The following is a 47896-nucleotide window of genomic DNA, read 5'->3' on the forward strand; positions in this document are numbered from 1 at the left end:
GGAACCGAAGTGGAAAACCCGGGCAGACCGGGTCATCACTCACGCCCACGCCAGGAAATACCTGAAATCACGATCAGGAAATGACCGCACTCGGCCACTCAAACCGGGTCGGCGGATCCGGGCTGAGATACCTTGCTCGCTGCAGTTGTCGGAGGGGTCAGCTCCTTGATGGCCCCGGCATTGAGGCGATTGCAGGTGCGCCGTACGATCTTGATCATGGGCGATAATGTCAAGCGGCGCCATCACACGGTTCCTAAGTTTCACCTGCGGAATTTTGCTTCCGAAAAGGAGCAGTTGACCCAGCTAGATGTGGTGACAGGTCGCCAGATGACGGTGAACTTTGGTGACGCCACAGTGAGAAAGCATTTCTACACGATCGTTCTTCCCGACGGTACCCAATCACAGGCCTGGGAAGATCGACTCAGTGACCTTGAGGGTGAGATCGCGCCGGTCGTCAACAAAATCGTCAATGACCAAGTCTGGCTTCTCAGCGACCATGAAAAAGACACCCTTTCTCTATGGATCGCGCTGCAATACATGCGCGGCCCCGACGCGCGTCGCCAGATGACGCAAATCGCGTCCATGGTCACGCGACTGCAAGTCGGTATGGGAGGTATCGCCTACCTGCGGTACGCCATGGAGCGTGGTCTTGGTACAGAGGTGCCGGATGAGGTAGTGGAGCGAGCCTGGATCGATCTCACTGGGCCACCTGGGCCGCAGGTGACCGTTTCGGGAAACGATCACCTGAACATGATCGCTGCTTACGTTGAGCCCGCGAGGTTAATGATTCGCGATCGAATCTGGGGACGCATCAGATTTGACCGTAAATCCCTGGCCCTGGGCGACGTTCCAGTGACTCTGATAAGAGGGGACACCCCAGAGTCTCTGGAAGTTGGCCTGGACAGCGCGCCATCCATCGCAGTGGCTCTTGGCCGTCACACCCTGCTCTGGCTGGATCTCCCCTCGGAGATGCGTGACCCCGACGCCAGCGATAAGACTTATCGGAATCGTTTCCGCGATGCGGAACTTGCTCCTAGTACCAAGTTGGCGTCCGCGAATAATCTTGCGGCGGTTTTGCAGGCTGAAAGATTTGTCTATTTCCATACCGACGACGATCTCGCCCCGCGTGACTTTGAGTGGCCTCGTCCGGAACGGGTCCTGTCCGACCCCCGGACCGAAAATGATGTTAACCGCGAGCGACCTTTACAGGACGTCCTGGATCAGATTGCGGGGCATCGAGATAACTCGGGAATGAGCCTGATAGCGGACTATATCTGGCCGATCCCCGGGTACTCGCCCCCCGTTGCCTAACGAACCTGGACAGGCTGCGCTCGGTATCTCCAGGCATGCGTGCTCCTGAACGCCACAGATGGCGCAGCCGGGCTGGTCATGGCGAAGGAGCCAGCGGTTCTTAGGCACGACTGGCGGGTGGTGCTCCGAATGGATGAATCGCGAGTCCGCCGTTCGCAGCCGATCGGGCCCTGCTGATGGGTCGTGCCGTGCGGGTTCGTTCGTCGGAGTTCATCGCGTCTCGCCGGGATGCGTCTGCGGATCCTCAGAGAGGTCGTCTTGACGCGAGTTGCGTTGTTGACGCTGCGGTTTCTGGCTGTTGTCATCGCTGCGTGCCTTCGATTCGAAGCCCGCTTCGGTCGAGGACAGATGCTCAGTCGGATCAGGTTCAGGAGATTTCGGTGTCGGAACGAGCGGGGTTGGCGGGAGCGAACGGCCAGGACATGGGAGCGCCCTCGTCTCTGTCCATGGCAGGCGGCATAGCGGCGGACACTGCGCCGGTGAGTCGATCGCTGGGGCTTCCGCTGCCAAATGTCAGTCTCGGCGGTGGGTCGGCGTCTACGTGGGCGTTCGCGGTGTCTCCGTTGGGAGCGAAAGGGCGCATCTCCGATGCGTTCTGTCTGCGTGAATTGGGTTGGGCCTCTGGAACACTGATCACTGTTTCTGCGGCGGCCGGCGAGGTGAGGGTCTCGCGCGGTGACGGTGATGGTGGCGGCGCGGGGCACGGGCAGCAGATTGAGCGCAGTGGTCACCTTCGTTTGCTGTCCCTGGCGCAGCGCCTGGCTGGATTCCGTTCGGGTGATCGCCTTTTGATGGTGGCAGATCTACGAGCGGAGGTCTTGCGGGTTCTGCCAGCTTCGGTCCTGGCCCGCCTCGTCCCGGACTCTTCGAGGGCGGTCGGTACTGCGGCGTTGTGGGGGGTAGCGTGAGCGTGACAGAGAGTGCCATGGTCGGACCGTCGGCGACGGATCTGCTGATGTTGCAGCAGCTGATGTCCCGGATGGGGATCACGGCCGATCAGCTCACAGGCCAGGAACTGGCCCCGGTGGCTGGTTCGGTGGTGGTTCCGACGTTCAGTGAGTACATCGACCGGGTCGCCGAGGTGGTCACGCCGGGGACCCGGAAAGTGTATGGCTCGTACTGGAACCGAGTCCGGGCGGAATGGGGTGATCGACGGCTGGACGAGCCGACACCGCTCGACATCTCAGCGCTGGCCGAGTCGGTCCGTTCGAATGCGTTGGTCCGGCGCAACAGTCGCGGTGGCAGGTCCGCGGCGGAGCACCTGATTGCCTCACTACGCTGCCTGTACCGGTACGCGGTCGATGACCAACTGATCCGGGAGGACCGCAATCCCTCGGTGCGGGCCCGTCAGCCCCAGCGGCTGGCCTCGACCCGGCATGCCCTGCCCGATGGCCAACTGGCGGCGCTGGTGCACCGGGCCGGGACGACGGGCAATGATCCGCAGCTGGATTCGTTGATCTTGCGTCTTCATCTGGAAACGGCGTGCCGCCGGGGTGGGGCGCTGGCGTTGCGGCCTCGGGATCTGGATGCGCGTCAGTGTTTGATCTTGTTGCGGGAGAAGCGTGAGACCGTTCGCTGGCAGCCGGTTTCGCCGGATCTGATGGCGGCGTTGCAGGAGCATCGGGATGCTCGTGGGGATGGTGATGATGAGGGGCAGCTGTTGCGGTATCGCAATCAGCGGCCTGTGACTGCTCGCCGGTATGACCACCTGTTTGAGCGGGTGGGTCGGTACGAGCCGTGGGTGCGTACCCAGCAGATCAGCATTCACTGGTTACGGCATACGACGCTCACGTGGGTCGAGCGGAACTTCGGCTACGCGATCGCTCGCGGCTACGCCGGCCACGAAGGCCGAAGCGATGCAGGCAGCACTGCGACGTACGTGCGCGCCGACCCCACCGAGATCGCGGCCGCCCTAGCCGCCATGACCGGGCAGGCCCATCCGCTGGCAGATACCCGACCGGGGGTCGATGCCCGGTCATAGAGGAGGGGGCCCCGTCCGTCGGACGGGCCCCTCCTCGGGTTTTGGCGTGAATCCTTACCTCATGAAGGTGTCGGCGCTTGGGGGTGGGCGAGGGGGTGGGGTTCTCCTGACAGGGAGGCGAGGGCCGTGGCTACTTCTTGCTGGGTGGCCCGGACGTATAAGGCGGTGACACCGTCGCCGCTGCGACCGCCGGTGTGTCCGGCGTATGCCTGTGCGACGGCGTACCCGTGGGTGCGTTCCACCCAGGTCAAGGTGGTGTGGCGCAGCCAGTGCGCGCTCACGCCCTGTGCGGCCACCCATGGCAGATGACGCCCGATCCTTTCCCAGAGTGAGTTGTAACGCCGCCGGGTGATCGGGTTCCCGTTGCGTTGACGCAGCAATGGCCCGGTCCCTGAGGCGCCTCTTTCCTGAGCGTGGGCCAGTAAGTGCCGCATAAGGGTCGGCGAGACGGGCTGCCACCTGCTCGTTTCTCCCTTCTCGCGAAGAAGGATGAGGCATTGCTGTTCGTCCAGGTCGCACACGCGAAGTGCCAGAGCACCCCCTCGCCGACATGCGGTCTCGGTGTGCAGGCGGATGAGCAGGGAATCCAGCACCGGATCATTGCCGGTGCTGGCGGCAATCTGATTGATCTCCGCCAACCGATCCCCGCCAACAGCCTGACGCATCGACGTCGGACGACGCGGCTTCTCCACCCGTAAGGCCGGGTTGTCAGTCACCAGGCCATCGGCAATCGCGTGTCGGTACAAGCAGCGCAACGCCGCAATGAAGTGTTCACCGGTCAATTGCCCACCGCGGCCATTGCGGCGAACAACCCGCTGAGTACGCAACTGACCACTGAGCTGCTGAATCTGCGAGGGCGTCGGCTCATCGATGCGCCGGTCGGCCCAGTGCTCCAGCAACCGCTTCCAATATGTGCTGTACACACGCCGGGTTCCCTCGCTCACCGCTCCCGACACCACCGGCACGTATGCCGCGAACGTCGGCGCCGGCGATCTGGACGCCGTCGTCGCTCCAGTGGCAGCGCTGGGGTCCGTCGTCAGGAGGTCCTCGACCCGGATGCCCATGCGTCCCAAGAGCAGACGGGCGGCTTCCAGCTCAGGAAGCGATGGGGCCGTACCAGCATCTGGTGCCGGATTCTGCTGAGCATCGCTCATCGGTCGTCGCCTCCGCCCCATACCCGGGCATGAGCGGCTGCCGTCATGGTGGTCAGGGATGCGGGGGGATGGATCACGAGCCACCCGCCTGAAAGGTCACCGACCAACAGGACCCGGTCCCCGGGAGTCAGTTGGCACCAGCGGCGAGCCACCGCCGGCAACAGCAAGAATCCCTGTCCGCTGACCTGGAACACCCCGCGTAGGTCAGCGGTCACCAGGATCAGCCCGGCATGCTCGGACATGTGGATACGGGTACCCGGAGTCCATCCCAGGCGCTGAACGATCTCTCGCTCACCCAGGCGACCGGTGACACTCAGCGTGGCGAAACCGTAGACCAGATCCGGAGAAGGATCAGCGCTCGGGATCAACGGGATGGGCAAGGCCTTTGCCCCGCCAAAGGCGATTCGGCTGGCGTTGCCCTGGCCAACACGGGGAGGGACAAGACCGCTGATGGCCGGAACGGTGGGTTTCAGATTAGGCACCTGAACCACCGCCCGGCCCTTGAACACTCACCCAGAAAAGGGCTGTTCCCGCTGGCCGAACCGGACATATCCGGATCGAAGACTGTACCGCTGGGCAGTACATCGATGTAACGCTTTTGTGTCCGAGGGGGGACTTGAACCCCCACGCCCGATAAAGGGCACTAGCACCTCAAGCTAGCGCGTCTGCCATTCCGCCACTCGGACTTACTTTTTGTTCTTCGGGGCTGCCCTCCGAACGAGGAAAACATTATCATGAGCTCGAGGTGCCTGTTGCACGCCCCGCGCCGACGGACGAGGTGGGGCGAATCGACGCTGCCCCAGCAGCACGGATCGAACGCTGGAGCAGCACGCCCACCAGCGCATCGTCACTCCGCCCCTCGCCGACCCACCAGGTTCGCGCACCCAGTCACAGCGGCGGTGGTGCCACCCAGCGCGGCTGGCCACCACCGTCCAGGCACCGGAGGCACCGAGGCCCCTCGATCACTGTCGCCACGTCTTCGATGGTGCCGGCCCGATAGAGCACCTGGTCCCCGGCCTCGGAGCCACCCGGACGGTAGAAGAGCAGGTCGACAGACGCAGAGCCCAGACCCTGACTGCCCGCCGACCACGGCCGGGGTCCGAGACATCGAGGCGAATCTTCTGCCAGCCCCTGTCCGGAGAGCGTCCGGTGGACCTTCTGCGACCGCACAGACCACGACGCAGCGCCGGTTCGGCCCTTCGGCCGCGCGGCGTGGACGTCTTGCACCTTGGTCAGCTTAACCAGCACCGGACCGCGCTCCGTGGTGTCACGAGGCACCGTCCGTCAGCATGCGCGGACACGTCCCGCCCGGGACGGTCAGCAGTTCGTAGTGCCAGACCTCATTGACGTAGACCTGGCACAGCCCGTACCGCGAGCCGTGCTGCGCCAGCCAGTACGCGGCATCCGTGGGGCCGATGTCGATCGCCTTGCCGACGACGTGCCGGGACTTCTCCGGCGTGCTGACCCAGCGCCTGGCCTCGGCGGGACTGCCGTATTTCTCGACCGCCTCGTCCAGCAATTTCTGCTGGTAGGCCCGACTACGCCACCCGCTGGTCACCCGGAAGGTGATGCCCTCGGCCTCAGCATCCTTCGATGCCTCCCGAACCGCCGTCAGCAGCGCGGGATCGAGCTTGGCCACGGTGGGCTGCTGATTGTCCCAGAGCCCCACCGGACCGCCACCGACCAATCCGTCGTCATGAGAGACGTCCCCCATGGGCTTCTCGACAACGGACCCCAGATGGAGGACGACGGCACTCACCACGATCAGGAACAGGATCGTCCCGACGAGGTTGCGGTTCTTGGTGGTCATGGCCCCAGATAAGCCGGGTGGGTGTTGCCGGGACGTCTGCGTTTTCGCATACACGGGCGATACACCGGGCCGCCTAGGGTGACTGCATGCGTGTGCTGATCGTCGAGGACGAGCCCTACCTGGCCGAGGCGCTGCGGGACGGATTACGGCTGGAAGCGATCGCCGCTGACATCGCTCTGGACGGCGCGGTAGCCCTGGAGTTGCTGGAGATCAACGAGTACGACGTCGTCGTGCTCGACCGCGACCTGCCGGTGGTGCACGGCGACGAGGTCGCCCGCCAGATGGCGAAACAACACAGCGGCACCCGGATCATCATGCTCACCGCGGCCGGCCTGCTCGACGACAAGGCCAGCGGTTTCGGTCTGGGCGCCGACGACTACTTGACCAAGCCGTTCGAGATCCGCGAACTCATGCTTCGGGTCCGCGCTTTGGCGCGGCGCCCGAGCCAGGGTCTGCCCCCGGTGCTCGAGGACGAGGGCGTGCGGCTCGACGTATTCCGTCGTGAGGTGTTCCGCGACGGACGGTACATCTCGCTCACCCGCAAGCAGTTCGCCGTGCTGAATGTGCTGATCGGCGCGAAAGGCGGCGTGGTGAGCGCGGAACAACTACTGGAACGCGCCTGGGACGAGAACACCGACCCGTTCACCAACGCCGTGCGCATCACCATCTCCTCGCTGCGCAAACGCCTGGGCGAACCACAGTTGATCCACACCCTGCCCGGAGTCGGCTACCGCTTCGGCCGGGGATCGGACGCATGAACGGAAAACGTCGGCCCGGCATTAGTATCCGCCTGAAACTCACCCTCAGCTACGCGGGATTCCTGACCTTCGCAGGCATCGCCCTGTTCGGCGTCATGCTGCTGGTCCTGCGCTACCTGCCTGACGAGAACCTCACGCAAGTCGGTCCGGACAGCGTCTTCGTCCCCAACCGAGGCGACCTGATCAACGTCGCACGGCCGTTGTTCGCCTGCGGGATCGGCTTTCTCGCGTTCATCGGGTTGCTGGGAGGCTGGATCCTGGCCGGCCGGATGTTGCGTCCCCTGGAGGCGATCGCCGCAGCCGCGCACCAAGCGTCTCAAGGTTCGCTCTCCCATCGCATCGCCCTCCGCGGACGCGACGACGAACTGCGCCAGCTGGCCGACACCTTCGACCAGATGCTGGTCCAGCTGGAGACCTCGTTCGAGCAGCAGAAACGCTTCACTGCCAATGTCTCGCACGAGCTCCGCACCCCGCAGACCGTCATGCGCACGATGCTTCAGGTCGCGAGCTCCGCACCCCAGAACGTCGACGTGGTAAAACTTCTGGGACGCCTGAACGAGATGAACGAACGTTCCATCGCCACGGTGGAAGCACTGCTCCTGCTGGCCCGGGTCGAGCACGGCGACATCACCCGCGAGCGCTGCCACCTCGCGGAGATCGTCGAAGAAGCACTGGAACTCGCCCATGAGTCCTGCACCGACGCTGATGTTCGGGTCAAGGTGGGACGTATGGGGCCGGCCGAGGTAGTCGGCAACCGTTCCCTTCTGGTTCAGCTGGCAGCCAATCTGATACGCAACGCGATGCTTCACAATCTGCCGTCGGGTGGCTGGATCCAGGTAGAGGTTGATCTGGAGGCGGGCCGCCCCCGGATGGTGGTGGCCAACACCGGCCCGCAGGTGACACCCGAAATCGCCGCCACCCTCACCGAGCCGTTCGTACGAGCCGGAGGACGCGTGCGATCAATGGGTAGGGCCGCGGGCAGCGGGCTCGGGCTGGCGATCGTTGCGTCCATTGCCCAGGCTCATGAGGCTCGGCTGATGATCGACCCGAGGCCGGAAGGTGGGCTGGACGTGTCGGTGATCTTCTAGCCGATCAGCATCAGACCTCTGGAAGCCCTGATGCTCCGATGTGGAGCGAGGCGGGAAACAGTCTTTCCAGACTGTGCCCTTCAGGGCGATAAGTCCTTCAGGGCGATAAGTCCATCAGCCGTTTCAAACCAGGACAATGAGCATCGGGCCTGTGGCAGCATGAGGTATGGAAGATCCAGAGCGCTTGTTGCAAGCCGCCGTCTCTACCGGCCTACGCGTCTACGCGGGCAGGGCCTTGTCCGTGCCGCCAACCGCGATGGAGGTGAAACGGACCATCACGCATCCAAAGAACGACCTACACGGCTTCGTCGACAAGGTTCTGATGGCCGGTATCGATCGGGAAGCTGTCAGGGCGTTCCAGGACCTGGAGGAATATGCCTTCTACTGGACCATCGATCTGGCCGACGGTCGTTCGGTCGTGTTCACGAACGACACGGAGGAATACGTGGTCTGGATGGAGGGCCCGTGGCCATTGGCGGCAACATTCAAGACGCCCACCAGCGCCTACACCGAGGTCGACTTCGACAGTGGTGAGCTGATCAAACGGGTCGTTGCCTGGTGCAAGAGCCCTTGAGGTGAGGAGCGGTCAGGCCGCCGGGGTGGGCTCAGGTGTGGGGGTGGTGGGTTCGATCTCGGGCTCGGATTCCTTGCCCTCGGCTGCGATCCGGGTCACGATAGTGGCTTCTGCGCTCTGCCGGGTCCGGACGTTGATGTGATCGCCGGTCTGAAGCTGGGCCAGGGTGACGCCTACGCCGTTGCGGGTGATCTTGACGCTGTCCGGCACGTTCAGGACCAGGGACGTGTTGCGCACCTTCTTGTCACGTCCACCACGGACGGCGACGGTGATCGTCCCCGCTGCCGGGTCCACCGCACTCAACTTTCCCTTGTACACCACAGTCTTCGCCTTGACCGGCTTCACCGGCTTGGTGACCTTGGAGTCGTCGCCCGGGTGAACCTTCGTTGTCGTCGCCCGGGGCAGGGCCGCTGCCGAGGCTGCGGTACCCCCGGCCACGGGCAGTACCAGGGCCACGGTCAGAGCCAGGGCGGCGGAACGGTGGTTCATGCATCAGTCCTTCGGTAACCGGGCCACCTCCCCCTCGGACGGGGAGAGGTCCCTGGGCTTTGCGTCCCCGGTTCGCACCGGGTTTGCCTGGTCCAGACCCGCGCTCTTTGCGCGTTCAACAGTTCCCATGCTGCGGCCCACAGCCCGCCGGGGCATACCCGCCACCCGGGTTAGGGCTCGCTGGGCCGCCAACCCTCACCCGAACCTCTGGCAAACCCCAGCCACCAGCTCCGGCCGAACAGCCATGGCAATATGCCCGGCCTCCGGCACCTCCACCACCTCAGCCCCGCCCACAGACCCAGCCAGACGCTGCAGGAAAGCCGAGGAAGCAATCGGGTCGTGACTCCCCCGCATCAGCACGACCGGCGCAACAACCTGCCCCAGCCGCTCCTCCAGCGGATAGTCGAGCATGTGGCGCAACGTGCCGAAGAACGACCGCGGTCCCCCACGCAAGTAGTCCCACAAAACCGTGGCATTGAGCCGCAGCGGCTCCCCCATGATGTCGAGAGCCAGACGCCAGCCTTGTTGAAAAGCAGTGTCCGCGGCCGGATCCACCACCGGCCCGATGAGAATCACCGCCCGGGCCAGGCCCGGATTGCGCACCGCTAGCTCGGTCACCACCTGCGCACCCATCGAATGACCGACCAGCACCGGCCGCAGCAGCCCCGAGCTCTCCAGCACAGCTTCCAGAGCCACTGCCTGCTCCGTGATGCTCAGCGCCGGACGCGGCCGTCCACTGTCGCCGAACCCCGGCAGATCCGGGATCACGACCCGATGCGTCGACCCCAGATGCTCAGCCAGCGAGGCGTAGTAGCGCCCGGAGACTCCGATGCCGTGCACCAGCAGCACGCTCAGCTCAGAAGCCCCAGACGCCGTACCCGAGGTGCCATACCTGGCCGTGCGATCCGATGCCATGGCTCACCGTAAGTCGAATGTGGGCTCACCACCCGCCGGAGGTGAACCCCAGCGGCCCCACCTCACTGATCCGCTGCGGCCAGACCGAAGCCTTCACCTTCGCAACGGCAGAGGGAACCTCTTGGCCGAACATCCCACACATCGCGGTCACCTGAGCCTCGCTGTACGCGAAGGCAAACGTCTCCAACCGCGGGTCGGCCGGGTCAGCGGCGTAGAGCCGGGTGGTGGTGTCGGTGGCATACGTCCGCCCACCATCGGCCGTGGTGAACGTGGTGCTGGAATTACCCAAGGTGGCGCCGTCATGACCCCAGACCCGGCCGCAGGGTGTCTCCATCCAGTACAGCCCCAGTCCGTAGCCGCCGAAACCGCCGAACTCCTCGATATCGTCCTTGGTCTTCTGCATCTGCGCCAGCTGCGCCTTCGGCAACACCTTCCCCGCCAGCAGCGACGAGTAGAAGGTGCTCAGGTCGCGGGTCGTCGAGACGATCGCCCCCGCCGAACCCGCCCAGCTGAGCGTCCATCCGGCGGTGTCGACGTACTCCGGCGGATCGACGCTGAGGTCGGCGATGTACCCGTGCGCGTAGCCGGGGCCGATGGTGCCCGGGAACGGGTCGGCGAAGTAGGTGTCGCGCAGATGCAGCGGCCGGGTGATGCGCCGGTCGACGAGCTGGGTCACGGGCTGGCCGGTGACCTTCGTCAGCAGCTCCCCCAGCACGATGTACCCGGTGTTGGAGTAGGACCAGTCGGTGCCCGGCGCGAAGTTCGGCGGGTGCGAAAAGGCCGCCTTGAGGATGTCTTCCACGGCGATCGGGGTGTACGGCTGGGTGAGTGCCTGACTGATCAGGCCTGCATCCTCGGTGTAGTTGAACAAACCGCTGGTGTGCTGGAGCAGCATGCGCACCGTGATGTCCGCGCCGTTGGGCACGACCCCGGGCAGGTACTTCTCGATCGGTGCATCCAGCGCGACCTTGCGCTCGGCCACCAGCTGCAGCACCAGCACGGCGACGAAAGTCTTGGTCTGGCTGCCCGCCTCGTACTGGTCCTTGTTCTTGAGCCGGCGCCCCGTGTCGCGATCGGCCAGGCCCGCGGTAGCGGTGCGCACGCGATCACCGTCGTTCACCCGCACCAGATACCCGACCGCACCCGCGTCCACCACCCCCTGTGCCGTGCGCTGGAGCTCGCCCGTCCGGGTCGCGGGAGCCGCACTGGCCGGCCCACCGGTGAGAGCCACCCCGGCGAGCAGCGCCGCCAGCCCCACAACGGTAGAACGACGACGATTGAGGACGCGTGAACGCACCATCGAGTTCGGCTCTCCTTCGCAACGGGACGGGGCTGACGAGGCGGCCAGGTGCGAGCATCCTCGCCGAAAAGCGCCGCTCAACGCGCATCCCACGCCGCACGGACGCTGCACCGCTCGGGCCGAGTGTTTCCGGAGGAAGCTTTCGTCGCGCCGTACCTAGACTGCCGGGACTGCCGACCCCTAATCCCCCGCTGAGGACCCACATGCCCTACCTCGAACTCCCCGACGGCCCGACCTACCACGAGGTCGCGGGCACGGGTGAACCCCTCGTGCTCCTGCACGGTGGGTTCTCCTCGCTCGAGGTGATGCGGGAGGTGCACGACGCGCTGGCGCTGGGTTTCCAGGTGCACGGCCCGGAACGTCCTGGTCACGGGCGTACCGCGGACGCGGACGGACCGTTCTCCTACACCGCCATGGTCGAGCACACGCTGGCCTACCTGAACGCGATGGGTGTGGCCCGGGCCCACGTCGTGGGCTTCAGCGACGGGGCGATCGCCGGCCTGCTCCTGGCCCGCGACCACCCCGACCGGGTGGCGTCGCTGGTGTCGATCAGCGCGAACCTCGACCGTCCGGATTCGTGTCCGACGAGGAGGCCGCCCACTCCATGAGCGAGCAGCAGCACGCCCAGCTGCGGGAGGAGTACGCGCGCCTGTCCCCCGACGGCCTCGCCCACGCGGACACGGTCGTCAACAAGCTGGTCGAGCTGTGGAAGGACGAGCCGCGGATCCCTGCTCACTCGCTGGGCAGCGTCACCGCTCCCACGCTGGTGATGGCCGGCGACCGCGACATGGTGGCCCTCGAGCACACGGCCGTGATCGCCCGCAGCATTCCCGGCGCCCAGCTGTGCATCGTGCCCGGCGCCGGTCACCTGCTGATCCGCGAGTGCCCTGACCTGATCACGGCGGTGATCAACCGTTTCCTGCAGGGGACGAGGTAACGGACGAGCGCGGGTCAGCCGGCTGTCGTGGGAGGAGCCGTCAGCAGGCCGGCCATTTCGTCCAGGTGGAAGAACTGGGCGATCTCGACGGCTGAGGGAGTGCCTAGGCCGGGATCGGCGCCGGCGTCCAGCAGGGCCCGCACGATCGGCTCCGACTGGCGGAAAACGGCTGCGCCGAGAGCGGTCTGGCCCCGGTCATTGATTCTGGTGGTGTCGGCGCCCCGGGCGAGCAAGAGGTCGACGGCCGCTGCGTGCTGGTGGTAGGCCGCGAGGATGAGCAAGGTGTCGCCCGCGGAGTTGGTGAGGTTGACGGGCACCCCAGCGTCGATCCGCCGGCCCAGCACCTCGGTCTCGCCCTCCCGGGCCAGGTCGAACGTCTGCTGCAGGAACTCCAGCTCGGCCGGGGTCAGGGTCTGCGCGCCGTGTTCGGCAGCCGGGGTCATGTTCGGCCTTTCGTCGCATGTCGTCTCGTCCGGAGACTCACGGTAGCCACTGTGCACGGATCGGCCAGCAGAAACGGCTCCTCGTTCGGCCGAGCCCTCTTTCACCGTTGTGCCCCGCCTTGCCAGGCATTGGGGCGTCACGGTCCGCTGCCGAAGAGGGCTGGATTACTCCGGACGGGTAGACGCGGTCACCGAAGCAACACTCTGCGTCAACTTCGCGGGCCGGCGGACGATGGGAACGGCGTCACAGGAAGCAAACCGGCCCCACCCGGAGCCGGCCCGATCTGGAGGTCCAGACCTTGCACGCAGCAACTCGCCGACGTATCGCGGTTCCGGCAGCCCTCACGTCGGGCCTGCTGCTCAGCGGACTGCTGGTCTGGCACACGTCCTACGCGGCCTTCACCTCCTCCACCGGCAACACCGCCAACACCTTCGCCTCCGGCAGCGTGACGATCGGTGACAACGACGGCGGTACGTCGCTGTTCACCGCCACGGCTCTGAAGCCCGGCTCCACGGACACCAACTGCATCACCGTCAACTACACCGGTAGCCTGCCCTCGACCGTGCATCTCTCCGCGGCCTACACCAGCGCCGCGGCCGGTGCGAACGATCTGGCGCCGTACCTGACCTTCAAGATCGAAGACGTCTCGACCACCGGCACCTGTGCCGCCGCCACCGCCAACAGCGAGATCGCGGCCAGTTCAACCAACCTCCAGACCAAGGTCGCGGCGCTCACCGCGCCGGGCGCCACGATCGGCTGGAACAGCGCCGCCAACGGCGACTCCAAGCGCTACCGGTTCACCTACACGCTCCAGGACGTGGACGCCGCGCAGAACAAGACCGCAGGCGTCGGCTTCACCTGGACCGCCTCCAGCAACTGATGCCCGTGCTACGGGGCAAGAATTGAGGACGCATCACCTCACCCGCGGCGGCGGGTGAAAGTCAGGTGGGTGACACCACTGGGCGAGGAGACCGATTCCACGGAGAAACGTTCCTCCAGGGATTCGAGTCCTTCCCAGAGCCGTTCGCCCCGGCCGAGAATGATCGGCACCAGCACGACGTGCAGATGGTCGATCAGATCAGCGGCGAGGAACTGCCGCACCGTTGCCGGGCCTCCACCGATGCGCACGTCGAGGCCACCGGCGGCCTCCTTCGCCCGCGCCAGCGCCTGCGCCGGATCGGCGTCGATGAAGTGGAAGGTCGTGCCGCCCTTCATCTCGATCGACGGCCGAGGATGGTGGGTGAGCACGAAGACCGGGGTATGGAACACCGGGTCGTCGCCCCACCAGCCCTTCCAGTCCTCGTTCTCCCACGGGCCGCGCTGAGGGCCGAACTTGTTGCGGCCCATGATCTCGGCTCCGATGCCCGGCCCCCAGCGACCGGCGAACGCCTCGTCGACCCCGTTGCTGCCGTCGTTCTCCCCGTGCATCGCACGGAAGGTGCGGGTGCCCATGAACCATTCCATCAGCCGGCCCTGAGCGTGGCCGAAGGGACTCTCCAGGCTCTGTCCCTCCCCGGCGGAGAAACCGTCGAGCGAGACGGTGAAGTTGTGGACGCGAACCTGCGACACGAATACCCCCTGAATGAGTCCGGCACGGTTCACTCTAGGGAGAAGTCCCGCCGATCACCGGCACCTGGAGACGACGCACGTCGCGAACACCGACGGCGGCCAGTGACGCCCCCACGATGATCACCGCGCAACCCCCCAGAACCGTTCCGGTGCCGAAAATGTGGGCCAGCGGCCCGACCAGCGCCTCCCCCACGGGAACTGCGACGAACGAGCCGACCATGTCGTAGGAGTAGACCCGCGACAGGGCATCGCGGGGGACATGGGTCTGCAGGGACTGGTCCCAGGCGATGGCGAAGATCTCCAGAGCCACGCCGCCGACCGCGAACGCCAGGATCAGGGTGGGCAGGGCCGGGGCCACGGCGAGCGCGGCAACCGGAACGGCCGTGACGGCCATGAGCGCCACCCCGATGCCCAGAGCGTGGCGCGGTCGCCACCTCAGGGCGATGACGGCGCCGAGGGCCAGGCCGACGGTCTGGGCGGCGACCACCAGGCCCCAGCCCGTGCGCCCGAACGTCGCATCGGCCACGATCGGGCCCAGCACGGTGGTGGCTCCGACGAAAGCGGCATTGAGCAAGGTGAACTGGGCCACGACGACCCATACCCAGCGGCGGCCCGAGAACTCGCGCCACCCCTCGCGCAGGTCACTCACGACCGATGCGGCAGCCGTATCGCGGGCCGGGGCCCTCGGCACGGACATCATGGCGAAAAGGACTCCTGCGAGCGCGAAACCGGCGGCGTCCAGGGTCAGGCCCCAACCGGGTCCGAGCACGCCCACCACGCCGGCGCCGACCGAGGCGCCGAGGATGCCCGAGGCGTTCAGGCCCAGACGCAGCAGCGCGTTCGCGGGACGGAGCAGGTCGGCGGGCACGGTGTCGGGCACCAGGGCCGCGGCGGCGGGCAGGCTGACGGCGGCGACCGCGCCGTTGGCGACGCTGAGCAGGACGAGTCCGGGGATGGTCGCCGATCCGGTGAGGACGAGGGCGGCCACGGCTGCCTGCGTGGCGGCCGCGGCCAGGGAGGTGCCGACCAGGACGACGTGACGGGGCAGGCGGTCGGCGATGACGCCGCCGAGCAGGAGCACGGCCACGTTCGCGATCGAGCGGGAGGCCACGACCAGCCCGAGGTCGGTCGCCGAGCCGGTCAGGTCGAGCACGGCGAAGGCCAGGGCGATGGGTGCGACCGCGTTGCCGAGGATGCTCGTGGTGCGGGCGGCCAGGAGCCACCGGAACGAGGCGTACTGCAACGGGCTCCGGCGCGGGGTGGCCAGGACGGTGCCGGTCACGGGCGCCGCACGGGGAACAGGGCCGCGGTCATCGACACCGGGGACGTTCTCGGGGTCCGGGGTGCCTGGGCCTGGGCGTGCAGCAGGGCCGAGGCCTCCCCGACGAGGGCGACGACGCGGCGCCAGGTCTGGGGGTCGACCCAGAGTTCGGCATCGGTGTACATCTGCGGTCCCTCGTTCCGCAGAGCCGCACGACGGTGGAGTTCCTCGGCCATGGCCCCCACGTACTGGGCGTGTTCCTCGGCCGTCACGTTCACCGGCTCGGCGCTCTGGGCACGCTGCGGGTCGAAGGGCCGGGCCGAGGACTCGTGCCGGTACCGCTTGGCCTCCCCGCCCCGCAGCCGCACCACCTCCACGACCCGGATCAGGCCGGCCCGCTCGAGCACCCGCAGGTGGTAGCTGGCGCTGGCCTGCGACAACTGCAGTTCACGGCCCGCCTCGGCCGCGCTCATGGCGGTTCCGGTGAGCAGGGACAGCAGGCGCAGGCGGATGGGGTGGGCAGTCGCCCGGAGCTCGTCGAGGGAAGACACCACCGCAGCGTCGCACCGGGGACCGCGACCGTCAAACGATCCTTTGGGGGTAGAGATCCCGCATCGCCTGCGCGCGGGCGGCCGCCGACGATTCGCTACGGTGTGAAATCCGGTCAACCGCAGCATCCGCACCGCAATCCGCAGCGAATCCGCACCAGATCCGCACCAGATCCGCACCAGAAAGGGTCCGTCGATGACGACGCACGAGTCTCTGACCGGCACGCAGACCTATCTCGACCCCAGCGCACCGATCGGCGCCCGGGTCGAGGACCTGCTCGAACGGATGACCCTGGCCGAGAAGGTGGGCCAGATGCTCCAGCTGGACGCCGGCTCGGACCTGGACGAGGCGGTCCGGGGCAAGCTCGCCGGGTCGCTGCTGCACGCCTCCCCGCAGCGCATGCTCGAGGCCCGGGAACTGGTCCTGGCCACGCGCCTGCAGATTCCACTGCTGATGGCCGACGACTGCATCCACGGGCACTCGTTCTGGCCGGGAGCGACGATCTTCCCGACCCAGCTCGGCATGGCCTGCAGCTGGGACGTCGATCTGGTCGAGGCCTCGGCGCGGGCCACGGCTCTGGAGATCGCCGCGACGGGCCTGCACTGGACCTTCTCGCCGGTGCTGTGCATCGCCCGCGACCTGCGGTGGGGACGGGTGGACGAGACGTTCGGCGAGGACCCGCACCTGATCGGGGAGCTCGGGGTCGCCATGGTCCGCGGCTACCAGGGCACCGGCCTGGACGACCCGACCGCCGTGCTGGCCACGGCCAAGCACTTCGCCGGGTACTCCGAGACCCAGGGCGGCCGCGACGCCAGCGAGGCCGACATGTCGCCCCGCAGGCTGCGCTCCTGGTTCCTGCCGCCGTTCGAGAAGGCCGCGCGGGCGGGTTGCCGCACCTTCATGCTCGGCTACCAGGCCATCGACGGGGTGCCGGTCACGGCGAACAAGTGGCTGCTCGACGACGTGCTCAAGGGCGAATGGGGTTTCACCGGAACCCTGGTCACCGACTGGGACAACGTCGGGCGGATGGTCTGGGAGCAGCGGGTCTGCGAGAGCGACCAGCAGGCCGCGGCGATCGCCGTCGACGCCGGCAACGACCTGGTGATGACCACCCCGCAGTTCTTCACCGCGGCCCAGGAGGCCGTGGCCGACGGAACCCTGGACGAGGCCGCGATCGACGCGGCCGTGCGCCGGATCCTCACGCTGAAGTTCGAGCTGGGACTGTTCGAGGATCCCCGGCTGCCCGACCGCACCCGCCAGGAAGAGGTCATCGGCAGCGCCGAGCACCGCGCCCTCAACCGCGAGCTCACCCGCCGCAGCCTGGTGCTGCTGCGCAACGACGGCACGCTCCCGCTGGACACCAGCGCCGCGACCGCTCGCACCGTGCTGGTGGTCGGTCCCAACGCCGACGACGTGCACGCCCAGCTCGGCGACTGGGCCGGCGCCTCCGGGCAGGTCGACTGGATGCCGGACGGCCACCCGCGCGAAGACACCAGCACCGTCCTGGACGGTTTCCGGCGCACCGTCCCGGCGAGCTGGACCGTGATGCACCGCCGGGGTGCCGACATCGGCGACCTGCGACCCGACCCCGAGGGGCCGACGTTCCCCGACGGCCAGCCGCGTCCGCCGTTGTTCGTCGCCGCCCCGGCCGATCCCGCGCTGCTGGACGACGCGCAGGAGGCCGCCGCGGAAGCCGACTACGTGATCGCGGTGGTGGGCGACACCGTCGCCCTGACCGGCGAGGGGCGATCCACCGCGACCCTCGATCTACAAGGGGGTCAGATTGCCCTCGTGGAAAGGCTTCTCACCACCGGCAAGCCGGTCGTGATCGTGCTGGTGCAGGGCAAGCCCTCCACCCTGCCGGAATCTTTCCTCGGGGCGGCCGCGATCATCGAGGCCTTCAACCCCGGGATGGAAGGTGGCACGGCGATCGCCGAACTGGTGCTCGGGATGATCGAGCCCACCGGCCGGCTCCCGATCACGTTCGCCCGCCACGCCGGGCAACTTCCCGTGTACTACAACCAGATCCGGGGCCAGCACGGCAACCGCTACGCCGATCTGACCCAGGAACCGTTGTTCGCGTTCGGAGAAGGGCTGAGCTACACCCGGATCGAGTACTCCGGCCTGCGGATCCCCCGTGACCAGGTCTCCCCCGATGACGACGTGACTGCCTTCGTCACCCTGACGAACCGGGGAGAGCGCCCGGCCCGGGAAACCGTTCAGGTGTACGTCAGCGACCTGGTCACGTCGGTGACCTGGGCCCAGCGCGAGCTCAAGGCCTTCACCCAGGTGGATGTCGACCCCGGGCAGTCGCTCGAGGTGGAGCTCACGCTCCCGGCGGCGCAGTGCTCGATCGTCGATGCCTCCGGCCGCCGGGTGGTCGAGCCGGGCGCCTTCGAGCTACTGGTCGGACCCAGCTCCCGGGATCAGGATCTCCTGCGCTGCCCGTTCGATATTCAGCGGATCGCGGCGCGCAACGCGGCAGCGGCTGCCGACACGTCGGGGGCGCCGTAGATCGCACCACCGGCGACGGCGACCTGGGCGCCCGAGTCCTGCACGGCGGCGATGGTCGTGACGCTCACGCCACCGGCGACGGAGAACGGGACGCCCGAGGTCTTGCCCGCGTCCAGCAGCGCGTCGAGGCTGTAGCCCTCCTCGGCCTGCTCGTCGAGACCGGCGTGCATCTCGACGAACTCGGCACCGAGGGCGACGACCTCCTGGGCGCGGGCGGCCTTGTCACGCACACCGATGAGGTCGACGACGATGCCCTTGCCGTGCTTGCGCGCCGCCTTCACCGCCCCCGCAATCGTGCTGTCACCGGCCACACCGAGAACGGTGACGAGGTCGGCGCCGGCGGTGAAGGCGATGTCGGCCTCGAGCTCACCGGCGTCCATCGTCTTGAGGTCGGCGAACACCACCTTGTCGGGGTGCGCCGCCTTCACCGCGGTGATGGCGCAGAGCCCGGCGCTCTTGATGAGCGGCGTGCCGAGCTCCAGGATGTCGACGTGCGGGGCGGCCGCGGCGGCCAGCTCGAGAGCGGCGTCGGTGGTGAGCGTGTCCATGGCGAACTGCAGCTTCATGATGGTCCTCGATACTGGGGTGTTGGTTGCGGGGTGATCATTCGAGATTGGCGTGCCGGGGCCACAGTTCGTCCGCCGAGGCACCGGACTCCGACCACAGGGCGTGGAAGAGCGCGTCTCCCAGCACGACCAGTGACTGCTCGAAAAGGCTTCCGGCATACTGAATACTGACGCTCGCCGAGCGATCGAGCTTGTCGGCCGCGGGCATGATGACGCTCTCGTCGGCGAGGGCAGCCAGCGGTGAGTCCGGGGCCGTGGTGACGGCCGCGATCTGCGCCCCGGCGGCGACGGCCGTCTCCGCGGCGCGGACGATGGCCGGGGTGGCGCCGGACCCGCTGGCGACCAGGAGCACGTCGCCCTTGCCGATCGCGGGGGCCGTCACCTCACCGACCACATGGACGACCAGGCCCAGGTGCATCAACCGCATCGCGGTCATCCGCAGGGCGAGACCGGAACGGCCCGCGCCGTGCACGAAGACCCGGTCGGCGTCGTGGAGCAACCGGGCGAACCGGTCGATGTCCGACACCGCCAGCAGGCTGGCGCAGGCGCGGAGCTCATCGGCGATGGCGATCAAGGATGCCTGTGCAGAAACCGTTTTCGTGGTCACACCACGAGTCTGCCGATCGGGCGAGTTCCGGGCTGCTCCCCCACCGGAGCGTTCGTCCTACCCGTTCGGGTAGGACGGCTCGTCGGGTAGGTTCAGGCGTATGGACGATGTGATGGACGATTCAGCGAGACTCCCGTCGCCGGCCTCGCGTCAGTTCGTGGTCGACCACGCCCGCGTGGTCGCGGAACTGGCCGACCGCCACGCGGTCACGCTGGAGTCGCTGCTGGCGGTCCTGCGCTCGCCCCGGCTGGACGACCGGGCCGCGCGCACGATGGCCATCGACCTGGCCGCCGCGGCCCTGGTGAGCCTGCGCACGCAGACCGATCAGCAGCGCAGCGCCATCCTCGAGCCGGTGGTCGGCGCGTTCTCGCGCCTGCGCAACGACCTGCGTCCCCTGGTGCGGTTCGGTGACCTCGACGTGCAGTTCATCGAGCCGCCCGCCAAGGGGCGGGCGCTGCCCGGTGAGGTCGCGCACGCGGCCCGCGCCATGGTGCGCACAGCCGTCCTGGCGATGGTGGACGCCGGGGAGACCCGGCGGGTGCGGATCCAGTGGGACTGCGACGGGTTGAACCTCCTGGTCCGCATCCGTGACGACGGGCGGGGGGAACTGAGCGCCCACGACGACGCACTGCGGCCGATCGCCGAGAACGTCGCGGCCCTGGACGGTCGGCTGGACGTGTCCTCGACGCCCGGCTGGGGTTCGGACCTGAGCATCACCCTGCCCCTGGACCCACCGGCGCCGGTACTGCCCCTGGAGGAGAGCATCGAGCTCAGCCCGCGCGAGCGCGAGGTGTTGCAGCTGCTGGTGGGCGGAGGGCGCAACCAGGAGATCGCCCGGGATCTGGGGATCAGCCAGAACACGGTGAAGTTCCACGTGTCGAACCTGCTGCGCAAGGCCGGCGCCCGCACGCGGGCCGAACTGGTGGCTCTGGCCCGCTGAGACGCCTCAGTCGGGCCGGTCTCCGGCCTTTCGCCGCCTCCATGACCTTCGGTGGCGCGCCGGAGGACAAGACCCGCTACCAGGGCCTGGTCGGGCTGAAGAAGGTCTACGGGCTCGACTTCAAGGAATTCACGTCACTCGACACGGCGGGGCCCCTGACCGTCAACGCCCTCACGAAGGGCACCGTCGACGCCGCGATCCTCTACTCGACCACCCCCGAGATCGAAGACCGCGGCTTCGTCGCCCTCACCGACCCCGAGAACGTGTTCGGCGTGCAGAACGTCATCCCCCTGGTGAACACCTCATCGGTGCCGGCAGAGGCCCAGGAGGTGCTGAACTCGATCTCGAAGGCCCTCGACACCGACACCCTGACCGCCCTGAACGCCAAGGTCCAGATCGATCAGGACCCCGCGGACGAGGTCGCGAAGGAGTGGCTGCAGGAGAAGGGCCTCGTCTGAGGCCCGTCACCAGCCGGCGCCTCAGTGCTCGTGGCGCTCGGTCACGGCCAGGCCGACCTCGAACCGGTAGGCCTGCTCCGCCTCGAAGGATCCTTCGTTCTCGTAGCGGCGGGCGCGCGTGAGGGTGTCGGGTTCGGCCGGGGTCCAGGGCATCTGGCCCGTCTTCACGAATCCCACCCAGTCCGCGTGCAGGGTGTCGGCCAGCCCCTGGGAAGGCTTCTCGCCCAGCACGCGTTCCACCCCCTCGGCATCCAGCAGGTCGAAGGCGAAGGGGATGTCGGTGCAGTGCTGACTGGTGCCGTCGAGGGCGCTAGCGACGCTCTCCCACCGGCGCCTGGGCGAACGGGATACCGAGGAAGGCGGTGGAACCGGGGCGGGAGAGGCCGCGCACGGCACCCCCGCGGAAACGAACGACAGACATGCCCGGCAACCTACTCCCGCCCGGCTCGGGTGAGGTCGTGCGCGGCTCGGAACAGGCCGTCGCCGGTCAGTTCCCCGAGACGGTGTCTCCCCAGGCGGACTCGGCGCCGCTGTGCCCGATCCGGACCACCTGCTGACCCGTACCGATCGCCGCCACCAGCGACAGCGCCGCGACGGCGACCAGGACGACCCGGCCGGTCGTCGAGTCCTGCTCGTCCCGGCCCTCGGAGCGTTCTGAACGTTCCCTCCACCAGCACCAGGTGACTGCGACGGCGGCCACGGCGAGCACGATCAGCCAGGGCAGTAGACCGTCGGCGAGCTCGGCGTGCTTCTCGATGAGTGGCTCGTGCCCGACCACCTGTTCCAGTGACTCCCCGGACTCGGTGGAGATCGGGTACAACACCAGCGAGGCCGCGGTCAGCAGCAGCGGTACCGGTCCGGCCCAACCGCGGAACCGCGCGGACAGGGCGCTGCCCAGCACGGTGATCGCCGCGATCGGGATCATGACCACGCTCGCGTGGACGATCAGGGGATGCAGGGGCAGCCCGGCAACGGTGTCGAACATGAATGTGCCTCCTCCGGACCGGGCCGGTGTGCCCGGCTGAGCACCTCCTGACCCGGTGACGCTGTTCAAGATCATGGAGGCTGATCTCCTCCCGGGGGCCGGACCGGCGGGTTGCAGAGGAAACGCAGAAGTTCCGCCGCCGCATCGCACCTCCGGCCCGGGCATGCTGGGGCAATGACCTCCACCTCCTCGTCCGCCCCCGGCTCCGTCGTCCGGGCGCTCGTCGTCGAGGACGAGCAGGACCTGGCCGATGCGCTGGCCCGCATCCTCACACTGGAGGGATGGCAGGTCCGGACCGCGGGCGACGGCGCCGGGGCCGTCCGGCTGGCGGCGCAGGACCCGCCCGACATCGTCGTCCTGGACGTGATGCTCCCCGACACGACCGGCCTGGAGGTGCTGCGCGGCCTGCGCGCGGTCGACCCGGACGTGTGCGTGCTGTTCCTGACCGCCCGCGACAGCCTGGAAGACCGGGTGGCGGGTATCGCGGCCGGTGGCGACGACTACCTGACCAAACCGTTCGCCACCGAGGAACTACTGGCCCGCCTGCGAGGGCTCCTGCGCCGGGCCCGGCTCGCGTCCGACCCGGCCCCGGGCATCGGCGGGAACGGGCTCGTGGTCGGGGACCTGGTGATGGACGAGGACGCCCGTGAGGTCACCCGGGGCGGCGATCGGGTCGACCTGACCGTGACCGAGTTCGAGCTCCTGCGCTTCCTCATGCGCAACCCGCGCCGCGCCCTGTCCAAGACGCAGATCCTGGACCGGGTCTGGAACTACGACTTCGGTGGTGACGCCCACGTGGTCGAGCTGTACATCTCCTACCTGCGCAAGAAGATCGACCGGGGACGGGAACCGATGATCCACACGGTGCGCGGCATCGGGTACATCCTCAAACCGGCCGGCCGATGATCCGTCCCGGGCTTCCCCGCACCCTGCGGGGCCGGCTCATCGCCGTCCTGGCCCTGGCCCTGTCCATCGGTTTCGCCGCCACCGCGCTCGCCACCGCGCTGCTGGTCCGGCACGTCCTGCTCTCCCGTCTGGACGCCCAGCTGGAGGCTGCGGGTAACCGTTTCGCGGTCTCACTGGAGTACGACGGCGAGAGCGACGACGACTCGGCCGACACCGCCGAGCGCTTCGGCCGGGTCGAGGGTCAGCTGGCCGGCACCCTCGGCGCCCGCCTGTACGGGGGAAAGGTCACGGACGCCGCGATCATCGGTGACGACCGCACCTCCACGCAGGTTCCCCTGACGGCCCGTCAGCGCCTCGCGCAGTTCACGGACGCGGCGGGTCCGGTCACGGTGGAGCTGCCTCGACTGGGCGACTACCGCATCGTCGTCACGGCCGGCCGGGACGGTGACCTGCTGGTCGCCGGACTGCCCGCCGAGCCGATCGAGCACACGGTCCGCGTACTCGTCCTGGCCGTGGCCGGGGTCTCCACCGTCGCCCTCCTGACCCTGGTGGTCGTGGCCGCCTCACTGGTGAGAGTCATGCTCCGGCCTCTGGCCCGGGTGTCCGCCACTGCCGCTGTGGTGGCCGGCCTGCCCCTGACCGCGCAGCAGGTCTCCCTGCCGCGCCGCCTCGACCAGCAGTCCGCCGGCAGCGAGATCGACGTTCTCATCAGTGCTTTCAATGCCATGCTGGAACAGGTCGAGTCGGCTCTGCACACCCGGGCCGACACCGAGGTGCGCCTGCGCCGGTTCCTGACCGATGCCAGCCACGAATTGCGCACACCGGTAGCCGTGATCCTCAGTCACGCGGAACTCGCCCGGCGCGAGGGGGGAGACTCCCTGCCCGAGGGGGTGAACCGATCGCTGGGACGGATCACCGCGCAGTCGCAGCGCATGCGTCACCTCGTCGACGACCTGCTGCTGCTGGCGCGCCTGGACAACGGCCGCCCCCTGGCCCACGAACCGGTCGACATCGTCCGGCTGGCCCTGGAGGCGCTCGACGACGCCCGCACCGCCAACCCCGGGCACCGGTGGAAGCTCTCCCTGCCCGATCACCCGGTCACCGTGCACGGCGACACCCACGCCCTGGCCCAGGTGCTGGCCAACCTCCTGACGAACGCGGCCACCCACACACCCGCCGGCACCACCGTGACCCTGCACGTGCGGGAACTCAGCCGGCGCACGAGCATCGAGGTCCGGGACGACGGCCCGGGCATGCCCGCCGATCTGGTACCGCGGGCCTTCGAGCGGTTCGCGCGGGGCGACGTCCACCGCTCCGGCGGCAGCGGACTCGGGCTGGCCATCGTCGCCGCGATCGTGCAGGCCCATCTGGGTGACGTCGGACTCACCTCGACGGACGAGGGCACCACCGTGACCCTGACCCTCCCAGCCGATTCTGGTGCCACTCCCGGCTCCGTCCCAGCTTCCTGAGAACAATCACAGAGGTAGACCGGTCACCGTGGAGCCATCGAGCCAGGAGGCCCCATGACCGCGATCTCACCGCCCCACCAGCACACCGCCCCGTTTCCGCCGGCTCCCGGCCGGGCCCGGATCACGCCGGTGGCCGCCCTCACACTGATCGCGCTCGGGGCTGCACCGGTGCTCGGCCTGTGGTGGCAGGACACCACCTTCGTCTCCGGTACGGGCGGGCTGCTCACCAACGCCGGGAGGATCACCGGGCTCGCCGCCGGGTACGCCGTGCTCGTGGTGCTGGCCCTGATGGCCCGGGTCCCCGCCCTGGAACGAGGCGTCGGCGCCGACCGGCTGGCCCGCTGGCACGCCGCCGGTGGCCGCTACGTGGTCAGTCTGGCCGTCGTGCACACCCTGCTGATCGTCGCCGGGTACACGGTCGAGGGCCACACCGGGCTCCTGGCCCAGGTCCGGGCCCTGCTGACCAGCTTCGACATGCTGATGGCGACCGCCGCCCTGGGCCTCTTCCTGCTCGTCGGCGTCACCTCCGCCCGCGCGGCCCGCCGCCGTCTGGCCTACGAGACCTGGCACCTGGTGCACCTGCTCACCTACCTGGCCATCGCCCTCACCTTCACCCACCAGTTCTCCGCGGGCGCCGACTTCACCGACCGTCGGGTGCAGGTCGTGTGGCTGGCCCTGTACGCCGTGGTCGGGACCCTGCTGCTGTGGTACCGCCTACTGACCCCCCTGCTGAACCTCACCCGGCACACCCTGCGCGTCGAGAGTGTCGTGCCGCACGGCACCGACACCGTGTCCGTCACCGTGCGGGGCCGGAACCTGGCCCGGCTCGACGCCCGGCCGGGACAGTTCTTCCGCTGGCGGTTCCTCACCCCCGGGCTCTGGGCCGCGGCCAACCCCTATTCCCTCTCGGCCCCTCCGGCCGGGGACCGGCTACGCATCACGGTCAAGACCGCCGGAACCCACAGCGCAGCACTGGCCCACCTGCGCCCCGGCACCCGGGTCCTCGCGGAGGGCCCCTACGGCTCCTTCACCGGCGACCTGGACCGGCGCTCGTCCCGGGGACGGGCCAGCGGCAAGGTGCTCCTGATCGGGATCGGCATCGGGATCACCCCGCTGAGGGCGCTCTTCGAGACGATCCCCGCCGCCCCCGGCGGCCTGACCCTCCTCTACCGTGCCCGCGACACCTCAGACCTGGTGCTGTGGCAGGAGATCCAGCAGATCGCCGCGGCCCGCGGCGCCCGTCTGGAATACCTGGTCGGCGACCGCCGATCCACCGACCATCTCTCCCGGCGGCAACTTCGATACCTTCTGCCGGATCTGCGCGAGCACGAGGTCTACCTCTGCGGCCCGGACGAACTCGTCGGCCGGGTCATCCACAACCTGCGCCGCGAAGGTGTCCCCCGCGCCGCCGTCCACCACGAGTCGTTCACGTTCTGACGGCACCGCGCCCCCGAAGGAGCCCCATCATGAATCGCCTCGTGCTGACCAGCACGGCGACGGTCGCCGGGATCGTCGCCCTGCTGTCCCTCAAGACGCAGACCCAGAACTCACCGATCCTCACCACCACCGCGGCCGACACCTCGGGCTCCAGCGCCAGCTCGGACTCCAGCTCCGGCTCCAGCTCCAACGGATCGGCGACGTCGAGCACCTACACGGGCGACGCGGTGACCACCCGCTACGGCATCATCCAGGTACAGGTCACGGTGACGAACAAGAAGATCACCGACGTCTCGTTCGCCCAGCTCACCGCCTTCGACGGGCACTCGCAGCAGATCAACTCCTGGGCCGGCCCCGAGCTGATCCAGGAGGCGGTGCAGCAGCAGAGCGCCCAGGTGGACACCATTTCCGGTGCGACCTACACCAGCGACGGCTACCGCCAGTCCCTGCAGTCGGCCCTGGATCAGGCGGGTCTGACGTGACCACCACCAGCGCGCCGGCAGTCCACGCCGAACCCTGCATGGGCACGGTCTTCTCGTTCCGGATCACCGGCCGCGGGCTCGCGACCGGGTCTCTGGAACAAGCCCTGGCCCGGATCCATGCCATCGACGCGATGTTCTCCACCTACCGTGAGGACAGCCAGATCAGCCGCCTGCGCTCCGGCGACCTGCGGCTGCCGGACGCCTCACCGGACGTCCGCCGGGTGCTCCAGGAGTGCGAGCGCCTGGAACACCTTACCGACGGTTACTTCAGTGCCCGCCCCGACGGTGACCACCTCGACCCCTCCGGATACGTGAAGGGCTGGGCGGTCCAGGAGGCCTCCGGCATCCTGGCCGCGGCCGGGTCCCGCGACCACTGCGTCAACGGCGGAGGGGACGTCCTGTGCCTGGGCGCCCCGGAACCCGGCCGCGGCTGGCGGGTCGGGATCAGCGATCCACACGATTCCTCCCGGCTGCTGGAGACTCTCGAGGCCACCGGCCCGGTCGCGGTGGCCACCTCGGGCACGGCCCAGCGGGGCGCGCACATCCTCGACCCGCACACCGGGCGCCGCCGCACCGAACTGGCGTCGGTCACCGTCATCGCCCCGGACATCGTCACCGCCGACGTGTACGCCACCGCCGCGGTGGCCATGGGACCCCGGCGGGCGGGCGAGTGGCTCGCCGGACAGGCCGGGATCCGGGCCGTGCTGGTGCTCGCCGACGGCCGCCGGACGGACATCCCCGGCTGAGCAGTACGCCCGCGCACCGCGGAGGGCAGAACGGGAAGCCGGTCAGAGCGGCGCCACGGTGATCGCCTCGCCCGCGGCCCGGGAGACGCACGGCATCACGAAGGATTCCCGTTCCTGCGCTGTCAGCACCAGGTCGCGGTGCTCGGCCTGGCCGGCGACCAGACGCAGCCGGCAGGTGCCGCAGGTGCCCGACCCGCAGGAGCTGGGGGTGCGTACTCCGCTGCGCCGCAAGGCATCCAGCGCCGTCTCGCCGGCGGCCACGCCGATCGGCTCGCCGGTGGGTTCCCAGGTCAGAGTGAACGGGGCGCTCGTGCCGCCGAGGGCGTCGACCCCGGCGAAGTCCTCGAAATGGATGTGGGAGGGCCGCCAGTGCATGGTGAGCGCCCGCACCTCGTCCATCAGGGCCGTGGACCCGCAGCAGTAGACGTGGGTCTGGTCGTCGGGTTCGGCCAGCCACGGCCACAGGTCGGCGCGGCCGGAGACGGCGCTGTGATGGAGCACCACCACGTCCATCAGGTCCGGATGAGCGAGTTCCTCGGCGTAGGCGGTCTCCTCGCGGGTGCGGGTCAGGTACACCAGCCGCACCCGGGCCCGCGCCTGCTCGAGGAGGTGATGCAGCATCGAGCGGATCGGGGTGATGCCGATGCCACCGGCCACGAGCAGGTAGCGCGGTGCCTCGACCAGATCGAAGGTACTGGTGGCAGCGGAAACAGTGAGCAGGGAACCGATCTCGGTGTCGTCGACCACACTCACCGAGCCACCTCGTCCGTCCGGCTGCCGGTGCACCGCGATCACGTAACGGTCGGTCTCGGACGCCGGGTTGGTGATGCTGTAGCTACGGCGCTGACCCGCCGGGGTCTCCAGCGACACGTGCGCACCGGGTGGGTGCGGCGGTAGAGCGCTGCCGGCCGGGTCACGCAGTTCGATCTCGCAGATGGACGATGTCAGCATCCTTTTCGCGCTCACCCGGAGCCTTCGGTCGCTCACCAGACCACCTCGTCCTCAATTTTGACCGCTCCACCGTCGATGACCTCGCCGTAGACGCCGATCTCGTCGGTGCCGATGTGCTGCACCAGCAGGCGCGGCAGCGGGATGTCACGACGGGCGTCGGCCGGGTTCACCTCGGTCGCCGCGCACCGGTGCGTGGTGCGCACGCCGTGCAGCCGGGCCTGGCCGATCGTGATGTCGCTGCCGACCAGACCCAGTTCGCTCCAGGCGGGCAGGCCGTCGACATAGATGTTGGCCCGCAGGCGTAACGGGTCGATCGACAGGCCGGTGCGCTGCTCCAGGTCGCGCACGGAGGCGAGGTTGATGATGGAGACCGCGTTCATCAGGGCGTCCGACACCACCGAGACGTCGGTGAACCGGCGGCCGTCCTCGCGGGCCAGCACCGGCAGCACCCCCGCCGGCAGGTCGAGCACCCGGGCGAAGAACGCCATGCTCCGCTCGCGGCCCTGCGGCGTGGTCCAGTTCTCCTGGAGGACGACGTGCTCGCGCACGCTCACGGTGAAGTTCTCGCTGTCGGCGTCCAGGTGGGTGTTCAGGCCGGCGAGCCGTTCCTCCTTCACCAGCACGAAGAACTGGTGCTTGCTCACCGGGGTGCGCCGTCCGGGGTGGTAGTCGCCTCCCGGACGGGCCAGCGCCCAGATCCGGTCGGCCGGGAAACCGGCCCCCGGCGTCAGCTCCACCTCGGACAACGGCTGCGCCGAAAGCCCTTTGACCGGATAGTGCCACAGCGAGACGACCCGCCCCACCGACGTCCCGGGTCCGTCGCGTTTGATGCCCACGCCGGGCCACTATTCCAGAAGGTTCCTCAGCCCGCGGCGATCGGTGGCCGATTGGTCGAGGCGAACAGGGCATCCAGCACCTCGGGCCGACCGGAGAACCCGAACAGCGGCCCCTGGGCGGAATCACAGCCCAGGGCGCGCAGAACGTCGGCCTGAGCCGGGCGTTCCACACCTTCGGCGATGACCAGGTGCCCGAGAGCGTGACCCATGCCCACCGCCGCGCCGGCGATGGCGGCCCCGGCCTCGTGCCGGTCGACGGTGGCCGTCATCGACTCGTCCAGTTTCAGCACCTGCACCGGCACGGTCCTCAGCCGGGCCAGGGGACAGGTGCCGGAGCCGAAGTGGTCCATCGCCAGCCGCACACCCATCCGGTGCACCCCGGCCAGGTTCTGCGCGACGGCCGGGCTGTCGGCCCCGAACGCCTCCTCGACCAGCTCGATCACCAGCTGGTTGGCCGCCAGCCCGGTCTCCTGCAGCGTTTCGTTCACCAGGTCGACCACGTCGATCGCCTCGAAGGTCTGCACCGACAGGTTCACCGAGATCCGGCCCCGGCCCGGGCGCCAGTGCGCGGCCCGGCGGCATGCCTCCCGCAGCACCCAGGTGTCCAGATCGCCGATCATCCGGTACTCCTCGGCGATCGGCACGAATTCCGCGGCGGTCAGCGACGGGGAACCGGCCGGCTGCCAGTGCACCAGCGCCTCGGCGCCGATGATCTGGTGCCGGTCCAGGCGCATCACCGGCTGGTAGCGCAGGTTCAGCTGACCGGCGGAGATGGCGGTGCGCAGCTGCGAGACGATGCGCATCTTGCGGTCGACGTCGAGCTGCATCTGGGTGTCGAAGACGCTCAGACGGGCCCGCCCGCCCCGTTTCGAGGCGTACATGGCCAGGTCTGCGCGCTGCAGGATGGTGTCGGTACCGGGACCGGGCACCGCGTCCTCCACGGTGTTCAGGGCCACGCCGATGCTCGCGCTGACCACCACCTCGCAGCTCTTGATCGTCAGCGGTCGTTCCAGCTCCACGGCGATCCGCTCGGCCAGTTCCTGCGCCCGGCCGGGGGTGGCGAACGAGCCGGCCACGATGAACTCGTCCCCGCCCAGCCGGGCCACGACATCACCTCGGCGACAGACCGCGCGCAGCCGCTCGGCCGTCAGCACCAGCAGCTCGTCGCCGGCCTCGTGCCCCAGGCTGTCGTTGATCAGCTTGAACCCGTCGAGGTCGATGAACAGCACCGCCACCACCGGGCCGTCCTGATGCTGCGACGCGATCAGCTGCTGCAGCCGTTCCAGCAGGGCGCGACGGTTGGGCAGGCCGGTCAGCTCGTCCATCAGCGCCGTGCGGCTCAGACTGTCGTGCAGGCCGCGCATCTCGGTGGACGACACCTCCAGCGAGCGCTCCAGCAGGTACCGGTCCTTGTCGGCCTGCTCGTACGTGGCCGACACCACCGCCAGCAGCCGGGTCCAGACCTCCGGCGCCGATGGCTGCTGCGGGTCCAGGCTCAGCCGGCGCAGCTGGCGGACCAGGAGCCGGTGCAGCTCGGGTTGCCGGTCCGGATCCTGCTCCGGAGGGGAGGTCATGACGGCAGTTCCTGGAACGTCGTGATGGTGAGGGTCTGGTTCAGCAGCCCGGAGGTCTTCTCCCCGATCGGTGAGATCTCCCCGTAGGAGTAGAAGCCGGCGATCAGCGCGTCGGTCGGCAACCTCGACGCCACCGTCTCCAGCTCGTCCTCCGTGCGCTGGCCCAGCACCGCGCGACGCCCGACGCAACTGATCACCAGGGTCATCACCGGGAGGCCGGGCATCAGCTCGGCCCCCTTGACCGCGTCCCCCGCCCCCTCGACCAGCTCGTCGATGTTCGCGCGCATCAGCCGGGCCACCGAGTTCTGCCGGATGTCACCGGTGAAGGCCATGCTCTGCTGCTGCTCGTCGAACGCCTGGACCGTGCGCACGACCGCGCTCTGGGCACCGTCGGGGGTGCGCACCGAGAGGGGGAACAACAACGTCGCCTCGGGGGTGTCGCCCATCTGCTCGCCGAGATAGTTGCGGTACAGGCCCAGAGCCGGCTGACCGTCGAGCTCGTACAGCACGTTCCCCTCCGAGCGGGTGACCTTCCGCTCCGGCCCCAGGATGCTCCAGCCACCCCCGGCGCCGTGACCGATCCGCAGGTTCGGGCCGCTCAGCCCGACCACACACACCGCGCCCGTGCGGGGACGCCCGTCCACCAGCACCCAGGTCCGGTCGAACCGGTGGCCGTCCCCGGCCAGGCCACCGGTGATCAGGGCCCGCCCCCGGCCCCCCTCGCTCAGGCCCCGGGCCAGCTCGGCGCCGTTGGCGCGCAGGCCGTCGGAGAGCACGATGATCCCCTTCAGCCCGGGATCACCGGCGGCCAGCTCCTCGGCCAGCTCCCGGCCGATCTGGTGCGAGTCGCGGGATGCGCTCATGTCCCGGGTGATCAGCTGCAGGCGGGTGCTCGCGAAGCTGGTGACGGCCACGGTGAGGGTGCCGTCCTCGACCCTCTCCCCCAGGATCTCGCCCGCGGTCGAGCAACCGATCACCACGGAGGTCGGATAGGCCGCCAGCACCTCGGGCAGCGGGCTGCTGTCGGTGGCTTCCAGCACCGCCGCGGCACCGAAGACCATCACCAACGTCGCCGGGCCGTCCCAGGCCGGCAACGGATCCGCGTATCCCGTGCCCGCACGCCACTGACCCGTCCAGGCCCTCACCATGTCCCCTTGCCCTCGGCAAACCTCCTTCAACCATCGGCCGGCCGGCGGGAAAGATGAGGACTGCCGGGGTCAGGCCACCTGCCAGATGTGGTCGTCACTGCTGGAGCAGGTGAACAGCGGGTCGCCCGGTACGTGCAGCAGGCGATGCAGACCGGGGGCGTCGATAGACTCCGCCTGCACCGCCGGCCACCCCCGTTTCGATGGAAGTTGACATGCTGAAGTTCCAGGAAGTCCTGTCCCGGCTCACGGCCTACTGGGCGGAGCAGGGCGCCATGACCGTGCAGCCCTTCAACACGGAGGTCGGCGCCGGTACGGCCAACCCGGCCACCGCCCTGCGGGTCCTGGGACCGGAACCCTGGCGGGTCGCCTACGTCGAGCCCAGCGTGCGCCCCGACGACAGCCGCTACGGCGAGAACCCGAACCGGCTGCAGACGCACACCCAGTTCCAGGTGATCCTCAAGCCCGACCCGGGCAACCCCCAGGAGCTGTACCTGGAGTCCCTGGCGGCCATCGGCATCGACCTGGACGCGCACGACGTGCGGTTCGTCGAGGACAACTGGGCCTCCCCCGCCCTCGGCGCCTGGGGCCTGGGCTGGGAGGTCTGGCTCGACGGCATGGAGATCACCCAGTTCACCTACTTTCAGCAGATGGGCGGCGTGACCCTGTCGCCGACCTCGGTGGAGATCACCTACGGGCTCGAGCGCATCGTCATGGCCCTTCAGGGGGTCAACCACTTCAAGGACATCCAGTACGCGCCGGGCATCACCTACGGCGAGGCGTTCGGTCAGGTCGAGTACGAGATGAGCCGCTACTACCTGGACGACGCCGACATCGACACCGCGCGCCGCCTGTACGACCTGCACGAGGCCGAGGCGACGCTGATGATCGAGCGCCGGCTGCCGGTGCCGGCCTACTACAACCTGCTCAAGTGCTCACACACCTTCAACGTGCTGGACGCCCGCGGTGTGGTCTCGACCGCCGAACGCGCCCGGGCCTTCTCGACCATGCGCCGGCTCTCCCGCGACGTCGCCTCGCTGTGGGTGGAACGCCGCGAGGAGAACGGTTTTCCGCTGGGCACGGTGCAGACCCCGGTCGCCGCCGAGCCGCTTCCCCTCCCCGCCCCGGCCACCGCGCCGTCCACGCTCCTGTTCGAGATCGGCCTGGAGGAACTACCCGCCGGTGAGGTCGAACGGGCCCAGGACTGGCTCGGCACGACCGTGCGCGAGCGCCTGAGCGCGACCCGGCTCACCTTCGGCGCGGTGCGCGCCCTCGCGACCCCGCGGCGCCTGGTCGTCCTGGTCGACGACGTCGCGGTGCGCGAGAGCGACGCGACCGAGACCGTCCGGGGCCCCCGGGCCACCGCGGCCTTCGACGCCGCCGGAGCCCTGACCCGGGCCGCGACCGGCTTCGCCGGCAAGCACGGGGTCGACCCGGCCACGCTGGAGCGCGTTCAGGTCGACGGCGTCGAGTACGTCAGCGTCGTGCGGCAGCTGCCCGGGCGCGCCGCCGCGCAGGTGCTGTCCTCGTTGCTGGCCGACGTCGTGCGCGACCTGCACGCCGAGCGGAACATGCGCTGGTCCGACCCCGACCTGGCCTACGTGCGCCCGATCCGCTGGCTCCTGGCCCTGCTGGGCGAGGCGCCCCTCCCGGTCACCGCCGGAGCCCTGACCTCGGGCACGAGCACCCGGGTGCTGCGCCTGGCGTCCACCCCGACCGTCGAGGTGACCAGCGCGCACGGGTACGAGGACTTCCTGCGCGGGCACGACATCATGCTCGACCGCTCGCAGCGTCGCCGCGTGATCCTGGAGGCCGCCCACCGCCTCGCCGCCGCGGCCGGTGGACGGGTGGACGAGGACGTCGACGGCGGTGTCGTCGACGAGATCGTCGACCTGGTCGAGTGGCCGGTTCCGGTCCGGGGCAGCTTCGACGAGCGCTACCTGGAACTGCCGCCGGAAATCCTGATCGCGGTGATGCGCAAGCACCAGCGTTACCTGCCGATCCGGCAGCAGGACGGCGCGGGTCTGCTGGCCGGCTTCGTCACGTTCGCCAACGGCTCCTGCGACCTGGACGTGGTCGCGAACGGTAACGCGGCCGTGGTGCGCGCCCGCTTCGAGGACGCCTCGTTCTTCTGGGCCGCCGACCGCCGTCGCAGCCTGGCCGACCTGCACGCCGGGCTGGAGAAGCTGACGTTCGAGACCAGCCTGGGCTCCATGGCCCAGCGCTCGGCCCGGATCGCCCGCATCGCCTCGGCCGTGGCCACCCGCACCGGGCTGAGCGCCACCGACAGCGCCACCGTCGAGCGGGCCGGAGCCCTGGCCAAGTTCGACCTGGCCTCGCAGATGGTCGTCGAGATGACGTCGCTGGCCGGCACGATGGCCCGCTACTACGCGCTGGCCGCCGGTGAGTCCGAGGCCGTCGCCACCGCCCTGAGCGACATGGAACGTCCGCGTTCCTCCGAGGACAGCCCCGCCTCCACCCTGCCGGGTGCGGTGCTGGCACTCGCCGACCGCGCCGACCTGCTGGCCGGTCTCTTCGCGATCGGCGCTTCCCCCTCGGGCAGCAAAGACCCGTTCGGTCTGCGCCGCGCGGCGCTGGGCCTCGTGGCCACGCTGCACGCCCACCCGGAACTGGCCGGGCTGAGCGTGCCGGACCTGCTGGAGACGGCCGCGCAGGCCCTGCGGGCGCAGGGCCTGGAGGTTCCGGGCAAGGCCCTGGAGCAGGCCGCCACGTTCGTGGTCCGCCGTCAGGAACGCGCGTACGTCGAGGCCGGTCACGATGTCGACCTGGTGACCGCCGTCCTGCCGCTGGCCGCCACCCCGGCCGCCACCTCCGCGGTGCTGGCCGAGGTCGAGAAGCTCGTCGCCGCAGGCCTGATCGGTGGGTTCGTCGAAGGGGTGCAGCGGGCGCGGCGCCTGATCGGCAACGCCGACCGGCCCGCCGCCGGCAGCCCGCTGGACGTCTCGGCCGACCCCAGCTCCCAGTCCCTGGCCGAGGTCTACGGCCAGGCCCGCACGGCCGGGTACGCGCCGGGCGCCTCGCTGACCCAGCTCGTCGAGGCCTGCGCCCCGCTGGTCACCGCGCTGCATGCCTTCCTCGAAGACGTGCAGGTGATGGCCCCCGATCCGGCCGTCCGTCAGGCCCGCATCGCCATCCTGTCGGCCATCAGTGACGTCGCCGAGACCACCGGCCTGGACTGGGAGGCACTCTCCCGGGCCGTCAAGATCGACGCCCAGAGCACGACCCGCTGAGGCATCCGGTGGTTCCCGCTCACCCGGGTTGGCGGGAACCACCGGAAGGTCAGGGCGTGCGCAGGTTCTCGGGCCCCGAGCTGCTGCGGATCGTAGGGCGTACCGCCAGGGCCGCGACCAAGGCGCCGACGGTCGCGGACAGAGCTGCGGCCGCCATCGCGGCGGGTAGCGCGACCGCGAGTTTGGGCCCGACCCCCTCGTCCTCCGAGCCGACGACCAAGACCCCGAAGACGAGCCAGCCCAGCACCGCCCCGAGCACGGTCGCCGGCACCGCGGCCAGCAGCATCTGCCGGCGCACGATCTTCGAGACGAAGGCCGGCGAGGCCGCGAGCGCCACCAGGATCGCGGTGGCGCGGGCGTTGTCGAGAACCTGCTCGGTGGCCCCCACCACCAGGGAGAACGTCGCCACCACGGCTGCAACGGCGACCGCCACCGCGGCACCGGCCATACCGACCAGGTAGAACTTCTGGTCGTGGGCGTCCGGCCCGGTGACGTCCACCACCAGGGTCGCGATGATGCCGTACGAGATACCCACGGCCAGCATCACGCCGACGACCCGACCGGGCGTGCGCACATCGGCCATCAGGCGACGTCCGGCCATGGACGTAACCAGCCCGCGACGACGCGCGGCCAACCATCCGGTGAACAGGATCACCCACGGGCCGGAGCTGATCGCCAGGGCCACGGTGGCGGCCGCTGCACCACCGACGCCCAGTTGGTGCATGAACGAGGACCTCCACAGGAAGATCGCGATGAGGCCGGCTGAGACCACCGGTGCGACAGCATGGGCTGAGGTCAGAGGACGCTGCTGCCGGCGGGTCAGGCCCAGAGGTGACACCGCGGCCGGGCGGGCGGCCTGAGCGGCCACCAGGCCGCCGAGGGGAAACGCCGCCGCTACCATGACCAGCCAGCCGACCAGGATCGGCCATTCGGGCTGGGGAAGCATTTTCGACCCGATCGGCAGAGCCGGGCCGAGAACCAGCCAGAGCAGCAGGTAGAGCGGTCCCGCCGCGAGTGCTCCGATGACGGCCGCCCGCGTCCCCTCCAGGAAGGCCAGCCGGCGCAGGTCGCGGCGGGTGGCCCCGGCCAGACTCAGCGCGGCGAGCCGTCGTTCGCGGGCGGCCGTACCGGTGCGCAGCGCCTGGAGGGCCAGGAGCACGAAGGGCACGACCAGCAGGACCGCCCCGATGGCCGTGCCTCCGCGGAGCCCACTTTCGACCACGTAGGGAGCCAGACCTCCATCCGGGGGCCCGTTCACACCCAGGTCCGTGTAGCACCCGGAGTCGTCGCAGGTGTACGACGAGGCGGTACCGACCCGGAGGGTGAGGATCGCCAGCGCGCCGAGCAGGAGGGCACCGCTGCCGGCCACCCCGAATGCCATCCGCCGGGCCCGCTGCCGGTCGGCGGCGGAGCGGGGACGGGACAGCTGCCAGAAGATCGAACTCGCACCGGTACTCATACCAGCACCGCCTCGGAGGCGATCTCACCGTCGAAGAGCCGGATCTCACGATCGGCCCGGGCCGCGACGGAATTGTCGTGGGTGACGACGATCAGGGCGGCACCACTGCGCCGGGCCTCGCCGATCATCAGGTCGAGCAGTTCCCGGCCACCGATCGAGTCCAGGCTGCCGGTCGGCTCGTCGGCGAGCATCAGCTGCGGGCTGGTGATCAGCGAGCGCGCGACCGCCACCCGCTGCGCCTGGCCGCCGGACATCTCAGCCGGCTCGACCTCGGCCAGCTCCTGCGCGCCGCACCGCTCCAGCCAGCCGAGCGCGAGCCGGCGGGCTTCCTTGGGGCCGTGCCCGTCCAGCAGCAAGGGCAGAGCGACATTGTCGAGACCGGTGAGCTCGGGCACGAGCTGACCGAACTGCAGCACCAGGGAGAGTTTGCTGCGGCGCAGCCGGGCCCGCTCGTCGTCACCGGCCCCGGTCAGCGACTGGCCGAAGAGCCGCACCTCGCCACTCTGCGGCCGGATCAGCCCGGCCGCGACGTGCAGCACGGTCGACTTGCCGCAGCCGCTGGGCCCGGTGACGGCCAGGATCTCGCCCGGCTGCACGGTGAGACTGACGCCCCGGACGGCGACCGTGCGGTGGTAGGCGTGCTGGATGTTCTCCAGCACGAGAACCGGCTCGGCGGTGTCAGATACACCGATCTGACTCATGATCGTGCTCCTTCGGCGGACGGGGTCGGTTCGGTGTTCTCAGGGTCTTCACCCTCGGCGGGCTCGTCAGATTCGGCGGGCTCGTCGGATTCGTCCGTCGCGGGGTACTCCAGAACCGCGCCGGGCAGTATGCCCACCGCCGGTGCGGGCAGTCGCCGGATGCGCTCGCCGGTCAGCTCGAGCCAGCGCAGATCGGCGTCCAGATGCAGACGCTGGAGATCACGGACACCGGTGCGGCCCAGGGCGGTCACGGAACGGTCGGTCTCACCCGAAGAGAGTTCCAGTGCCCGCATCGCCCGCAGGTGCGTCGCCCGCTGCCGGGACAACAGAGCGCCCGGGTCGGCGTGCAGACGGTAGGCCGCGAGGGTCTTGCGGATCAGCTCGTCGGCCGGTACACCGCCGGGCACCCCCGGATCGATCGGCTCGGCCAGCCAGTCCCGGGCCCGGGCCCCACCGGCGTCGGTGAGTTCGTAGACGGTCCGTTCGGGGCCGTCCCCCGCCTCGGTCTGGGCGATCTGGATCAGGTCGTCACGTTGCAGGCGGGCCAGCGTGGAGTAGACCTGCCCGAACGCGAGCGGCCGCAGACCGGCGAACCACTCGTCGTGCGTGCGTTTCAGGTCGTACCCGTGCCGGGGGCCCGGGAGAAGGAGCGCCAGGAGCGCATCGCCGATGGCCATGATCATGACTATACACTCGGTTCATACACCGGGTGTATAGATCACTGCATCCCTTCGCTGACGGGCCTGACCGAGTCCTACACGAACACCGCCGAGATCAGCATCAGCACCGGAACGCACACCACCGTGGTCAGCAGCGCCACATCCCGCGCGATGGGCTCACCCCGGCCGTACCAGATGGCATACGTCTGCACGTTCTGCGCGGTCGGCAGGGCGGCCATTGCCACCACGGCGAACAACGCCGCCCCGTCCAGGCCCAGCAGGGGCCCGGCCACGACGAAGGCGACCGACGGCATCACCATCGTCTTGACCACGGTCGCGGTGAGCACGGGCGGCAGATCGGCACCGGCCAGGGGACGCCTCCCCCACAGCGATATGCCGAACGCCATCAGCATGAGCGGCACCGCCGCCCCGCCGAGAATCTCCAGCGGCCCGCTGACCACGTCCGGCAGCGTGATGCCGGCGAGAGCCACCAGCACACCGGCGAGCGTGGCCACGACAAAGGGATTTCGCACCGGGACGGTGAGGGTTCCGAGAACATCGAGGCGCCCCCGCGTCCCCAGTTCCAGGGCCGCCGTGACCGCGGGAGCCAGCACCACCAGCTGCAACATGATCAGTGGCGTGGCCGCGGCCACGTTGCCCACCACGTACGTGGCGACCGGCAGCCCGATGTTCGCGGCGTTGGCGTAGGAGGACGCGGTGACACCGATCGTGGTCTCCGCCAGCGGGCGGCGGAAGAACAGCCGGGAGAGCAGTACGAAGATCGCACCGCTGATGATCGCCGAGATCAGGGCCACCAGCGCGGCGGACGAGGCCAGCACCGAGGGATCGCCGTGGGCCATCGTCATGAACAGCAGCGCCGGATTGGCCACGGCGTAGGCGGTCTTGCTCAGGTACCGCGCGCCCTCGGCCGGGACCACCCCGGTCGCGGCCAGGACCACCCCCGCCAGGATCACGATCAGGATGATGGCGAAACCGGTGACCACGCCTGCCAAGATTCAGAAGCCCTTCGGGTGCTGGGGCGCCTCCCCTGAAAGACTCCGGGCCTGTGATGTCCGACGAGGGCAGGCTCCAGTGACGTGTTCATGCTGGCACACACGGGTTCCCGGGTTCCCGACGGGTAGGTGATGATGGTCGATGCTGCGGACGACGTCCTCGCCGCCACCGCGGTACCCCTCGACTCAGGATCGGCGCGGGCTGAAGATCAGGTGTTTGCGGCCACGGTACGCGACGCGCTCCACGCCGATGCCGTAGACCTGCTCGATCAGCTCGCTCTCGATGACCTCGTCCGCCGGGCCCGCACCGACCAGGCGGCCGTGCTCCAGCAGGACCAGATCGTCGCAGTAGCGAGCGGCCAGGTTGAGATCGTGCAGCACGACCACGACGCTGGTCTCCAGTTCCGCGACCAGCGAGAGGATCTCGTGCTGGTAGCGGATGTCGAGGTGGTTGGTCGGCTCGTCCAGCAGCAGGTGCGACGCCTGCTGGGTGAGGGCGCGGGCGATCAGGACGCGCTGCTTCTCGCCACCGGAGAGCCCGGCGAAACTGCGGGATGCCAGGTGCAGGGCTCCCACCCGGTGCAGGGCGGTCCAGGCGATCTCCTCGTCGCTCTTGCTCGTGCGGGAGAAGTCGCCCAGGTGCGGACCGCGCCCGAGCAGCACCATCTCGGCGACCGTCATGGTGGTCTCACCACCGCTCTCCTGCACCACCACGGCCAGGTGCTGGGCGGTTTCGCGGGTGGTGAGCCGCTCCAGCGCACGCCCGTCGACGCTGATCCGGCCGGCCGAGGGCTTGAGCGATCCGTATAGCAGACGCAGCAGGGTGGTCTTGCCGCTACCGTTCGGGCCGATCAGGCCCAGCACCCTTGCGGTGCGGGCGGTGATCGAGACGTCGTCGACCACGCGCTGGGTACCGTAGGCGAACTGCAGCCCGTGGGCCTCGATCACTGCCGGCCGAACCGTTCCTCGATGCGCTCCAGACCGGTGATCGCCAGAGGGCTGGGCGGTTCGGTGAAGTTGAACAGCTGCGGCATCAGGTCGCCGTTCTTCACCGCAGTCAGCTTCTCGGATCCCGGCAGGTCGGTGACGGCTCGGGTCACGTCGTCTGGATCACCGTCGGAGTAGAGCAGAACCAGGACGTCGGGGTTCAGACCGATGAGCTTCTCCAGCGTCACCTCGAACACACGCTCGTCCACGTCACCGAAGACATTGGTGAAACCGGCCGCCTCCAGCTGCGGCTGGGCCATGCTGCGAGATCCGTAGGCATAGGTGACCCCACCGCCCACGGTGGGGTAGAGCACTGCGGCGGTGCGGTTCTCGCCCTTCTCCACCGCGGCCAGGCGCTTTTTCAGGTCGGCGACGGCCGCCGTGGCCTCGGCCTGGCGGTTGAAGACCTTGCCGTAGAAGTGCATCTGGTCGTAGACATCGTCGAAACCGGGATCTTCCAGGCCGTCACCGCACAGGCCGGGCTCTTCCAGCAGGGGGATGCCGACGGAGGTGAGCGTGTCACGGGTGAGGTTCTGCGCCTCGCCGAGCACCAGGTCGGGTTCCTGACTGATCACGACCTCCTGGGAGATCTGCAGATGGCCGCTGGTATCGGTCTTGTCGGTCAGGAGCGGAATCTCGTCCAGGGCCTTCTGCGTGGCCTCGTCGTAGTAGTCAGCGGGGTAGGCACCGGCCCGGGCCGTCACGTCACTGAGCACCCCGAGCGCGGAAAGATAGGGAACCGAAGCACTCTTCAGTAGCAGCACACGTTCCGGAGCGGCGGTGAAGGTCACCTCGTCACCACAGTTCCCGACGGTCAGGGGGTAGTTTCCGCTCGCGTCGGCGGCTCGGGTGGACGAGGTGGTGGACGAGGCGCCACAGCCGACGAGAAGTATCAGAGTGGTTGCGGTGAGGGCAAATTGATGGACGCGGGTGCGCGCGGACATGGGTGGATTCCCCGTTCGTAGGTGGTTGCGTACAACGCGTTCGTGGGCGGGGCGTTACGCACTGGTGGCATGCAGGCGGCGGATGAGCACGAGCAGGAAGGGAGCCCCGACGAGGGAGGTGATGATGCCGATCGGGAGCTCCTGGGGCTGGAGCAGGGTACGGGCGATGGCGTCGGCGACGATCAGGAAGATCGCGCCGAGCAGGGCGGCGACCGGCACGGCCCGTGAGTGCGTGGCGCCCACCAGACGGCGGGCGAGGTGTGGCACGACCAGACCGACGAACCCGATGCTGCCCGAGGCCGCGACCAGCACGCCGATACACAGGGAGACCAGCACCAGCAGTCGGGTGCGGAACCGGTCGGGTGAGATGCCCAGCGTGTGGGCGGTCTCATCGCCGATGGCCAGTGCGTCCAGACGGCGGCCCCACAGCGTCACCAGACCCACCGTGATCACGACCACCGCCACCACGACACTGATCGAGGTGCCCCACCGGGCCAGCCCCAGCGAGCCGAGCAACCAGAACATCACCGAGCGGGAGCCCTCGGCCGAGTCGGAGGCGAAGATCAGGAAGCTGGTCAGCGCATAGAGGGCGTAACCGACGGCGACCCCGGCCAGGAGCAGACGCACCGACGTGACCCGGCCGCCGGAGCGAGCGATCAGGAAGACGAGAAAACTGGCGGCCAGGGCCCCCAGGAAAGCGCTGAAGGGCAGGGCATTCTCGCCGAACCCCGCGCCGACGCCGAAGAGGATCGCAGCCGCCGCGCCACTGGAGGCGCCGGAGTTGATGCCGAGCAGGTACGGATCGGCCAGCAGGTTGCGCACCATGGCCTGCAACGCGGCCCCGCACACGGCCAGCCCCGCCCCCACGCAGGCGCCGAGAATCACCCGCGGCAGGCGCACCTGCCACACGATCGCGTCGTGCGGCCGGCTCCAGGTCATCTCGCCGGGCACCCCGACGAGGTGATGGCCGATGATCCGGACCACCGCGCCCGGCCCGATCGCCACCGCGCCGACACCGACCCCGAGCAGCACACTCAGCACCAGCAGCGCACCCAGCCCGATGATCCAGCTCCAGGCCCGGCGGCGCTGACCGCCCAGGCCGAGGTCGGAGACCACCGGCTGCCCCACCATGCATCACCCTCTCGTCCGACTATTGCGAAGAGTATGCAATAAGACAGGGGGCGGTGACATCGGGGTCCATTCGCCGGCTGCGTCTTCAGGCCAGAACCCGCCAGATCGGTCCGGGTTCCGTCCGGCACATCGCATGATCTCCCCGCAGCAGAAAATCTCGTGTCGCCGGACTAGACATCGATTCTCGGGCGAGGTAAATTTTCTGTCGTCGAAGAGAACAACCCGACAGCGCGGCAGATATGAACTGCTCGCGAACGCAGTGAATGACGCAGCAAGAGAAGCAGTAAGAGAACGGGTCGGGGCCCCAGGCACGGAGGGGCCGCCCGGCCACAGAGTTCCAGCACGTCGTTGTCAGTTCCAGCACGTCGTTGTCTCAGCACGAGGGGAAAGGAACTCATCCCGTCCGATCGCCCATCCTTGCAGGGAGTTCTCCTGCCGGGGTTGGTTACCGCAGTCCCATCAGATTGAGGGGTGGTCTCCGGTCAGAATGACGCGATCCTTGCAGGGCCTCCGTTCGTGGCGGTCGCTGCAGGTGTGACCTACCGGTCTCAGGGCCGGTGGATGATGTCCGATCTTCCATCAGGGGCCCCGGTGCTACGCACCGGGGCCCCCTCGACGTATGTCTACGCGTGCAGGTCCAGCCCGACTTTCTCGACGAAGTATCAGCAGCGATCGACCGGAGTGCGATGAGCAGTAGAGGTAACCTTGATGACGATCACTACCCCGCGTACACGATGGGCAGAGCCGCCGAAATGATCGGCGCCACCCCCGGATTCCTGCGCAGCTTGGACGAGGCCAAACTCTTCGTCCCCCAGCGTTCCGCGGGCGGCCACCGCCGCTACACCCGTTACCAGCTGCGTCTCGCCGCGCGGGTGCGAGCCCTGCTGGACGAGGGCACCGCCCTGGAGGCGGCCTGCCGTATCGTCATCCTCGAAGACCAACTCGCAGAGGCCCAGCGCATCAACGCCGAATACCACTCCAAGCCCGACCGGAACGGTTCTCAGCGGTAACGAACGCCGCGGATGAGCATCAGATCGGGGACATCCGCATGATCAGCGACGAGATCGACGTAACCGTCCGGGCGCAGGAGAAACACGGCGTCGGCCCCGGACGGGACGTCGTCATCGGCCTCCCCCACCTCGGCAGTGACCGGCGAGCTTCGTCGAACGTCGAGGATACGAAGCTGGCCTTCCTGGTCCCGTCAAGAGACGCGGACGCCGAGATCCCCGACCGCATCGGCATAGTAGGTGCTGGAGACGTGAAAAGTGACCTGGCGCAGCGTCCAGGCCGAGTCCTCGACGCGGTCGCGTCTCTCGTCGTCGATGCTGTTCAACCGAATGCGCCAGATCTGCGCCAACCGGGTCAGACGGCTGGTCGCCTCGTCCAGGTCTTCGTCGGTGAAGAGGGCCAGGTCAGCCGGGGTGGTGATGGCGGAGTGGTGCCACCGGTCGACCAGAGGCGCCTGCCCGGCCAGGCGAGCTTCGAGCTCGGCCAGGTGGTCGACGAGATGGTCGGCGATGCGGCGGATCGCCTTGTGAGGCGTGTAGATCCGATCGTCGGCCAGGATCGGCCGGCCATCCCAGAGCGTCCAGGTCCGGGCCAGCTGCAGCGCGTGCACCACCGATGCCTCGACCAGATGAGCTGGATCTCGGTCGTCCGTCTCCGGAACTTCATCACTCATGCGCGCGGGTCTCTCCTGTTCGGCGAACCGTGATCGGCCAGGCAGAGCAAGACCGTACGACCCGGACGGTTCAGCGGCCGCCGAACCGTGCTCGTCCCAGGAAGTCTCCACGGCAGAGCTCTTGACGGCAGAGCTCTTCGCAACCGGTCGCCGGCCCTGCGCGCGCTCCCGCTCCCGCCAGAACGCGGCCTACCGGCCGTCATGAGCCAGCAGCTCGTGGTGAGCCGGTTCCCGAGGGCGAGCGCGGCCAGGGCCACCGGCACGACGACCAGGGGAGACCAGGGGACCAGGGCTGCCGGAACTGTCCGCCGGCCGGCTGTTCAGGGCGCCGGGGCCCTGTCAGCGGATGATGCTCCCGTGGAGCACCGCGTCCGTGCCCCAGCACTGGCTCAGCCCCATCCTCAGGCAGAGCTGGTGCAGGGCCTGCGAGTGCAGTTCGACGACGCGTGAAGGGCGGCCGGGGTTGTCGTCACCGTCGGAGAAGTGGCCCAGCACGTAAGGGAACTCGGGTGATCCTTCGGCTGCGACGGACCGCAGGACAGCGGTGCGGCCCAGCGGCCGGACGGCGGGAGTGCCCGGTCCGAACAGCGTGACGGTGAAGGTCGACGGTACCGCGGCCGGCGCCCCCTCCATCCCGAGCATCGCGGCGGTGACGTCGGCCCGGGCCTCCAGGCGGCGGTTGATCTCCTGCACCTGGTCGAGCTCGACGGTGTGAGTGGTAGCTGCGGGCTGGTGACGAACGGTCATGATGAACCTCCGGTGCCGGGGAGTCCCGTACCCGTACCCCCTTGTGCGGTTGGCCGTGCCCGGCCGCTGCGCTGGTCTTCCGGGACTCAACTGCGAAGACGTGTCCGATCATGCGCCTGCGGCGGCCCGCTGCCCTCGCCATTGACCCGCAAGCTGCTGCGGGTTTTCCGCAGTCCCCCTTCCGTCCGGTCCTACGCTGGGGTCGTGGAGGACGAACGGATCTGGCGCATCGTGCTCGCCGACGACCATTCGATGGTGCGCACCGGACTGCGCGCCCTGCTGGAGGCCGACCCGCGCTGTCATGTGGTCGGCGAGTGCGGCAACCTGTCGCGGCTGGCCGGTGAGGTGGACGGGACCGGGGCCGACCTGGTGGTGCTGGACATCTCGCTGGGCCGGGAGAACGGTCTGGACGCCGTGCCGGCGCTGCTCGCGCTGGTTTCCCCACCGCGTATCCTGGTGCTGACCATGCACGACGACCCGGCGTTCGCCCGGGAGGCGTTGGGCCGGGGCGCGCACGGCTACCTGCTCAAGGAGGCTGCCGCGACCGAGCTGATCCGGGCGATCGAGCTGGTCATGGCCGGCGACACGTACCTGCAGCCGCAGCTGGGCGCCCAGCTGGCCCGGCACGAGCCGACCCCGGCCGAGCGGCTCAGCGAGCGTGAGCGTGACGTGCTGCGGTTGCTGGCGCGCGGGCACACCAACGCCGAGATCGCGCACGAGCTGTTCATCAGCCTGCGCACGGTCGAGGCGCACCGCGCCGGTCTGCGAACGCGGCTGGGTGTTCATCACCGGTCAGAATTGGTGGACGAGGCCCGCCGGCTCGGGTTGCTGGGATGACTCAGGTGCTGGGATGACTCGGGTTGCTGGGCTGGGTGGCTTCGCGCGGTGGTTGCGCAGCCCGGACCGGCGACCGGTGCTGCTGGGTGCCAGCGTCGGGATCACGCTGGCCCTGGTCAGCGTGGGGATGGAACTCACCGACGCCGAGCCGCAGCTGATGATGTGGGTCGGGGCCACGGCCGGTGCCTGTTTCCTGGCGAGTGCGCCGTGGGTGCGAGGCGACGCCGACCGGGTGATGACGGTGCGGGCCCGGCTGCTGATCGGCGCCAGCTGCTCGGCGGTGCTGGCGGTGATCGGCCTGTGGCGGGCTACGGGCCGCGACGAACCCGCGGTGCTGTTGTTGCTGGTGCCCTCGCTGCTGTTGTTCGTCACCGGGTTCCTGACCATCCGGGAGGCCGGCCTGGCCGGTCACGCGCGCCGGGTACGGCAGCTGCGGGCCCGGTTCCAGGGTCAGGAGGACGAGCGCCGTCGCTGGGCACAGGAGCTGCACGACCAGACGCTGCAGGATCTGGCCGCGATCGAGTTCTGGCTGGCGGGACTGTCACGCACCCAGGACCCGGCGAAACTGGCCGCCGGGGTGCAGGATGCGCGCGGGATGGTCCGCGAGCAGATCGGAGTGCTGCGGCACCTGATCACCCAGATGCGCCCACTGGCCCTGGACACCCTGGGTCTGAGCGCGGCCGTGCAGGACCTGGCCCGACGCGGCGAGTCACAGGACGACGTCGAGGTCACCTGCGACGTCACCGCCCTGCCCGACGACCTGCCGCCCGACACCCAGGTCGCGATCTACCGGATCGTCCAGGAAGCCCTGACCAACGCCCTGCACCACGCCGCCGGCCGCACCGTCGACGTACGAGCCGCCCGCGACGGCGCGGCCCTGCTGATCACGGTCCGGGACGACGGCCGCGGCATCCCCGACCCGGACCTGACCGACCCCTCGGGGGCATCGTTCGGCCGGATCGGCATGCGTGAGCGAGCCGACTCCCTGGGCGCCCGCCTGACCTGGACCCTCCCGAGCGGTGGTGGCACCTTGGTGACACTAAGAATCCCGGGTATCAGTTCCACCAGCTGAGCCGCTCGAACGAGATGCAAATATCCCAGAACGCTGCCATGCCGGAACCCTGCCCTTCTCGAACCCTGCCTCCTATATTCCCGCTGAGCCGATCTCCGGCATCTTGGCCGTATCCCGCGCGAAATCGGTGGCTTTCCGGTGGAACGACGGTTGCCGGAGTACCGTCTCGATGGCCGTCCGGAGTCGCTGCCGCAACGGGCCGTCCGCGAACGGTTCCACGGTGAGCCCGGCTCCGGCCTCGGTCACGATCCGGGCGTTGACGGGCTGATCGGCCATGAACGGCACGACCACCACCGGGACACCGTTCTCCAGGGCACCGAACGTCGTCCCCGCGCCCCCGTGGCAGACGACGACCGAGGCCGCCGCGAGCATCCGGTCCTGATCGACCCAGTCCGCAACGGTCACGTTCGGCGGAATCTCCTCCAGCGCCAACCCTCGGCCGGGTTCCAGTCCCAGACGCGCTCCGGCCCCGCCGGTCGTGAGGACGGCCCGTGCCGGCAGATCCCGCAGCGCCTCCAACGCCTCCCGGTAGACCTCAGCCGCGCCCGGGAGCGAGCTGACCACGGTCCCGAACGACACGAACACCTGCGGCCCGGTCTCTGCGGATCCCAGGGCGTCTCGTTGTCCCAGAGTCTCGAGCTCTCCAGGATTCTCAGGTTGTCCCGGAATCTCTTGCTGCCCCAAAGTCTCGCGCCGAACCAGAGTCTCGCGTTGACCCAGTGTCTCGAGCTTCCCCAGCCCTGCATCGACCCTGACCCTGCGTGTGTCGGGGTAGGACGAGGGGTCGAGCCACCCCGGGAGCCTGGTGAAGTACGTGGATGTCCGGATCGCCTCGACCACCCCGGCAGCGCGTTCCTCCAGGACCGGGGTGACGCCCTCCAGGGCACCGGCCTCGACCATGGCCAGACCGATGGCGATCTGCGCGTGCCGGATCCCGCAGCGGTGGGCCGCGATCGCGCCGGCAAACTCGGCGGCCTCGTGCAGCACCAGGTCGGGCTCCCACTCCCGGCAGGCTCTTTCCAGAACAGGAAGGTAGGCCGTCGTGTTCAGACCGGCGAAGATCTCCCGGTCCACCGAGGCCGGCTGCCCGGACCGCACCCGCGACCAGACCTCCGCAACAGCGGCTTCGGGCGGATCGGGCAGGAGCAGCACCCGCGCGCCGAGAGCATCCGCCTGGTCACGGCGAACCGGTGGCACCGCCACGAGGACATCGTCCCCTCGCCTCCGCAATGCCTCCACGAACGGAATCACCGGACCGAAGTGTCCCGCACCGGACGAAGAACTGAAGAGAATTCGCACAACCTCACAACCTAGACGCTCAAACCCTGTCGGTTCCATCCGGTGCATGGCATGGCCGATGTCACTGCTCAGGGAGGGGAACAACCTCGCGAGCGGAGCCGTGCGGCCTCCCCGTCCCCTCAAAAGGGCGGTTCGCCCCAGTAATGTTCGGGGATAGTGGATTTCGGTTGGATGTGCGGGCTGATGCGTTGTAGTTCCTGTTGCCATTCCTGCTGGCGGATGTGGTCTCGGTTGGTGTGGTCGGGTTCTCCGGGGAGGGGTTCGGGGATTTCGATGTGTTTCTGGCCCAGGCGGCTTTGCCATGCGATGGTTCCGGTGGGGTAGGGCTCGTCGGGTCGGGTCAGGCGGAGGGTCCAGCC

At 69.0% G+C, this 47896-nt stretch carries 51 protein-coding genes, 1 tRNA gene and 1 riboswitch; of the genes, 20 read left to right on the top strand and 32 right to left on the bottom strand.

The window, feature by feature from the left end; genetic code table 11:
* Nucleotides 1-216: 216 nt before the first annotated feature.
* Nucleotides 217-1311: a DUF4238 domain-containing protein gene (locus tag QSK05_RS35090; RefSeq protein ID WP_285601729.1), complete on the top strand. Its 1095-nt coding sequence runs from the start codon at nucleotides 217-219 to the stop codon at nucleotides 1309-1311.
* A 910-nt stretch (nucleotides 1312-2221) separates the two neighbouring features.
* On the top strand, nucleotides 2222-3292 hold the full coding sequence (locus tag QSK05_RS35095; protein WP_502879878.1) for a tyrosine-type recombinase/integrase: 1071 nt from the start codon (nucleotides 2222-2224) through the stop codon (nucleotides 3290-3292).
* A 59-nt stretch (nucleotides 3293-3351) separates the two neighbouring features.
* Here QSK05_RS35095 and QSK05_RS35100 read toward each other — a convergent pair whose 3' ends face one another.
* The 4 genes from QSK05_RS35100 to QSK05_RS35115 all read right to left on the bottom strand — a co-directional run bounded on the left by QSK05_RS35100 (nucleotide 3352) and on the right by QSK05_RS35115 (nucleotide 6256).
* A complete protein-coding gene (locus QSK05_RS35100; protein ID WP_285601731.1) occupies nucleotides 3352-4446 on the bottom strand; it encodes a tyrosine-type recombinase/integrase in 1095 nt (364 codons plus the stop codon).
* Nucleotides 4443-4955 (bottom strand): hypothetical protein, encoded by a 513-nt coding sequence (locus QSK05_RS35105; RefSeq protein WP_285601732.1) that lies wholly within the window; start codon nucleotides 4953-4955, stop codon nucleotides 4443-4445. The genes QSK05_RS35100 and QSK05_RS35105 overlap by 4 nt, the downstream gene beginning before the upstream one ends.
* Before the next feature lie 92 nt (nucleotides 4956-5047).
* Nucleotides 5048-5132, bottom strand: a tRNA-Leu gene (locus QSK05_RS35110).
* 581 nt (nucleotides 5133-5713) lie between these two features.
* Nucleotides 5714-6256 (bottom strand): M15 family metallopeptidase, encoded by a 543-nt coding sequence (locus QSK05_RS35115; RefSeq protein WP_285601733.1) that lies wholly within the window; start codon nucleotides 6254-6256, stop codon nucleotides 5714-5716.
* 86 nt (nucleotides 6257-6342) lie between these two features.
* Between QSK05_RS35115 and QSK05_RS35120 the strand changes: the two genes are divergently transcribed.
* The 3 genes from QSK05_RS35120 to QSK05_RS35130 all read left to right on the top strand — a co-directional run bounded on the left by QSK05_RS35120 (nucleotide 6343) and on the right by QSK05_RS35130 (nucleotide 8676).
* Nucleotides 6343-7014: a response regulator transcription factor gene (locus QSK05_RS35120; RefSeq protein WP_285601734.1), complete on the top strand. Its 672-nt coding sequence runs from the start codon at nucleotides 6343-6345 to the stop codon at nucleotides 7012-7014.
* Entirely contained in the window at nucleotides 7011-8102 is a 1092-nt protein-coding gene (locus QSK05_RS35125) for a sensor histidine kinase (protein WP_285601735.1), read from the top strand. The genes QSK05_RS35120 and QSK05_RS35125 overlap by 4 nt, the downstream gene beginning before the upstream one ends.
* 166 nt (nucleotides 8103-8268) lie before the next feature.
* The gene (locus QSK05_RS35130) at nucleotides 8269-8676 is read left to right on the top strand and encodes a hypothetical protein (RefSeq protein WP_285601736.1); all 408 of its coding nucleotides are present in this window, start codon (nucleotides 8269-8271) and stop codon (nucleotides 8674-8676) included.
* Between the two features lie 12 nt (nucleotides 8677-8688).
* On the opposite strand, the gene QSK05_RS35135 is transcribed toward QSK05_RS35130, so the two are convergent.
* The 3 genes from QSK05_RS35135 to QSK05_RS35145 form a co-directional block, all read right to left on the bottom strand.
* The gene (locus tag QSK05_RS35135; RefSeq protein WP_285601737.1) at nucleotides 8689-9165 is read right to left on the bottom strand and encodes a hypothetical protein; all 477 of its coding nucleotides are present in this window, start codon (nucleotides 9163-9165) and stop codon (nucleotides 8689-8691) included.
* Nucleotides 9166-9175: 10 nt separating this feature from the next.
* Nucleotides 9176-9263: riboswitch (cyclic di-GMP riboswitch) on the bottom strand.
* 97 nt (nucleotides 9264-9360) lie between these two features.
* The gene (locus QSK05_RS35140; protein WP_285601738.1) at nucleotides 9361-10014 is read right to left on the bottom strand and encodes an alpha/beta fold hydrolase; all 654 of its coding nucleotides are present in this window, start codon (nucleotides 10012-10014) and stop codon (nucleotides 9361-9363) included.
* A 91-nt stretch (nucleotides 10015-10105) separates the two neighbouring features.
* Nucleotides 10106-11380 (bottom strand): serine hydrolase domain-containing protein, encoded by a 1275-nt coding sequence (locus QSK05_RS35145; RefSeq protein ID WP_285601739.1) that lies wholly within the window; start codon nucleotides 11378-11380, stop codon nucleotides 10106-10108.
* A gap of 203 nt (nucleotides 11381-11583) precedes the next feature.
* Here QSK05_RS35145 and QSK05_RS35150 point away from each other — a divergent pair, with 203 nt between their 5' ends.
* A complete protein-coding gene (locus QSK05_RS35150; protein ID WP_285601740.1) occupies nucleotides 11584-11988 on the top strand; it encodes an alpha/beta fold hydrolase in 405 nt (134 codons plus the stop codon).
* Nucleotides 11985-12317, top strand: coding sequence for an alpha/beta fold hydrolase (locus QSK05_RS35155; protein WP_285601741.1), 333 nt, complete (start codon nucleotides 11985-11987; stop codon nucleotides 12315-12317). Before QSK05_RS35150 ends, QSK05_RS35155 begins: the two co-directional genes overlap by 4 nt.
* 14 nt (nucleotides 12318-12331) lie before the next feature.
* Here the strand turns inward: QSK05_RS35155 and QSK05_RS35160 are convergent, their stop codons facing one another.
* Entirely contained in the window at nucleotides 12332-12760 is a 429-nt protein-coding gene (locus tag QSK05_RS35160) for an ankyrin repeat domain-containing protein (RefSeq protein ID WP_285601742.1), read from the bottom strand.
* Nucleotides 12761-13059: 299 nt separating this feature from the next.
* Between QSK05_RS35160 and QSK05_RS35165 the strand changes: the two genes are divergently transcribed.
* On the top strand, nucleotides 13060-13641 hold the full coding sequence (locus QSK05_RS35165) for a hypothetical protein (RefSeq protein ID WP_285601743.1): 582 nt from the start codon (nucleotides 13060-13062) through the stop codon (nucleotides 13639-13641).
* A gap of 38 nt (nucleotides 13642-13679) precedes the next feature.
* On the opposite strand, the gene QSK05_RS35170 is transcribed toward QSK05_RS35165, so the two are convergent.
* From QSK05_RS35170 to QSK05_RS35180, 3 genes are read right to left on the bottom strand one after another with little or no spacing between them, the layout of a single operon-like run.
* The gene (locus QSK05_RS35170; RefSeq protein ID WP_285601744.1) at nucleotides 13680-14330 is read right to left on the bottom strand and encodes a dihydrofolate reductase family protein; all 651 of its coding nucleotides are present in this window, start codon (nucleotides 14328-14330) and stop codon (nucleotides 13680-13682) included.
* A gap of 34 nt (nucleotides 14331-14364) precedes the next feature.
* On the bottom strand, nucleotides 14365-15612 hold the full coding sequence (locus tag QSK05_RS35175) for an MFS transporter (protein ID WP_285601745.1): 1248 nt from the start codon (nucleotides 15610-15612) through the stop codon (nucleotides 14365-14367).
* Nucleotides 15609-16142, bottom strand: coding sequence for an ArsR/SmtB family transcription factor (locus QSK05_RS35180; RefSeq protein WP_285601746.1), 534 nt, complete (start codon nucleotides 16140-16142; stop codon nucleotides 15609-15611). Before QSK05_RS35180 ends, QSK05_RS35175 begins: the two co-directional genes overlap by 4 nt.
* A 193-nt stretch (nucleotides 16143-16335) precedes the next feature.
* Here QSK05_RS35180 and QSK05_RS35185 point away from each other — a divergent pair, with 193 nt between their 5' ends.
* Nucleotides 16336-18654, top strand: a complete 2319-nt coding sequence (locus tag QSK05_RS35185) for an exo-beta-d-1,3/1,6-glucosidase (protein ID WP_285601747.1) — start codon at nucleotides 16336-16338, stop codon at nucleotides 18652-18654.
* Here QSK05_RS35185 and hxlA read toward each other — a convergent pair.
* A complete protein-coding gene (gene hxlA, locus QSK05_RS35190) occupies nucleotides 18597-19220 on the bottom strand; it encodes a 3-hexulose-6-phosphate synthase (protein ID WP_285601748.1) in 624 nt (207 codons plus the stop codon). The two genes, QSK05_RS35185 and hxlA, sit on opposite strands and share 58 nt — an antisense overlap.
* A gap of 37 nt (nucleotides 19221-19257) precedes the next feature.
* Nucleotides 19258-19827 (bottom strand): 6-phospho-3-hexuloisomerase, encoded by a 570-nt coding sequence (gene hxlB, locus QSK05_RS35195; protein WP_285601749.1) that lies wholly within the window; start codon nucleotides 19825-19827, stop codon nucleotides 19258-19260.
* A gap of 100 nt (nucleotides 19828-19927) precedes the next feature.
* Between hxlB and QSK05_RS35200 the strand changes: the two genes are divergently transcribed.
* Nucleotides 19928-20767: a helix-turn-helix transcriptional regulator gene (locus tag QSK05_RS35200; RefSeq protein WP_285601750.1), complete on the top strand. Its 840-nt coding sequence runs from the start codon at nucleotides 19928-19930 to the stop codon at nucleotides 20765-20767.
* A 41-nt stretch (nucleotides 20768-20808) separates the two neighbouring features.
* Complete coding sequence (locus tag QSK05_RS35205) at nucleotides 20809-21225, top strand: glycine betaine ABC transporter substrate-binding protein (RefSeq protein ID WP_285601751.1); 417 nt, start codon at nucleotides 20809-20811, stop codon at nucleotides 21223-21225.
* 21 nt (nucleotides 21226-21246) lie between these two features.
* On the opposite strand, the gene QSK05_RS35210 is transcribed toward QSK05_RS35205, so the two are convergent.
* From QSK05_RS35210 to QSK05_RS35220, 3 genes are all read right to left on the bottom strand, one after another.
* Nucleotides 21247-21465 (bottom strand): hypothetical protein, encoded by a 219-nt coding sequence (locus tag QSK05_RS35210; RefSeq protein ID WP_285601752.1) that lies wholly within the window; start codon nucleotides 21463-21465, stop codon nucleotides 21247-21249.
* A gap of 70 nt (nucleotides 21466-21535) precedes the next feature.
* Entirely contained in the window at nucleotides 21536-21646 is a 111-nt protein-coding gene (locus tag QSK05_RS35215) for a carboxylesterase family protein (RefSeq protein ID WP_285601753.1), read from the bottom strand.
* A gap of 66 nt (nucleotides 21647-21712) precedes the next feature.
* Nucleotides 21713-22210 (bottom strand): DUF2231 domain-containing protein, encoded by a 498-nt coding sequence (locus tag QSK05_RS35220; RefSeq protein WP_285601754.1) that lies wholly within the window; start codon nucleotides 22208-22210, stop codon nucleotides 21713-21715.
* A 174-nt stretch (nucleotides 22211-22384) separates the two neighbouring features.
* Here QSK05_RS35220 and QSK05_RS35225 point away from each other — a divergent pair, with 174 nt between their 5' ends.
* Genes QSK05_RS35225 through QSK05_RS35245 form a run of 5 tightly spaced genes read left to right on the top strand, consistent with a single transcriptional unit; the run spans nucleotide 22385 to nucleotide 27250 of the window.
* Complete coding sequence (locus QSK05_RS35225) at nucleotides 22385-23116, top strand: response regulator transcription factor (RefSeq protein ID WP_285601755.1); 732 nt, start codon at nucleotides 22385-22387, stop codon at nucleotides 23114-23116.
* A complete protein-coding gene (locus tag QSK05_RS35230) occupies nucleotides 23113-24585 on the top strand; it encodes a sensor histidine kinase (RefSeq protein WP_285601756.1) in 1473 nt (490 codons plus the stop codon). The genes QSK05_RS35225 and QSK05_RS35230 overlap by 4 nt, the downstream gene beginning before the upstream one ends.
* 54 nt (nucleotides 24586-24639) lie before the next feature.
* Nucleotides 24640-26022, top strand: a complete 1383-nt coding sequence (locus QSK05_RS35235; RefSeq protein ID WP_285601757.1) for a ferredoxin reductase family protein — start codon at nucleotides 24640-24642, stop codon at nucleotides 26020-26022.
* Between the two features lie 29 nt (nucleotides 26023-26051).
* Entirely contained in the window at nucleotides 26052-26504 is a 453-nt protein-coding gene (locus QSK05_RS35240) for an FMN-binding protein (protein WP_285601758.1), read from the top strand.
* Nucleotides 26501-27250 (top strand): FAD:protein FMN transferase, encoded by a 750-nt coding sequence (locus tag QSK05_RS35245; protein ID WP_285601759.1) that lies wholly within the window; start codon nucleotides 26501-26503, stop codon nucleotides 27248-27250. Before QSK05_RS35240 ends, QSK05_RS35245 begins: the two co-directional genes overlap by 4 nt.
* A gap of 42 nt (nucleotides 27251-27292) precedes the next feature.
* On the opposite strand, the gene QSK05_RS35250 is transcribed toward QSK05_RS35245, so the two are convergent.
* From QSK05_RS35250 to QSK05_RS35265, 4 genes are read right to left on the bottom strand one after another with little or no spacing between them, the layout of a single operon-like run.
* Nucleotides 27293-28237 (bottom strand): PDR/VanB family oxidoreductase, encoded by a 945-nt coding sequence (locus QSK05_RS35250; protein ID WP_285601760.1) that lies wholly within the window; start codon nucleotides 28235-28237, stop codon nucleotides 27293-27295.
* The gene (locus QSK05_RS35255; RefSeq protein ID WP_285601761.1) at nucleotides 28234-29037 is read right to left on the bottom strand and encodes an MOSC domain-containing protein; all 804 of its coding nucleotides are present in this window, start codon (nucleotides 29035-29037) and stop codon (nucleotides 28234-28236) included. The genes QSK05_RS35250 and QSK05_RS35255 overlap by 4 nt, the downstream gene beginning before the upstream one ends.
* Before the next feature lie 26 nt (nucleotides 29038-29063).
* Complete coding sequence (locus QSK05_RS35260; RefSeq protein WP_285601762.1) at nucleotides 29064-30611, bottom strand: putative bifunctional diguanylate cyclase/phosphodiesterase; 1548 nt, start codon at nucleotides 30609-30611, stop codon at nucleotides 29064-29066.
* The gene (locus tag QSK05_RS35265; RefSeq protein WP_285601763.1) at nucleotides 30608-31756 is read right to left on the bottom strand and encodes an FIST signal transduction protein; all 1149 of its coding nucleotides are present in this window, start codon (nucleotides 31754-31756) and stop codon (nucleotides 30608-30610) included. The genes QSK05_RS35260 and QSK05_RS35265 overlap by 4 nt, the downstream gene beginning before the upstream one ends.
* Nucleotides 31757-31971: 215 nt before the next feature.
* On the opposite strand from QSK05_RS35265, the gene QSK05_RS35270 reads away from it, so the two are divergent.
* A complete protein-coding gene (locus tag QSK05_RS35270; RefSeq protein WP_285601764.1) occupies nucleotides 31972-35007 on the top strand; it encodes a glycine--tRNA ligase in 3036 nt (1011 codons plus the stop codon).
* A 49-nt stretch (nucleotides 35008-35056) separates the two neighbouring features.
* Here QSK05_RS35270 and QSK05_RS35275 read toward each other — a convergent pair whose 3' ends face one another.
* From QSK05_RS35275 to QSK05_RS35305, 7 genes are all read right to left on the bottom strand, one after another.
* Nucleotides 35057-36466, bottom strand: coding sequence for an FtsX-like permease family protein (locus QSK05_RS35275; protein ID WP_285601765.1), 1410 nt, complete (start codon nucleotides 36464-36466; stop codon nucleotides 35057-35059).
* A complete protein-coding gene (locus QSK05_RS35280) occupies nucleotides 36463-37167 on the bottom strand; it encodes an ABC transporter ATP-binding protein (protein ID WP_285601766.1) in 705 nt (234 codons plus the stop codon). Before QSK05_RS35280 ends, QSK05_RS35275 begins: the two co-directional genes overlap by 4 nt.
* Nucleotides 37164-37844, bottom strand: a complete 681-nt coding sequence (locus tag QSK05_RS35285; protein WP_285601767.1) for a PadR family transcriptional regulator — start codon at nucleotides 37842-37844, stop codon at nucleotides 37164-37166. Before QSK05_RS35285 ends, QSK05_RS35280 begins: the two co-directional genes overlap by 4 nt.
* A 77-nt stretch (nucleotides 37845-37921) precedes the next feature.
* Nucleotides 37922-38830 (bottom strand): AEC family transporter, encoded by a 909-nt coding sequence (locus QSK05_RS35290; protein ID WP_285601768.1) that lies wholly within the window; start codon nucleotides 38828-38830, stop codon nucleotides 37922-37924.
* Between the two features lie 195 nt (nucleotides 38831-39025).
* Complete coding sequence (locus tag QSK05_RS35295) at nucleotides 39026-39787, bottom strand: ABC transporter ATP-binding protein (RefSeq protein ID WP_285601769.1); 762 nt, start codon at nucleotides 39785-39787, stop codon at nucleotides 39026-39028.
* Nucleotides 39784-40770: an ABC transporter substrate-binding protein gene (locus QSK05_RS35300; RefSeq protein WP_285601770.1), complete on the bottom strand. Its 987-nt coding sequence runs from the start codon at nucleotides 40768-40770 to the stop codon at nucleotides 39784-39786. The genes QSK05_RS35295 and QSK05_RS35300 overlap by 4 nt, the downstream gene beginning before the upstream one ends.
* Before the next feature lie 54 nt (nucleotides 40771-40824).
* Complete coding sequence (locus QSK05_RS35305; RefSeq protein ID WP_285601771.1) at nucleotides 40825-41901, bottom strand: FecCD family ABC transporter permease; 1077 nt, start codon at nucleotides 41899-41901, stop codon at nucleotides 40825-40827.
* 686 nt (nucleotides 41902-42587) lie between these two features.
* On the opposite strand from QSK05_RS35305, the gene QSK05_RS35310 reads away from it, so the two are divergent.
* Nucleotides 42588-42911, top strand: coding sequence for a helix-turn-helix domain-containing protein (locus QSK05_RS35310; RefSeq protein ID WP_285601772.1), 324 nt, complete (start codon nucleotides 42588-42590; stop codon nucleotides 42909-42911).
* Here QSK05_RS35310 and QSK05_RS35315 read toward each other — a convergent pair.
* From QSK05_RS35315 to QSK05_RS35325, 3 genes are all read right to left on the bottom strand, one after another.
* Entirely contained in the window at nucleotides 42902-43039 is a 138-nt protein-coding gene (locus QSK05_RS35315) for a hypothetical protein (protein ID WP_285601773.1), read from the bottom strand. The two genes, QSK05_RS35310 and QSK05_RS35315, sit on opposite strands and share 10 nt — an antisense overlap.
* Nucleotides 43040-43102: 63 nt before the next feature.
* On the bottom strand, nucleotides 43103-43582 hold the full coding sequence (locus QSK05_RS35320; protein WP_285601774.1) for a hypothetical protein: 480 nt from the start codon (nucleotides 43580-43582) through the stop codon (nucleotides 43103-43105).
* Between the two features lie 339 nt (nucleotides 43583-43921).
* Nucleotides 43922-44329: a hypothetical protein gene (locus QSK05_RS35325; protein WP_285601775.1), complete on the bottom strand. Its 408-nt coding sequence runs from the start codon at nucleotides 44327-44329 to the stop codon at nucleotides 43922-43924.
* Between the two features lie 204 nt (nucleotides 44330-44533).
* Here QSK05_RS35325 and QSK05_RS35330 point away from each other — a divergent pair, with 204 nt between their 5' ends.
* Both QSK05_RS35330 and QSK05_RS35335 read left to right on the top strand, forming a co-directional pair.
* Nucleotides 44534-45166, top strand: a complete 633-nt coding sequence (locus QSK05_RS35330; protein WP_285601776.1) for a response regulator — start codon at nucleotides 44534-44536, stop codon at nucleotides 45164-45166.
* Nucleotides 45167-45179: 13 nt separating this feature from the next.
* Nucleotides 45180-46238: a sensor histidine kinase gene (locus QSK05_RS35335; RefSeq protein WP_285601777.1), complete on the top strand. Its 1059-nt coding sequence runs from the start codon at nucleotides 45180-45182 to the stop codon at nucleotides 46236-46238.
* Between the two features lie 72 nt (nucleotides 46239-46310).
* Here QSK05_RS35335 and QSK05_RS35340 read toward each other — a convergent pair whose 3' ends face one another.
* Together QSK05_RS35340 and QSK05_RS35345 are read right to left on the bottom strand one after the other, a co-directional pair.
* Entirely contained in the window at nucleotides 46311-47441 is a 1131-nt protein-coding gene (locus tag QSK05_RS35340) for a nucleotide disphospho-sugar-binding domain-containing protein (protein ID WP_285601778.1), read from the bottom strand.
* Nucleotides 47442-47656: 215 nt separating this feature from the next.
* A partial coding sequence (locus QSK05_RS35345) for a hypothetical protein (protein ID WP_285601779.1) occupies nucleotides 47657-47896 on the bottom strand: 240 nt, incomplete at its 5' end.

Source organism: Kineosporia sp. NBRC 101731, assembly GCF_030269305.1.
Lineage (GTDB): Bacteria > Actinomycetota > Actinomycetes > Actinomycetales > Kineosporiaceae > Kineosporia.

Bases quoted from the DNA above. Each gene is read 5' to 3' on its own strand.
- QSK05_RS35090 (WP_285601729.1), top strand. From the start codon at position 217: ATGGGCGATAATGTCAAGCGGCGCCATCACACGGTTCCTAAGTTTCAC.
- QSK05_RS35100 (WP_285601731.1), bottom strand. From the start codon at position 4,446: ATGAGCGATGCTCAGCAGAATCCGGCACCAGATGCTGGTACGGCCCCA.
- QSK05_RS35115 (WP_285601733.1), bottom strand. From the start codon at position 6,256: ATGACCACCAAGAACCGCAACCTCGTCGGGACGATCCTGTTCCTGATC.
- QSK05_RS35120 (WP_285601734.1), top strand. From the start codon at position 6,343: ATGCGTGTGCTGATCGTCGAGGACGAGCCCTACCTGGCCGAGGCGCTG.
- QSK05_RS35125 (WP_285601735.1), top strand. From the start codon at position 7,011: ATGAACGGAAAACGTCGGCCCGGCATTAGTATCCGCCTGAAACTCACC.
- QSK05_RS35130 (WP_285601736.1), top strand. From the start codon at position 8,269: ATGGAAGATCCAGAGCGCTTGTTGCAAGCCGCCGTCTCTACCGGCCTA.
- QSK05_RS35135 (WP_285601737.1), bottom strand. From the start codon at position 9,165: ATGAACCACCGTTCCGCCGCCCTGGCTCTGACCGTGGCCCTGGTACTG.
- QSK05_RS35145 (WP_285601739.1), bottom strand. From the start codon at position 11,380: ATGGTGCGTTCACGCGTCCTCAATCGTCGTCGTTCTACCGTTGTGGGG.
- QSK05_RS35150 (WP_285601740.1), top strand. From the start codon at position 11,584: ATGCCCTACCTCGAACTCCCCGACGGCCCGACCTACCACGAGGTCGCG.
- QSK05_RS35155 (WP_285601741.1), top strand. From the start codon at position 11,985: ATGAGCGAGCAGCAGCACGCCCAGCTGCGGGAGGAGTACGCGCGCCTG.
- QSK05_RS35160 (WP_285601742.1), bottom strand. From the start codon at position 12,760: ATGACCCCGGCTGCCGAACACGGCGCGCAGACCCTGACCCCGGCCGAG.
- QSK05_RS35185 (WP_285601747.1), top strand. From the start codon at position 16,336: ATGACGACGCACGAGTCTCTGACCGGCACGCAGACCTATCTCGACCCC.
- hxlA (WP_285601748.1), bottom strand. From the start codon at position 19,220: ATGAAGCTGCAGTTCGCCATGGACACGCTCACCACCGACGCCGCTCTC.
- QSK05_RS35200 (WP_285601750.1), top strand. From the start codon at position 19,928: ATGGACGATGTGATGGACGATTCAGCGAGACTCCCGTCGCCGGCCTCG.
- QSK05_RS35205 (WP_285601751.1), top strand. From the start codon at position 20,809: ATGACCTTCGGTGGCGCGCCGGAGGACAAGACCCGCTACCAGGGCCTG.
- QSK05_RS35215 (WP_285601753.1), bottom strand. From the start codon at position 21,646: ATGTCTGTCGTTCGTTTCCGCGGGGGTGCCGTGCGCGGCCTCTCCCGC.
- QSK05_RS35220 (WP_285601754.1), bottom strand. From the start codon at position 22,210: ATGTTCGACACCGTTGCCGGGCTGCCCCTGCATCCCCTGATCGTCCAC.
- QSK05_RS35225 (WP_285601755.1), top strand. From the start codon at position 22,385: ATGACCTCCACCTCCTCGTCCGCCCCCGGCTCCGTCGTCCGGGCGCTC.
- QSK05_RS35230 (WP_285601756.1), top strand. From the start codon at position 23,113: ATGATCCGTCCCGGGCTTCCCCGCACCCTGCGGGGCCGGCTCATCGCC.
- QSK05_RS35235 (WP_285601757.1), top strand. From the start codon at position 24,640: ATGACCGCGATCTCACCGCCCCACCAGCACACCGCCCCGTTTCCGCCG.
- QSK05_RS35240 (WP_285601758.1), top strand. From the start codon at position 26,052: ATGAATCGCCTCGTGCTGACCAGCACGGCGACGGTCGCCGGGATCGTC.
- QSK05_RS35260 (WP_285601762.1), bottom strand. From the start codon at position 30,611: ATGACCTCCCCTCCGGAGCAGGATCCGGACCGGCAACCCGAGCTGCAC.
- QSK05_RS35270 (WP_285601764.1), top strand. From the start codon at position 31,972: ATGCTGAAGTTCCAGGAAGTCCTGTCCCGGCTCACGGCCTACTGGGCG.
- QSK05_RS35275 (WP_285601765.1), bottom strand. From the start codon at position 36,466: ATGAGTACCGGTGCGAGTTCGATCTTCTGGCAGCTGTCCCGTCCCCGC.
- QSK05_RS35280 (WP_285601766.1), bottom strand. From the start codon at position 37,167: ATGAGTCAGATCGGTGTATCTGACACCGCCGAGCCGGTTCTCGTGCTG.
- QSK05_RS35285 (WP_285601767.1), bottom strand. From the start codon at position 37,844: ATGGCCATCGGCGATGCGCTCCTGGCGCTCCTTCTCCCGGGCCCCCGG.
- QSK05_RS35300 (WP_285601770.1), bottom strand. From the start codon at position 40,770: ATGTCCGCGCGCACCCGCGTCCATCAATTTGCCCTCACCGCAACCACT.
- QSK05_RS35305 (WP_285601771.1), bottom strand. From the start codon at position 41,901: ATGGTGGGGCAGCCGGTGGTCTCCGACCTCGGCCTGGGCGGTCAGCGC.
- QSK05_RS35310 (WP_285601772.1), top strand. From the start codon at position 42,588: ATGAGCAGTAGAGGTAACCTTGATGACGATCACTACCCCGCGTACACG.
- QSK05_RS35320 (WP_285601774.1), bottom strand. From the start codon at position 43,582: ATGAGTGATGAAGTTCCGGAGACGGACGACCGAGATCCAGCTCATCTG.
- QSK05_RS35325 (WP_285601775.1), bottom strand. From the start codon at position 44,329: ATGACCGTTCGTCACCAGCCCGCAGCTACCACTCACACCGTCGAGCTC.
- QSK05_RS35335 (WP_285601777.1), top strand. From the start codon at position 45,180: ATGACTCGGGTTGCTGGGCTGGGTGGCTTCGCGCGGTGGTTGCGCAGC.